Annotated in this window: 51 protein-coding genes and 2 riboswitches (2 of these 53 running past the window's edge); of the genes, 49 read left to right on the forward strand and 2 right to left on the reverse strand. The window is 31.1% G+C overall.

Annotation, left to right across the window (positions count from 1 at the left end):
• From CLLI_RS00665 to CLLI_RS00690, 6 genes are all read left to right on the forward strand, one after another.
• Positions 1 to 128 carry the end of a CPBP family intramembrane glutamic endopeptidase gene (locus CLLI_RS00665; protein ID WP_106062358.1) on the forward strand. The gene continues 868 nt to the left of window position 1, outside the view, so 128 of the gene's 996 nt are visible here — the last part of the coding sequence; its start codon lies off the left edge, out of view; it ends in the stop codon at positions 126 to 128.
• A gap of 80 nt (positions 129 to 208) precedes the next feature.
• Positions 209 to 1,213, forward strand: a complete 1,005-nt coding sequence (locus tag CLLI_RS00670) for a CPBP family intramembrane glutamic endopeptidase (RefSeq protein ID WP_106062359.1) — start codon at positions 209 to 211, stop codon at positions 1,211 to 1,213.
• A 22-nt stretch (positions 1,214 to 1,235) separates the two neighbouring features.
• Positions 1,236 to 2,039 (forward strand): TraX family protein, encoded by an 804-nt coding sequence (locus tag CLLI_RS00675; RefSeq protein ID WP_106062360.1) that lies wholly within the window; start codon positions 1,236 to 1,238, stop codon positions 2,037 to 2,039.
• A gap of 104 nt (positions 2,040 to 2,143) precedes the next feature.
• Positions 2,144 to 3,391, forward strand: coding sequence for a lanthionine synthetase C family protein (locus tag CLLI_RS00680; RefSeq protein WP_170063613.1), 1,248 nt, complete (start codon positions 2,144 to 2,146; stop codon positions 3,389 to 3,391).
• Positions 3,392 to 3,446: 55 nt separating this feature from the next.
• Positions 3,447 to 4,421, forward strand: a complete 975-nt coding sequence (locus CLLI_RS00685) for a CPBP family intramembrane glutamic endopeptidase (protein ID WP_106062362.1) — start codon at positions 3,447 to 3,449, stop codon at positions 4,419 to 4,421.
• A gap of 23 nt (positions 4,422 to 4,444) precedes the next feature.
• Complete coding sequence (locus CLLI_RS00690; RefSeq protein ID WP_170063614.1) at positions 4,445 to 6,250, forward strand: ABC transporter ATP-binding protein; 1,806 nt, start codon at positions 4,445 to 4,447, stop codon at positions 6,248 to 6,250.
• 67 nt (positions 6,251 to 6,317) lie between these two features.
• Here the strand turns inward: CLLI_RS00690 and CLLI_RS00695 are convergent, their stop codons facing one another.
• Complete coding sequence (locus tag CLLI_RS00695; protein ID WP_106062364.1) at positions 6,318 to 7,475, reverse strand: M20 family metallopeptidase; 1,158 nt, start codon at positions 7,473 to 7,475, stop codon at positions 6,318 to 6,320.
• Between the two features lie 52 nt (positions 7,476 to 7,527).
• Positions 7,528 to 8,712: a hypothetical protein gene (locus tag CLLI_RS00700; RefSeq protein ID WP_106062365.1), complete on the reverse strand. Its 1,185-nt coding sequence runs from the start codon at positions 8,710 to 8,712 to the stop codon at positions 7,528 to 7,530.
• A 536-nt stretch (positions 8,713 to 9,248) separates the two neighbouring features.
• On the opposite strand from CLLI_RS00700, the gene CLLI_RS00705 reads away from it, so the two are divergent.
• The 43 genes from CLLI_RS00705 to CLLI_RS00915 form a co-directional block, all read left to right on the forward strand.
• The gene (locus CLLI_RS00705; protein WP_106062366.1) at positions 9,249 to 9,929 is read left to right on the forward strand and encodes a response regulator transcription factor; all 681 of its coding nucleotides are present in this window, start codon (positions 9,249 to 9,251) and stop codon (positions 9,927 to 9,929) included.
• Positions 9,910 to 11,322, forward strand: coding sequence for a sensor histidine kinase (locus CLLI_RS00710; RefSeq protein ID WP_106062367.1), 1,413 nt, complete (start codon positions 9,910 to 9,912; stop codon positions 11,320 to 11,322). The genes CLLI_RS00705 and CLLI_RS00710 overlap by 20 nt, the downstream gene beginning before the upstream one ends.
• 144 nt (positions 11,323 to 11,466) lie before the next feature.
• Positions 11,467 to 11,654: riboswitch (M-box (ykoK) riboswitch) on the forward strand.
• A 194-nt stretch (positions 11,655 to 11,848) separates the two neighbouring features.
• On the forward strand, positions 11,849 to 14,407 hold the full coding sequence (gene mgtA / locus CLLI_RS00715; RefSeq protein ID WP_106062368.1) for a magnesium-translocating P-type ATPase: 2,559 nt from the start codon (positions 11,849 to 11,851) through the stop codon (positions 14,405 to 14,407).
• A gap of 70 nt (positions 14,408 to 14,477) precedes the next feature.
• Positions 14,478 to 15,005: an ECF transporter S component gene (locus CLLI_RS00720; RefSeq protein WP_106062369.1), complete on the forward strand. Its 528-nt coding sequence runs from the start codon at positions 14,478 to 14,480 to the stop codon at positions 15,003 to 15,005.
• A complete protein-coding gene (locus CLLI_RS00725; protein ID WP_106062370.1) occupies positions 14,998 to 15,570 on the forward strand; it encodes a class I SAM-dependent methyltransferase in 573 nt (190 codons plus the stop codon). Before CLLI_RS00720 ends, CLLI_RS00725 begins: the two co-directional genes overlap by 8 nt.
• 207 nt (positions 15,571 to 15,777) lie before the next feature.
• Positions 15,778 to 16,077 (forward strand): citrate lyase acyl carrier protein, encoded by a 300-nt coding sequence (citD, locus tag CLLI_RS00730; protein WP_106062371.1) that lies wholly within the window; start codon positions 15,778 to 15,780, stop codon positions 16,075 to 16,077.
• Entirely contained in the window at positions 16,074 to 16,976 is a 903-nt protein-coding gene (citE, locus tag CLLI_RS00735) for a citrate (pro-3S)-lyase subunit beta (RefSeq protein ID WP_106062372.1), read from the forward strand. The genes citD and citE overlap by 4 nt, the downstream gene beginning before the upstream one ends.
• Entirely contained in the window at positions 16,969 to 18,510 is a 1,542-nt protein-coding gene (gene citF, locus CLLI_RS00740) for a citrate lyase subunit alpha (protein WP_106062373.1), read from the forward strand. The genes citE and citF overlap by 8 nt, the downstream gene beginning before the upstream one ends.
• Positions 18,511 to 18,590: 80 nt before the next feature.
• Entirely contained in the window at positions 18,591 to 19,616 is a 1,026-nt protein-coding gene (locus CLLI_RS00745; RefSeq protein WP_106062374.1) for a Bug family tripartite tricarboxylate transporter substrate binding protein, read from the forward strand.
• A gap of 46 nt (positions 19,617 to 19,662) precedes the next feature.
• Positions 19,663 to 20,142, forward strand: coding sequence for a tripartite tricarboxylate transporter TctB family protein (locus CLLI_RS00750; protein WP_106062375.1), 480 nt, complete (start codon positions 19,663 to 19,665; stop codon positions 20,140 to 20,142).
• A 17-nt stretch (positions 20,143 to 20,159) separates the two neighbouring features.
• On the forward strand, positions 20,160 to 21,668 hold the full coding sequence (locus CLLI_RS00755; RefSeq protein WP_106062376.1) for a tripartite tricarboxylate transporter permease: 1,509 nt from the start codon (positions 20,160 to 20,162) through the stop codon (positions 21,666 to 21,668).
• Positions 21,669 to 21,820: 152 nt separating this feature from the next.
• Positions 21,821 to 22,660: a YihY/virulence factor BrkB family protein gene (locus tag CLLI_RS00760; protein ID WP_106062377.1), complete on the forward strand. Its 840-nt coding sequence runs from the start codon at positions 21,821 to 21,823 to the stop codon at positions 22,658 to 22,660.
• Positions 22,661 to 22,812: 152 nt separating this feature from the next.
• Positions 22,813 to 22,920, forward strand: a riboswitch (SAM riboswitch).
• Between the two features lie 84 nt (positions 22,921 to 23,004).
• Positions 23,005 to 24,327: a Na+/H+ antiporter NhaC family protein gene (locus tag CLLI_RS00765; RefSeq protein ID WP_106062378.1), complete on the forward strand. Its 1,323-nt coding sequence runs from the start codon at positions 23,005 to 23,007 to the stop codon at positions 24,325 to 24,327.
• A 195-nt stretch (positions 24,328 to 24,522) separates the two neighbouring features.
• Entirely contained in the window at positions 24,523 to 24,972 is a 450-nt protein-coding gene (locus tag CLLI_RS00770; RefSeq protein WP_242975483.1) for a COG2426 family protein, read from the forward strand.
• 233 nt (positions 24,973 to 25,205) lie between these two features.
• Positions 25,206 to 25,559, forward strand: coding sequence for a DUF6514 family protein (locus CLLI_RS00775; RefSeq protein ID WP_207655048.1), 354 nt, complete (start codon positions 25,206 to 25,208; stop codon positions 25,557 to 25,559).
• Positions 25,560 to 25,995: 436 nt separating this feature from the next.
• Entirely contained in the window at positions 25,996 to 26,370 is a 375-nt protein-coding gene (gene acpS / locus CLLI_RS00780) for a holo-ACP synthase (protein ID WP_106062379.1), read from the forward strand.
• Between the two features lies 1 nt (position 26,371).
• A complete protein-coding gene (locus CLLI_RS00785) occupies positions 26,372 to 27,874 on the forward strand; it encodes an NAD(P)H-hydrate dehydratase (RefSeq protein ID WP_106062380.1) in 1,503 nt (500 codons plus the stop codon).
• Positions 27,875 to 27,963: 89 nt separating this feature from the next.
• Positions 27,964 to 28,572, forward strand: a complete 609-nt coding sequence (locus CLLI_RS00790; protein ID WP_106062381.1) for a germination lipoprotein GerS-related protein — start codon at positions 27,964 to 27,966, stop codon at positions 28,570 to 28,572.
• A gap of 17 nt (positions 28,573 to 28,589) precedes the next feature.
• Complete coding sequence (gene alr / locus CLLI_RS00795) at positions 28,590 to 29,750, forward strand: alanine racemase (RefSeq protein ID WP_106062382.1); 1,161 nt, start codon at positions 28,590 to 28,592, stop codon at positions 29,748 to 29,750.
• A 118-nt stretch (positions 29,751 to 29,868) separates the two neighbouring features.
• On the forward strand, positions 29,869 to 30,189 hold the full coding sequence (locus CLLI_RS00800; protein WP_170063615.1) for a CopG family transcriptional regulator: 321 nt from the start codon (positions 29,869 to 29,871) through the stop codon (positions 30,187 to 30,189).
• On the forward strand, positions 30,149 to 30,502 hold the full coding sequence (locus tag CLLI_RS00805; protein ID WP_106062384.1) for a type II toxin-antitoxin system PemK/MazF family toxin: 354 nt from the start codon (positions 30,149 to 30,151) through the stop codon (positions 30,500 to 30,502). Before CLLI_RS00800 ends, CLLI_RS00805 begins: the two co-directional genes overlap by 41 nt.
• A 27-nt stretch (positions 30,503 to 30,529) precedes the next feature.
• A complete protein-coding gene (locus tag CLLI_RS00810) occupies positions 30,530 to 31,408 on the forward strand; it encodes a transketolase (RefSeq protein WP_278335549.1) in 879 nt (292 codons plus the stop codon).
• Positions 31,408 to 32,349 carry a transketolase family protein gene (locus tag CLLI_RS00815; RefSeq protein WP_106062386.1) on the forward strand — a complete coding sequence of 314 codons (942 nt, stop codon included), beginning with the start codon at positions 31,408 to 31,410 and terminating at the stop codon, positions 32,347 to 32,349. Before CLLI_RS00810 ends, CLLI_RS00815 begins: the two co-directional genes overlap by 1 nt.
• Before the next feature lie 84 nt (positions 32,350 to 32,433).
• A complete protein-coding gene (locus CLLI_RS14755; RefSeq protein ID WP_242975484.1) occupies positions 32,434 to 32,781 on the forward strand; it encodes a hypothetical protein in 348 nt (115 codons plus the stop codon).
• A 24-nt stretch (positions 32,782 to 32,805) separates the two neighbouring features.
• Positions 32,806 to 33,660, forward strand: coding sequence for a YitT family protein (locus CLLI_RS00825; RefSeq protein ID WP_106062387.1), 855 nt, complete (start codon positions 32,806 to 32,808; stop codon positions 33,658 to 33,660).
• 201 nt (positions 33,661 to 33,861) lie between these two features.
• Complete coding sequence (gene ftsE, locus CLLI_RS00830; RefSeq protein WP_106062388.1) at positions 33,862 to 34,548, forward strand: cell division ATP-binding protein FtsE; 687 nt, start codon at positions 33,862 to 33,864, stop codon at positions 34,546 to 34,548.
• Positions 34,538 to 35,428 (forward strand): permease-like cell division protein FtsX, encoded by an 891-nt coding sequence (gene ftsX, locus CLLI_RS00835; protein ID WP_106062389.1) that lies wholly within the window; start codon positions 34,538 to 34,540, stop codon positions 35,426 to 35,428. The genes ftsE and ftsX overlap by 11 nt, the downstream gene beginning before the upstream one ends.
• 197 nt (positions 35,429 to 35,625) lie before the next feature.
• Entirely contained in the window at positions 35,626 to 36,837 is a 1,212-nt protein-coding gene (locus tag CLLI_RS00840; protein ID WP_106062390.1) for a S41 family peptidase, read from the forward strand.
• Positions 36,838 to 36,844: 7 nt separating this feature from the next.
• Positions 36,845 to 38,140 carry a PDZ domain-containing protein gene (locus CLLI_RS00845; protein WP_106062391.1) on the forward strand — a complete coding sequence of 432 codons (1,296 nt, stop codon included), beginning with the start codon at positions 36,845 to 36,847 and terminating at the stop codon, positions 38,138 to 38,140.
• Positions 38,141 to 38,143: 3 nt separating this feature from the next.
• Positions 38,144 to 40,147 carry an excinuclease ABC subunit UvrB gene (uvrB, locus tag CLLI_RS00850; RefSeq protein ID WP_106062392.1) on the forward strand — a complete coding sequence of 668 codons (2,004 nt, stop codon included), beginning with the start codon at positions 38,144 to 38,146 and terminating at the stop codon, positions 40,145 to 40,147.
• A gap of 20 nt (positions 40,148 to 40,167) precedes the next feature.
• Complete coding sequence (uvrA, locus tag CLLI_RS00855; RefSeq protein WP_106062393.1) at positions 40,168 to 42,990, forward strand: excinuclease ABC subunit UvrA; 2,823 nt, start codon at positions 40,168 to 40,170, stop codon at positions 42,988 to 42,990.
• Between the two features lie 111 nt (positions 42,991 to 43,101).
• Positions 43,102 to 43,533 carry an FHA domain-containing protein gene (locus CLLI_RS00860; RefSeq protein WP_106062394.1) on the forward strand — a complete coding sequence of 144 codons (432 nt, stop codon included), beginning with the start codon at positions 43,102 to 43,104 and terminating at the stop codon, positions 43,531 to 43,533.
• Between the two features lie 52 nt (positions 43,534 to 43,585).
• Positions 43,586 to 44,788 (forward strand): FtsW/RodA/SpoVE family cell cycle protein, encoded by a 1,203-nt coding sequence (locus tag CLLI_RS00865; RefSeq protein ID WP_106062395.1) that lies wholly within the window; start codon positions 43,586 to 43,588, stop codon positions 44,786 to 44,788.
• Between the two features lie 2 nt (positions 44,789 to 44,790).
• Positions 44,791 to 46,218 (forward strand): peptidoglycan D,D-transpeptidase FtsI family protein, encoded by a 1,428-nt coding sequence (locus tag CLLI_RS00870; RefSeq protein WP_106062396.1) that lies wholly within the window; start codon positions 44,791 to 44,793, stop codon positions 46,216 to 46,218.
• A gap of 22 nt (positions 46,219 to 46,240) precedes the next feature.
• Positions 46,241 to 47,137, forward strand: a complete 897-nt coding sequence (locus tag CLLI_RS00875; RefSeq protein WP_106062397.1) for an HD domain-containing protein — start codon at positions 46,241 to 46,243, stop codon at positions 47,135 to 47,137.
• Between the two features lie 116 nt (positions 47,138 to 47,253).
• Positions 47,254 to 47,856 carry a metal-dependent hydrolase gene (locus CLLI_RS00880; RefSeq protein WP_106062398.1) on the forward strand — a complete coding sequence of 201 codons (603 nt, stop codon included), beginning with the start codon at positions 47,254 to 47,256 and terminating at the stop codon, positions 47,854 to 47,856.
• A gap of 32 nt (positions 47,857 to 47,888) precedes the next feature.
• On the forward strand, positions 47,889 to 49,754 hold the full coding sequence (gene uvrC / locus CLLI_RS00885; RefSeq protein ID WP_106062399.1) for an excinuclease ABC subunit UvrC: 1,866 nt from the start codon (positions 47,889 to 47,891) through the stop codon (positions 49,752 to 49,754).
• Positions 49,755 to 49,893: 139 nt separating this feature from the next.
• Positions 49,894 to 50,811, forward strand: a complete 918-nt coding sequence (gene murB / locus CLLI_RS00890) for a UDP-N-acetylmuramate dehydrogenase (protein WP_106062400.1) — start codon at positions 49,894 to 49,896, stop codon at positions 50,809 to 50,811.
• A 186-nt stretch (positions 50,812 to 50,997) separates the two neighbouring features.
• The gene (gene rapZ / locus CLLI_RS00895; protein ID WP_106062401.1) at positions 50,998 to 51,891 is read left to right on the forward strand and encodes an RNase adapter RapZ; all 894 of its coding nucleotides are present in this window, start codon (positions 50,998 to 51,000) and stop codon (positions 51,889 to 51,891) included.
• Positions 51,878 to 53,206: a uridine diphosphate-N-acetylglucosamine-binding protein YvcK gene (yvcK, locus tag CLLI_RS00900; RefSeq protein WP_106062402.1), complete on the forward strand. Its 1,329-nt coding sequence runs from the start codon at positions 51,878 to 51,880 to the stop codon at positions 53,204 to 53,206. The genes rapZ and yvcK overlap by 14 nt, the downstream gene beginning before the upstream one ends.
• A 13-nt stretch (positions 53,207 to 53,219) precedes the next feature.
• The gene (gene whiA, locus CLLI_RS00905) at positions 53,220 to 54,173 is read left to right on the forward strand and encodes a DNA-binding protein WhiA (RefSeq protein WP_106062403.1); all 954 of its coding nucleotides are present in this window, start codon (positions 53,220 to 53,222) and stop codon (positions 54,171 to 54,173) included.
• Positions 54,174 to 54,182: 9 nt separating this feature from the next.
• Positions 54,183 to 55,511 carry a DRTGG domain-containing protein gene (locus CLLI_RS00910; protein WP_106062404.1) on the forward strand — a complete coding sequence of 443 codons (1,329 nt, stop codon included), beginning with the start codon at positions 54,183 to 54,185 and terminating at the stop codon, positions 55,509 to 55,511.
• A gap of 36 nt (positions 55,512 to 55,547) precedes the next feature.
• Positions 55,548 to 57,671, forward strand: the 5' portion of a protein-coding gene (locus CLLI_RS00915; RefSeq protein ID WP_106062405.1) for a DNA polymerase III subunit alpha. 1,380 nt of this gene lie beyond the right edge of the window; only the first 2,124 of its 3,504 coding nucleotides appear in the window; the start codon lies at positions 55,548 to 55,550; its stop codon lies beyond the right edge, outside the window.

A 57,671-nucleotide genomic window follows, 5' to 3' on the forward strand; every position in this document is an offset into this window, starting at 1 on the left:
ATGTTGTTCTTAGCGAGGAATTAGTATTAGCAAATCTAATTTGTTTCTGTGTAGTCTATTTGCCTTTCCTATTTACTAAAGAATATGAGAAAGATAAAAAAGAAATAGGGCTTAAAAATGAGTTATAACATAGTTTAGAGAATATGATGCAATATTATTTTTATAATAGTAATTATAATAAGCTGCTATATTAAATAAGGGGGTCAAAATGGCCGAGTACAATTTTTCCAACAAAGAACTTTTTATATTTTTTATAGTAACTTTTGGTTTAACTATAAGTATGGGCATTGTTATGGGGTTTGCATACACTAAATACCCATTGGATTCTTTTACCTTGACGCAGATGTATTATCCATCTATAGGTGTGATGACAGCTTTATTGTTAAACAAAGAAAGACGGAAAAATCTTCCCATGAAGTTTTATGGAACTTATTTGTTTTTTACCATTACATCAATTTTAGTTCTTTTAATAGATATATTTGTATTTCATAAAAACCCAAATGCATATATGGATATGTTGTTGCTTGTAGGGAGCATTATCTTATGTCTTATATACTTTGCAGATAAAAAAGAGAAAATATATGATTTCGGATTGGGGCTTGAAAAAAATGTGAAGGCATCTATTGGTTATATTTTGTTATTTTTTGTTCTATATATGTGTGTAGATTTTTTAAGCGCACTTATCTTGGGAAACGGTAAAAAATTTATTGATGCTTTCATAAACGCAAAAAAATCCATTGTTTTGTTTTACTTTCCGGGTATGTGTATTTTATTTTTAGGAGAGGAATATGGCTGGAGGTATTTTCTCCAAACTGCTCTTCAGCAAAGACTTGGTAAACGAACTGGTGTAATACTTTTGGGAATCATATGGGGAATATGGCATTTGCCACTAAACCTGTTTTATTATAGTCCAATGACACCTTTTTATTCTATTCTAAACCAAGTGGCTGGTTGTATTGGCTATGCCATATTTTTTGGCTTTGTTTATATGAAGACGGAAAACATATGGACTGTTTCTATACTCCATTGTTTAGCCAGTGGAATTGCTCCTACTTTTAACGATGCTTTAGGGAGTAATGTTGTTCTTAGCGAGGAATTAGTATTAGCAAATCTAATTTGTTTCTGTGTAGTCTATTTGCCTTTCCTATTTACTAAAGAATATGGGAAAGATAAAAAAGAAATAGGGATTACAAATCAAGGGAAATCTATTTAGAGAAGATTATTTTAAGGGAGTGATGATAGTGAATATGTCTATAACTGAAAAAACAGAATTGTCAAGAAAAAGAGGATTATCAGGAAGTACATTAAAAATTATGGCAGTTATTTCTATGGTAATTGATCACATTGCAGCAGTATTAATTTTAATGGGTATATATTATAAATTTATACCCAATGCTGAGAATACAGCAATGTACTCTAGCCCCAATTTAAAAACTATCTATACGCTAATGAGGGCAATAGGGCGTATATCTTTCCCAATATTTTGTTTTTTGCTCGTTGAAGGATATGTTCATACAAGCAATAAAAAGAAATATGCATTGAGACTTTTTATTTTTGCATTAATTTCTGAAATACCATTTAACTTGGCTTTTGGTAACAAAATATTTATACCAGCTTCTCGATTAAATAATGTATTTTTCACATTATTTTTAGGAATATGTGTAATGTATTCAATTGAATTTATTAAGAGCAAAAAAATAAATAAAGTAGGTACTGCAATTGCTATTATAGCAACTATAGTAGTATTTGGAGTAATAGCCAAGTTTATAAAATGTGATTTTAATTATCATGGTATACTTTGCATAGCTCTTTTTTATATATTTAGAGAAAACAGAATACTACAAATATTATCAGGAATTGTTGTATTTTTATATGAGGTACCAGCAAGCTTTGGAATTGTGTATCTTTCATTGCTTCCAATTTATTTTTATAATGGCAAAAGGGGATTAAAATCAAAGTATTTTTTCTATATTTTTTATCCAGCACATTTATTAATCTTGTATTTTATAAGAGTATATTTGGCATCAATAGGTATTTAGATTTTATACTAAATATTATGGGGATGGTATATGATGATTAGAAAAGTAAAAAGCTTTATAGAGATGTCAGATAAAACTACAGATGAAGTTTATAAATTTCTAGAGTGCTTTTCAAATATGTTGAAAATCAGTATGATTCAGAGATTTTAAACCCTATTTACTACACTGATTTGCTTCTATTAGCATCTGAAGCTTATCCCCTTTTAGAGGATAAAGAGAAGTGGGCAAATGTTTCTTATGATATGTGTAAAGCTATGAAACAAAGCCTCGAAAGATATGGTATCTTAGGGGGTAAGCCTAGTATGATGGGTGGCTTAGGGTATATGTGTTTCGCCGTCAATGCGTTTAAAAAGAACACGGGGAATCTACCAAACTTTTCCCAAAGTTTAAACAAACTATTGCTAGAAAGTTCTGGGAAATACGCTAATACTTTAATTGAAAGTAAAGCAGAAACCTTTATGAGCCAGTATGATGCTATTTTGGGGCTTTCAGGAGCTTTATATTATTTATTAGATCTTAAATGGACAATAGATGAGAAAAGACATTTGGAAAGGATTGTAGATTACTTAATTGGGCTTACAAAGTATCATGAATATAAAGGACATTATATTATTAACTTTCATATAACAAGGGAAAATCAGTTTAGAGAAGATGAAAAGAAATATTTTACAGATGGAAATTTTAACTTTGGATTATCCCATGGAATGATGGGACCCCTTATTGCTATGGCTAAGGCATGGAAGAGGGGAATTAGAGTGGATGGGCTTAAAGATGCAATAGAAGAGCTATTCAATATATACGAACAATTTAAAAAATATAAAGGAGATATCCCAATTTGGCCAACACAATTGTCATTTGATGATTATATAAAAGGTGAATTTAATGAAGATACAAGACCTGTAATATCAAGCTGGTGTTATGGAAACATAAGTATAGCAAGAGGAATGCAGAAAACAGCCCAATATATGAAGTGGATTGAAAAAGAAAAAGAGTATAAAAAGGATTTAATAAATATAATAAACCAGCCCATAGAAGATTATAATCTCAATAGTCCTATATTGTGCCATGGATATGCTAGTGTATTATGTGAGAGAACATTTGCCTATAGAGAAAATAAAGATAAAGAATTTGTAGAAACCATTGAAGAGAATATAAATACAATGATAAATATGTTTAAGGAAAATAACGGATATATAGAAAAGCATAAAGAAATTCTACAAGATGAAAATAGAATTACTGAAGGATATTTTGAAGATTTATCATTTTTGCAGGGAACCAGTGGAATAATATTATCTTTATTGGGAGCTATCTTTGAAGATTTAGATTATGGAAGATTATTATTGGTGGACTAGCACAAAGATTTTGAGCAGAGCGACTGCAATTTATATTCTTACTAGGGGGTAAAAAATGACTGAATACAATTTTTCCAACAAAGAACTTTTTATATTTTTTATAGTAACTTTTGGTTTAACTATAAGTATGGGCATTGCTATGGGGTTTGCATATAATAAATATCCAGTGGATTCTTTTGCCTCGGTACAGATGTATTATCCAGCTATAGGTGTGATGACAGCTTTGTTGTTAAACAAAGAAAGACGTAAAAAGCTTCCTATGAAGTTTTATGGAACTTATTTGTTTTTTACTATTACCTCGACTTTAATTCTTTTGGTATGGATATTTGTATTTCATAAAGACCCAGGTATGTATATGGAGTTGTGGAAAATTACGGGAAGCTTTAGCATATTCCTTATTTTTGCTTTTCCAGATGAAAAAGCAAAAATGTATGATTTTGGATTAGGTTTTGGGAAAAAGGTGAAGGCGTCTATTGGCTATATTTTGTTATTTTTTGTCCTATTGATATGTGTAGATATTTTAAGTGAACTTATCTTAGTTGGCATTAAAGAAATTACCACTATTTTTCAAAACATAAAAATATTTATGAATAGTCTATTCATTTTACCTGCTTTGTTTCTAAGTCAGTTTATTTTATTTTTAGGAGAGGAATATGGTTGGAGGTATTTTCTTCAAACTGCTCTTCAGCAAAGACTTGGCAAACGAACTGGTGTAATTCTTTTGGGCATTATATGGGGCATATGGCATTTGCCACTAAACTTATTTTATTATAGTCCAACAACGTCTTTTTATTCTATTTTAAATCAAGTGATTGTCTGTATTGGCTATGCCATATTCTTTGGCTTTGTTTATATGAAGACGGAAAACATATGGACTGTTTTTATAATTCATTTTGTGAACAACTACTTTTTTCTTATTGCAAAAAATATGGGAGTTAATATTGTTCTTAACGGAAAACTAATATTAGTAAACTTAATTTGTATGTCTGTAACCTATTTGCCTTTCCTATTTACTAAGGAATATAAGTAATTATGTTTAATAAGGGAGTAATTATGAAAAAAGAAAAAATCACTACGAATATTTGGGACAACTTAATTAAAACAACAAAATATATTTGTAAAGTAAATAAGATATATATTTTTGTGACTTTAATTTCTACCATAGTAACAGGTATAATTCCCACAATTTCTTTGCTGCTAATGCAGAAGATAATTAATTTAATACAACTTGGAATGGGAAATTTGAGATTAGTGTTTATTTATATTGCTCTTTATTCAGCAGTAGGTTTGTTCCAAACCATATTTGAAGGTTTAATAGGATATTTTAATACTAAGTTTAGTTTTAAATTTAATTTAATGATTAAAGAGGAGATATTACGAAAAGCAGGAAATCTTGAATTAAAGGATTATGAAGATAGTAAAACTTACGATTTGATTAGGCGAGCACAATATGAAAGTGAAGGTAAGTTATTATCATATTTTAATATGTTTGTTACTATTGGGAGTAATTTGATTACCATGTTTTCTTATGTAATCATTTTATTTTACTTTAAAGCTTGGCTTGTTTTAGTAGTTCTAATAGTTCCAATTATTAAGTATTTTATAGTTAAAAACATAAATATAAAGCAATTTAAAATAATAAAGGCTAGGACTAATCAGGAGAGAAAGGCATGGTACTGTGACTACCTTATCAAAAATGGAGATAGTTACAAAGAATTAAAAACTTATAAATTGTTTGATTACTTTATAAATAAGTACAAGAAATATATTAAGGGTTTTAATGCACAGGATTTACAGATTGCAAAGCAATCTACATTATATCTGTCCATTATGGATATGGTTGAGCAAATTTTAAATGCACTTATGTTTGCTTATGTTGCTTATAGTGGATACATTGGTGAAATATTAATAGGAAATGTCATAACTTATACAAGGACAATTATGGATATAAAATCTTATATTCAAAAAATATTGGAGGCATTTGCAGGTATACAAAAAGAAAGTATTTTTATAGATCAGTTATATGATTTTTTAAATTTAAATAATAAAAGGGAAATAATAAATTTAAAAAAAATAGATGAAATAAGGGAAATAAGGATAGAACATCTTTATTATAAGTATAAAGAATATGGAGACTACGTATTAAAAGATATTAATTTAACCATAAAAAAGGGTGATTTTATTGCTATAATAGGCAGAAATGGAAGTGGAAAAACTACTTTAATAAAAATAATAATGGGATTCTACAACGATTATGAAGGTAATATATACATAAATGGGATTGACTTGAGAGAAATAGACAAATCTGAGTTATTAAAAAGAATAGGAACTTTATTTCAGGATTTTGCTAAGTTTGAAGCTACTTTTAGAGAAAATATAAGCTATGGGAATTTGGATATTATGGAAAACGACAATCGAATTAATGAAATTAGTAATAAATTCGATTTGAAAAGCTTGACAGCTAATGAACCTAAAAACATTGATGTTCAGTTAGGTTGTTGGTTTGATGATGGTAAACAAATATCAATCGGTCAATGGCAGAGGGTAGCTTTAGCAAGAGCATTTGCAAAAGAAGCTGATTTATATATATTAGATGAACCTAATGCAGCGTTAGATGCTATATCAGAATACAATTTGTCTAATATGTATAATGATTTATTGAAAAATAAAATGGGTATAATTGTAGCTCATAGATTCAACAATTTTATTAAGCAAGCTAATAATATAATTGTTTTGGAAAAAGGAGCTATTGTAGAAAGTGGAACCCATGAAGAACTCATTGATTTAAAAGGAATTTATAATACACTATATAATATTCAAATAGGCAATTATGAAACGGATAAAAATATATTTACTTAAAGCGGAATGTAACTTAATCAGCTACATTCCTATAATTTTACACTACTAAAGCTTCACCTTATCAAGTTTATTTGTTCAAAAAGTCTTCTGCATATTGTGCGTAAAGTGCAGAACCAATTTCTAGGGCTTCTTCGTCTACAGTATAATGAGGGTGATGCTGTGGGTAACATGCATTTTTAGATTTATTTCTTACACCAACTAAAGCTAGTACACCCGGAACTTTATTTAAGTATTCTGCAAAATCCTCTCCACCCATAATTTTTTCAATAACTATAGATTTTGCACCAATTTTTTCTAAAGATCCTTCTGCCAATTTTGAATATTGTGCATTGTTAATTACTATAGGAGTTCCGTAAGAATATTCAACCTCTGCCTCTGCTCTAAAAGTAGAAGCGGTATCTTTAGCTATTCTTTCCAACATTTCAGGAAATTTATTTCTTATATCAGCATCAAAGCATCTTGTAGTACCAGTTAAGACACCTTCACTTGCAATAACATTAAATCTTGATCCAGCGTTAAGAGAACCAACACTTACTACAGTAGGCTGCAGAGGATTTAATTCTCTGCTAACTATAGTTTGCAAATTCATAACTATTGCTGAAGAAGTTAAAACTGCATCTACACCCTGATGAGGGGCAGAGCCATGTCCACCTTTACCTTTTACTTTAATTGTAAATAAATCTGAGGATGCCATTAATGGGCCTTCTTGAACACATACCGAACCACATTCTATATCACTCCATACATGCATACCGAATATACCATCTACTCCTTCAAGGGCTCCAGCTTCTATCATCATTTTTGCGCCTTCAGCAACTTCTTCTGCTGGTTGGAATATTAATCTTACAGTACCATTAAGGGTATCCTTTATGTCATTTAAAACCATAGCAGCACCTAAAAGCATTGATATATGGCAGTCATGTCCACAGGCATGCATAAATCCATCATTTTTTGATTTAAATTCACATTCATTTAATTCAGTAACAGATAATGCATCTATATCAGCTCTTAGAGCTACAGTTTTATTAGAACTTTTGCCTTTGATTTCAGCAATAATTCCTGTGTTAGCAGCAGTTTTATATGGAATACCAAGTCTATCTAATTCATCTTTAATCATTTTACTGGTATTGTATTCATTTAAACTAGCTTCAGGATATTGATGAAATTTTCTCCTCAAATCTATAATATTTTGTGTATATTTTTTAGTCATTTCTCTTATTGTCATGTAATGCACCCCCTAAAATATTTATTAAAAAATTAAATTTAACATTTTAAAATTATAACAATTTTACAAAGAAACCGGCTATAATTACTGATGCTATTGTAACAGTTGTAAAACCAGCTACAAGCATTTTTGGAAGCATATCATCAATAACATATTCCTTTTCTTCATTTGTTTCACATACAGATTTAATTGCCTCATGGGTTAAAATATAATCTGCTGGGAATCCATATAATGCAGTAAGTGTACAAGCAAATGCCATTTGTTTTGAAAAACCTAGTGCTTTTCCAAGTATTAATGACATAATATACATGCCAATTACGCCTAAAATGATAATTCCGAATAACGGAATAGCTATCTGCTTTAACATAGCAGGTGTAGCTTGGGAAAGGTTAGCAAATATAAATGCCATAAGTACAGTCATAAGAAATCCAAAGGAATTAGCTTTATTTAATGACTTTTCTTCTAAGAACCCAATTTCACATCCAATAACACCTAAAATTAAACAAAGTACAAAGTCATTAATGTGTACAACTGGACCAATTTTAGAAGCTAGCCAACCAACAAATCCTAGTTTTAGTAAAATTACGTATGGAGTTTGGTACTCTTCAGGTAGAGGGGGAATAAGCTTTTTTCTTGGGCTAGTAAGTTCACTTGCAGTTTCAGACTTAGCTAAGTGAGCTTCCTTTCCGCCGTTTCTATATAACCCCAATAAACGTTTTGCTTCTTTTTTTAGGCAGAAAGCTGAAATTGGATATCCAACGAATCCCTGCATTACATACATACAAGTAGCAAGTACAGCAATTGAAGTTAAACCTTTATCAGTGGCAGCTTTAGACATTAATATTGATGCTACAACTCCACCAGTAAGAGGAGGAGTAGCTGCTACGACAGTCTGCCAGCCAAATAATGTTTTACCAATAGTTAATGTCATTATACATATGCCAAATATACCAGCAAGAGCTATTAAAACTGTTCTCCATTGAGATAATAACTCTTTTAAATTCATTAACGTACCCATGTGTACTAGCAATAGATACATTGCAACATTTACTATGGGAGCTGCGAATGAACCCATAGCAATAATATCCTTTGGCATAAAAGTCCAAAATCCAATTAAGAATAATACCGCAGATACAAAAACTGAAGGAACAAATGCCTTAGTTTTCATTGAAATGATTTCGCCAGATGTCAATACAATTAAGATAATAGTGAAAGCCCCAATTACACTATAATTCATAATAATATGCCCCTTTCGCTTTTAATATAATTTTTGTCAATTATATCAACCACCAGAAATTGTGTCAATACTCCCTTTTATCCATTATTTTACTGTTATTAGTGTATTTTTTATAATATTATCTAACAGTATGAAGCAACACTATTCATAATTAATGATAATTGAATTTAATATTTCTATTATAGAAATAATCTTAAAAAGGATAACCTTTACATAAAAGAATTTAAATAAAAATTATTATCTGAAAAGTTCAATTAATGAGAAAGCTACGGATTAGGGAATGTATACATTATATATGTATAAAAACTCAATATTAAAAAATATGAAGGATTTAGGCAATATGAAAGTCATATGAAGTGAAAAATTGCAAATAAAGTTATGAACAAATTGTAAACTTTTAATATTATTTAATAAATTTGATTTTTTTAGAATGAAAATAATAGGAATGAAGACAAAGATAGACATGATGATTATAATGTGAGACATAGCGAAAACAAATAAAATAGTATATAGTTTTTATTATGGGGGTGTTGACCTTGAAAAATTTCAAAATTCTTTTAGTTGAAGATGAAAAGCAAATGTCAATGTTTATTGAAATGGAACTTACACATGAAGGATATAAAGTTGATGTAGCTTATGATGGAATAGAAGCCTTGGAAAAAGCGAAAAATATGGAATATCAGTTAATACTTCTTGATATAATGATGCCAGGCTTAAATGGCATTGAAGTCTGTAGAAGAATTAGACAATTTTCTTGTGTACCTATAATAATGCTAACAGCAAAAAGTGATATACCAGACAAAGTTTTAGGACTTGATGTAGGGGCTAACGACTATTTAACTAAACCCTTTGCAATAGAGGAATTATTAGCAAGAATACGAGTATATGAGAGAGATAAAGTATTAAAAAATAATACTGATGAAATTAAAGTAAAAGATGTTGTTATGGATAATAAAACACATCAGGTTTGGAGAGCAGGTAAAGAAATTGAACTTACCAAAAAAGAATACGATCTTCTTAAAAAGCTATTAATGAATAAAAATATTGTACTTACAAGGGAGCAGTTAATTGAAGATGTATGGGGTTATGATTATGGAGGAGATACTAATGTGGTAGATGTATTTATAAGATATTTACGAAGTAAAATTGATGATGACTTTGAAGACAAGATTATAACTACCATAAGAGGTGTAGGCTATGTTATCAAAGACAATTAATCATGTTTTAAAGGTTATTAAAAGCACAAAGATTTCCATAAAGCTCACAATAGTGTATGCTTTTATGTTTTCATTAGTATTACTTTTGTCAAATGTTTCAATATTATATGGTGTAAAGTATTACTTGTATAATCAGGCAAATAAACAGATAGAAGATATACAGACTATATTATTAAATAAGATTACATCACAAAATCAGCAGTTAGAACTATCAGATAAGGAAATTTTTTTAGATGTTCCCTCTAAACAAAATGTAGCTATAAGGATAATACAGGAACATGGCAAAATAATAAATTCAACAGAAAAATTTGATTATAATATTAAAGAACCTAGCTATAATACAAAAAAGTCAGCAGATAAAGAAAAACACTTGGAAGATAAAGAAAGGCATTTAGTCTATAAAAATGTTAAATTTGAAGGTAAAAAGTATGGTACTGTATATATTCAAATAGTAAAAGATATGCACAATGAATATGAATTTATGAAGATATTATTTTGGGTTATGGCTGTAGCTGACTTTATAGGCATTATTGCCTCCATTATATTAGGATATATGGTAAGTAAGAGAATGTTAAAGCCTATTGATTATATAACTAGAACTGCTGAAAATATAAGTATCAAAAATTTAAAGGAAAGGATAGAGGTAAAAGGTTCTGATGATGAACTTAAAAGACTTGCCAGTACTTTTAATAAGATGATAGATAGACTCCAAGGAGCTTTTAATAGGCAGGCACAATTTGTATCAGATGCTTCACATGAGCTTAGAACTCCTATTGCTGTTATCCAAGGATATGCTAATCTATTGGATAGATGGGGAAAAGATGATAAAGATGCCTTGGAAAAATCAATTTATGCAATTAAATTAGAAGCCGCTAATATGGCTAATTTAATTGAAAAGCTATTGTTCCTTGCAAAAGGTGATAGTGGTACTCAGTCAATAGAAAAAAAAGAATTTTGGCTCAATGAATTAATTGATGAAGTAGTGAAAGAAAGTAGAATAATAGAACAAAATCACATAATATCTAGTAATAAAAATGATACTGTAAAGGTTTTTGCAGATTATAGGATGATAAAGCAAATGCTAAGAATATTTATTCATAACAGCATGAAGTTTACTCCCCATGGTGGAAACATAGATATAAGTTCAGAAATTCGGGATAAGGTTGTAAAAATAACTGTTAGTGATACAGGTATTGGTATACCTAAAGATGAAATCGAAAATATATTTAATAGATTCTATATGGTGGATAAATCCAGATCTAAAGAAAAAGGCGGCACAGGACTTGGACTATCTATTGCCAAATGGATTGTTGATATGCATCATGGAACTATAGATGTAGAAAGTGAAGAAGGTAATGGTACAAAGGTAACTGTTACATTAAACTTAGATTAGTTATGTTAATTTATTATAAGTTGTAACTTTTTAATAAGTCAATGGATATTATGTAGTAGGTATTAGATATAATGTAAAAAAATTATCATATTTACAACTAAAAGATTATAGTATACAATTAATAATGTAATATATTTTAAAATCAAATAATTTCGTTAGGTGAGGTTACTGCATAAGATATACGCTACTGCCCAGAAATGTCGAGAGACGCCAATGGGTCAGCAGGTATTGCCGAAATAAGGTTTTACTTAATGTAGCTGACGACATTCATGTCATATGAAAATGTCTGCTCAAAGCTTTGTAGTGCTAAAACTCAACGAGTGAAGTAATGATAGTATTTTTTTGTCGCGTATAATCCTCTTCATTCGTTGGAATGAGGAGATTTTTATTTTTATAGAAGAAAAAAGGAGGTGGTTGCCATGGAAGATGCCACAGGAGATAGTCATAAGCGGAAAAATAAAATAAAGGTTGTTATTCTTGCAGGCAACCCCTGTTTGAATAACAATGCCCAAGGGAGGTAATTGTTATGGAACTAAAAAAACTGATTAGCAATTTTGAAACTGATAACATGGAATTAATTATGAAGTCATTAAATACAAATATAAATGGATTAAATGAAGATGAAGCAGAAAAAAGATTAGATATATATGGATTAAATCAATTAGAAAGCGAAAAAAAGAAGTCAGTTTTTGCAAGAATACTAGATAATATAAAAAATCCATTGGTAATACTTTTAGCAATACTTGCATTTGTATCCTATATAACAGGAGATATTAGAGCTACTATAGTAATGTGTATAATGCTATCTTTAGGAATAGTATTAAAGTTTGTGCAAGAATTAAGGGCGGATAATTCTGCAGAACAGCTTAAAGCTATGGTAAGCACCACAGCAACTGTAATTCGCAGTGGTACACAAAAGGAAATACCATTAGAAATGTTAGTTCCAGGGGATATTATACACCTATCTTCAGGAGATATGATTCCCGCGGATGTTCAAATACTTTCCTCTAAGGATTTATTTATTAATCAATCTGCCCTTACAGGAGAATCTTTGCCAGTAGAAAAATTAGTGACAAGTAAAAAATATAAAAATCCACTAGAAAATCCAAATCTATGTTTTATGGGATCTAATGTGGAAAGTGGAACTGCTATTGCAGTAGTTTTAACTACAGGATGCAACACATATTTTGGACAACTAAGTAGTAAACTTACCGGTGAAAGAGCTATGACAAGCTTTGACAAAGGAGTTAATGAGTTTACATGGCTTATGATTAAGTTTATATTTATTTTAGCTCCGATTGTGTTTTTAATTAATGGATTTGTAAAAGGGGATTGGTGGCAGGCATTGTTTTTCGCTATAGCTATAGCCGTTGGGCTTACACCAGAAATGCTTCCAATGATTGTAACAGTTAACCTTTCTAAGGGAGCTATGTCAATGGCAAAGAAAAATGTAATTGTAAAAAAATTAAATGCAATACAAAATTTTGGAGCTATGGATGTTCTTTGTACAGATAAAACAGGGACAATTACTTGTGGAAAGGTAATATTAGAAAAACATCTTAATATATATGGTGAAGACAGTGAAAGAGTTTTAAAGTATGGATATATAAACAGCTTCTATCAAACAGGTTTAAAAAATCTTATGGATGTTGCCATACTTGAAAATAAAGATGATGGACAAGATTTTGATATAGAAAACAAATATGAAAAAATAGATGAAATTCCATTTGATTTTATAAGAAAAAGGATGTCAGTAGTAGTAAGAAATAAAAGGATGGAAGATGTTTTAATCTGCAAAGGTGCAGTAGAGGAAGTTTTAAGCTTATGCAATAAATATGAAACCAAAGAAGGAACAGAACCTTTTATAGGAAAGATGTCAAAAAAGATTGAGGGTATAGTTAATAGCCTAAATGAAGAAGGATTTAGAGTTATTGCAGTAGCTTACAAAGTGGAAAAGGATTATAAAAAGGAATATACTATATCAGATGAGAATGAACTAACTTTGTTAGGATTTATGGCTTTTTTAGATCCACCAAAGGAAAGCTCTGCTGAAGCCATTGAAAAGTTTCATAAATACAATGTAGATGTAAAAATATTAACAGGTGATAATGATATTGTAACTAAGAAAATTTGTAAAGAAATAAAGCTGCCAATAGATTCTATATTACTGGGGAATGAAATAGAGGATATGAGCGATGAAGAATTAGCTGAAGCAGCAGAGAAAACTACAGTTTTTGCAAAACTATCCCCAATGCATAAAGAAAGAATTATAAAAGCATTACAAAGTAGGAATCATGTAGTAGGTTTCATGGGAGATGGAATCAATGATGCTCCTGCACTAAAATCAGCAGATGTGGGTATTTCAGTAGATACTGCAGTGGATATTGCTAAAGAATCCTCAGATATTATTCTACTTGAGAATAGCTTATTATTATTGGAAGAAGGAGTACTAGAAGGAAGAAGAGTATTTGGCAATATAGTTAAGTATATTAAGATGACAGCTAGTTCAAACTTTGGAAATATGTTTAGTGTTATTGGGGCAAGTATTTTTGTACCATTCTTACCAATGATGCCAATACAAGTATTAACAAACAATTTATTATATGATGTTTCTCAAACAGCAATTCCAACAGATTCTGTGGACGAAGAATGGATTGCAAAACCAAGAAAATGGGAAATAAGCGATTTAAAAAGATATATTATGATTATTGGACCAATAAGTTCAATATTTGATTACACAACTTTCTTTATAATGCTGTTTGTATTTAATTGCTGGAATAATCCTGCATTATTCCAAACAGGATGGTTTTTGGAGTCATTGTTTACTCAAACCCTTATTATTCATGTAATTAGAACTAATAAGATTCCATTTATTCAGAGTACTGCAAGTAAGCCACTAACTATAACCTCATTAATTATAGCGTGCACCGGAATATTCTTAGTGAATTCTCCTCTTGCAGATTCCTTTGGATTCACAAAGTTACCAGCATTGTATTATCCATTGTTAATACTAACTTTATTATGTTATGTAATACTAACTCAAATTGTAAAGAATTGGTATGTTAGAAAATATGATGTGCAATAAATTTGATACCATGAAGGTAGAGTTATTTGCTCTACCTTTTATATTATAAAGATTTTAGGGGGAGATTTTTATGAATATCAATACAAAGGAACTTGTAAAGTCTGGTTTATTCTTGGCCTTGGGATTGATTTTACCTTATATTTTTCACTTTACAGGAATGCCAGGGGACATACTTTTGCCAATGCATATTCCAGTTTTACTCTGCGGGTTTATATTAGGAGAAAGATATGGGCTGTTAATTGGATTTATTACTCCTTTATTAAATTCAGTTATTACAGGTATGCCGCCTATATACCCAGTGGCAATTTCTATGGCTTTTGAGTTAGCAGCTTATGGATGGTTATCAGGATATTTATTTAGAAAAAAAGCATATAATTTATATCTATCTTTAATAATAGCCATGATTTTTGGCAGATTTATATCTGGATTGGCTAACTATTTATTATTAGGTTTTGCAGGAAAGACTTTTGCATTAAAATTATTTATGATTAATGCTTTTGTTAAACCAATATGGGGAATTATAATTCAAATAATAATAATACCTATTATGGTTAAATCAATAGTTAAGAATGATAAGGTGGTTAGTCTAAATGGATAATAGGGATTTTTTTAATAATTTAGCTTTTAAATGGGATGACATATGTAAGCATGATGAAAAAAAGTTAGAAGAAATATTAGCTCTATCATCAGTAAAAGAAAATTCAAATATTCTTGATGTGGGTACAGGAACCGGTGTACTAATTAAATATCTATTAAATACAAATCCTAGAAAAATTGTTGCAGTAGATATTTCAGAAAATATGATATCTGTTGCAAGAGAAAAATATAAAGATACTAGAATTAGATTTATAGTGAAAGATATAATGGAATATAATGAAGAAAAATTTGACTATGTATTTTTATACTCTGTTTATCCACACTTCAAAGACAAAGATGCTATTTTTAAACATTTGTCTGGGCTAATGAATACAGCAGGCAGAATAATAATTGCCCATTCTGAAAGTAAGGAAAAGATAAATGAAGTTCACGGCAAAAGTGAAAATGTGAAGGAAGATAAATTACCTTCGGGAGAAGTTACGGCTAATATAATGAGAAAATATTTTAAAGTGGAAAGAATAATAGATAATGAAAAAATGTACTATTTATCAGGTATAAAAATATAAAAAATGTCAGGTATTTATCCTGGCATTTTTTTATGCTCTTTATAATAACTTTTTAAATTAGAGAAATATCAAAAATAGTTGTTAAAAATATGAAATTCTATTTAATATTGGCAGGAATAAAAATACAAATGTAGAATATATAAGTTAATAAGGATTGTATACAGTATACTAAAATACTTAGTTTATATTTTTACTGGAGGTGAGGTTATGGAGATAAAAAAGGTAGGAAAGGCAGGAACTTTGGAATCCTGTGATATTGTAATAATAATTGAGCCAAATTCAAATAAAGGGATAGAAGTAAATTTAAATAGTTCTGTAGACAAACAATTTGGAAGTCAAATAAAAAAGGTTATAGAGGATACACTATTAGCATTGGCTGTTAAGGATGCCACAGTACACGCAAATGATAGGGGGGCATTGGATTTTACAATAAAAGCAAGAGTACAGGCTGCAGCTTATAGGGGAGCAGATGTAAAAGATTACTGTTGGGAGGTGATAGACAGATGAAGAAATTAAGACGAACCATGATGTATGTGCCAGGAAACAATCCAAGCATGATAAAAGATGCACATATATATGGTGCAGATTCAATAATGTTTGATTTAGAGGATTCCGTTTCGTTAAAGGAAAAGGATACAGCTCGTTTTTTAGTATATAATGCTCTTAAATCAGTTGATTATGAAGGAATAGAAAAAGTTGTAAGGGTAAATGGATTGGATACCTCCTTTGGATTAGATGACTTTAAGGCTATTGTAAGGGCAAAAGCAGATGTTATAAGGCTTCCAAAGACAGAAAAAGCAGAAGATATAGTAGAAGCAGATAAGCTTATTACTTCCATAGAAAAAGAGGTAGGAATAGAAGTGGGAACTATAAAATTAATGGCTGCCATAGAAAGTGCTATAGGCATTGTAAACGCATACAGTATAGCTAAAGCCAGCCCAAGACTAGTAGCCATAGCTATAGGTGCAGAGGATTTTGTAACAGATATGAAAACAACTCGATCACCAGAAGGAGTAGAACTTTTAACCGCTAGAAGTCAGGTATTATTAGCAGCCAGAGCTGCAGGAATATATGCATTGGATACAGTATTTTCTGATATAAATGACCAGGAAGGGTTTATAAGAGAGGTTAAGTTAATTAAACAATTGGGTTTTGATGGAAAGTCTGTAATAAATCCTAAGCAGATAGCACCAGTTCATAAAATTTATACTCCTACACAAAAGGAAATTGAAAAATCTATAAAAGTATTGGAGGCTATTAAGGAAGCTGAAGGCAGAGGAGCTGGGGTAGCTTCCTTAAATGGGAAAATGATTGATGGACCTATAGTAGAGAGGGCTAGACGGATAATTGAATTGGCTATAGCCTCAGGACTTTATAAAGGAGAGGAGGGTGAAGAAATTGGTTAAAAATGCAATAGGAAGATATATACCGGAGGAAATAGAGAACATAGGGAAATTAAATCCTTATGCAGGATCCTTTAATTGCAAACCAACGGTTACTAAAATTAGTCCTAAAGTAACCCCTGTTTTCCCAGGAGAAAATAAATTATTAAAGGATATAAAAGAGGCTATTTATAAAACTGGATTAAAGGATGGAATGACTATATCCTTTCATCATCATTTTAGAAATGGTGATTATATAGTAAACATGATATTGGAGGTTATAAGTGAGTTAGGTATAAGGGATTTAACAATAGCACCTAGTTCTTTAACAGACATCCATAGACCTATAATTCAGCACATTAAAGATGGGGTTGTTAAGAGAATAGAAACTAGTGGAGTAAGGGGAGATCTAGCTGAAGAAATATCTAAAGGTATATTAAATACTCCCATTATAATAAGATCCCATGGAGGAAGAGCTAGGGCTATAGAATCGGGAGAACTTCATATTGATGTAGCTTTTTTAGGGGTGCCTTCTTGTGATGATTATGGAAATGCTAATGGATTTTCAGGTAAAACTATATGTGGTTCATTAGGATATGCAAAGGTGGATGCTGCTTATGCAGATAAGGTTGTTCTCATAACGGATAACTTAGTAAAATACCCTAACTTGCCAGCAAGTATTCCTCAAACTCAGGTTGATTATGTGGTAGAGGTATCTTCCATTGGAGATGAAAAGGGAATAATGTCAGGAGCCACTAGATTTACAAAAAATCCAAGAGAACTTTTAATTGCAGAATATACTGCCAAAGTTATAGAAAAATCAGGGTATTTTAAGGATGGTTTTTCTATTCAAAGTGGTTCAGGGGGAGCTTCTCTTGCAGTGGCAAGATTCTTAAGGGATAAGATGATTGAAAAAAATATTAAGGCGGATTTTGCATTAGGTGGAATTACAGGACAGTTTGTAGATATGCATGAGGAAGGTCTTATAAGAAATCTTTTTGATACCCAGAGTTTTGATTTAAGGGCAGCAGAATCTATAGGAAAAAATAAAGCACATTTTGAAATAGATGCTTCCTTTTATGCTAATCCTCACAATAAAGGCTGTGCTGTAAATAAGTTAGACATAGTTATATTAAGCGCCCTTGAAATAGATACAGATTTTAACGTTAATGTAATTACAGGCTCTGATGGAATTATTAGAGGAGCATCTGGTGGTCATTGTGATACAGCAGCAGGAGCCAAGCTGGCTATTATAGTAACACCATTAATTAGAGGAAGAATACCTACTGTTGTAGATAAAGTAAATACAGTTATTACTCCGGGAGAAACAGTGGATATTTTGATTACTGATAGAGGAATAGCCATAAATCCTTTAAGAAAAGACTTAATAGAAAGATTTAAAAATGAGGATCTTCCTTTGTTTACCATAGAACAGTTAAAGGAAAAGGCTGAAAGTATTACTGGAAAACCTGATCCTATAGAATATACAGATAAAATAGTTGGTTTAGTAGAATATAGGGATGGCACAATAATAGATGTAATTAGACAAATTAAGTAGAACTCCTGTTAGAGGAGCTTCGCAAAAGGTGTTTTTAAAATCTTTTAAATAAAAAATAAATAAATAGGGGGAAAATATGTATGAAAAAAATTAAAACTATTGCAGGGGTATGTTTAACTTTGGTAATGACTTCGTCAATGATATTTTCGGGCTGCGGCTCACAAAGCGCAAATTCTGATTCTAAAGAAAAAAAGGTAGACTATCCTAAAAAGGCCATGGAATTCATAGCGCCAGCAGGAGCAGGCGGGGGATGGGATTTAACCATAAGAACTACTGCAAAAGTATTAGGAGACACAAAACTTGTATCAGTACCTATGCCGATAACAAATAAAACAGGTGGAGGGGGCGCTATAGCACTGTCATACTTACAACAGAAAAAAGGCAGTGATAGCATAGTAACCGTCTATTCACCACCATTAATACTAATAAATTTAAATGGTTCAACTGAATATGGCTATAAGAATACAACTCCAATAGCAAGATTAATAACTGATTATGGCGCTTTTGTTGTAGCTAAAGATTCTAAGTACAAAACTATTAATGATGTAATGGAATCTTTAAAAAAGGACCCCAAAAGCGTTAAAATAGGTGGAAACTCTTCAGCTGGAAGTATGGATCATATACAATTTTTACTTATGGCAAAGGCTGCAGGAGTTAAAAATATAAAGGAAATACCTTATATAAGTTTTCAAGATAACTCAGGTTCTGCTCAGGTACTAGGGGGTCACGTGGATGTATTTTCAACTGGTCTTGGAGAAGTAAGGACTTTAATAGAAAGCAGTCAATTAAGAGCCTTAGCATCTACAGCTGCTAAAAGAGTAGGAACAGGTGTAATAAAGGATGTGCCAACTTGTAAGGAAATGGGTATAGATGCTGTATTTGAAAATTGGAGAGGAATGTTTGGGGCTCCAGATATGCCTGATTACGCTTTAAAATATTGGGAAGAAACCTTTAAAAAGATGTCAGAGACAGAGGATTGGAAAAAGGTTTGTGAAACAAATGGATGGGATATGGTTTACCAAAATAGTGAGGACTTCAAAAAATTCTTGGATGGATGTAATGAACAATATAAAGAGATTTTACAGGAAATAGGGATGTTAAAATAAGGGGGATAAAATCTCCCTTTCAAATATGAGAAAAGAGGTGAAGTAAATGATTAATAATCTATCAGCTTTATCAGGAATTGTATCAATAATATTAGGTATAGTATATATTATTCAAACACTTGCACTTCCAAGAGCCAGTATTGGCAGTCCTATGTCCCCATTATATTTTCCTCTGGGATTAGGAGTTTCCATGGTAGTACTTGGTATAATACTAGTTGTACAGGAAGCATTAAAGGGTGGGCTTAATGGCAAGGCTAGACAAAAATCTGATTTTAGATTAAATTATACCGGAAAACTAATCATATTCACCTGTATTATTAGTATTATATACGCAATATTATACGAAAGAGCGGGTTTTATAATTTCTACAATATTCTTTTTAGAGGCTATACTAACAGCCATCAATGGCAAGGATCAGTGGAAGATTAATACCATTGTTGCGGTATGCTTTAGTGTAGGTATATATATTTTATTCTCAAAAATATTAGGTATCATACTACCTATAACGCCAATTATAAACATTTAAAATGGAGGTGAAAATGTATGGAAACAATATTTACTAATCTTATGCATGGTTTCACTGTGGCTATGACTCCTATGAATATATTTTGGGTTACATTTGGTGGAGTATTAGGAACTATAATAGGAATGTTACCAGGGTTAGGACCTGCTACAGGGGTGGCGGTACTGTTGCCTTTAACCTTTACCATGGGACCTACAGCAGCGTTGATAACTATGTGTGGTGTATATTATGGAGCTATGTATGGAGGCTCAAGAAGTTCTATTCTCATAAATACTCCTGGGGATGGAGCAGCCATAGCTTCTGCTTTTGATGGATATCCTATGACCTTAAATGGAAGGGCAGAGGCGGCTCTTGCTATTTCAGCTATAGCTTCTTTTATTGGAGGAACTATTTCTACTATAGCAATGACCTTTGTAGCCCAACCAGTAGCTTACTTTGCTTTAAAATTTGGCCCTGCAGAATACTTTGTATTAATGGTTTTTGCATTATCCGCTACGGCTTCTTTATCTGAAGAAAATCTAGTAAAAGGTTTTATATCAATGATATTGGGGCTAATGATATCTACAGTAGGAATAGATCCTCAATCAGGCATACAAAGATTTACCTTTGGCATATTAGAGCTTCAAGGGGGTATCGATTTTCTAGTAGTTATTATAGCAATGTATGCTTTAGGGGAAGTGTTTAAAAGTTTTGCTGCATTAAAAGAAGGAAAGAAAAAAATGCAGACAAAGTTCGGAAGAATATGGATAACAAAAGAGGATTGGAAGAGAAGTTGGAGGGCAATACTTAGAAGTACACCTTTGGGATTCTTCATAGGAGCATTACCAGGTGCTGGCGGTACCATGGCAGCATTAATGGCTTATAATAGTGAAAAGCAAATATCAAAACACTCTGATGAATTTGGAAAAGGTGCTATAGAAGGATTGGCTGCTCCAGAAGCAGCTAATAATGCGGCTTCTGTAGGAGCACTCATACCAATGATGACTTTGGGAGTCCCAGGTTCAGGAACTACAGCAGTTATGATGGGAGCTTTACTTATGCTAGGATTACAGCCAGGGCCATTACTCTTTGAACAACATCCAGACGTAGCCTGGGGGCTCATAGCAAGTATGTATATTGGCAATATAATATTAGCTATAGTAAATATACCTATGGCGGGAATATTGGTTAGATTATTAGCTATACCTCCAAAGATTTTATATCCTATAATTTTAGGCTTAGCCTTTGTAGGAACCTATGCTATAGGAAATAGTGTAGTAGATTTTTATCTATTAGTTATTTTTGGATTGATAGGATATTTTATGTGGAAGGCTGAAATACCAACATCACCATTGATTTTAGCAGTAATTGTTGGAAACAGTATGGAACAATCATTTAGACAGGCTGTAAAAATATCTGATGGAAGTTTATCTGTATTCTTTGGTTCTGCAATATGTGTGATATTAATTATATTAACAATAGTATCTATACTTTATCCTTTTATAAGAAAGGCTATGGTAAGAAGAAGAGATTTAGGTATAGCCAAGTAATTAATTTGAAGTCATAGGTAATCATAAATAATGATTTACTTATGACTTTATTATATATAAATGGATAGATTTACACTAACAATATAATATAATATAATAAAAGATAATTATTTTTAGTGGCTTATTTAGCTCTTACTAGGGAGTGAAGATTTTTGAAATGGAAGATAAATATAAAGGGTTTAATAAAAAGAATAATAGATGATGAAATATTTGCTTTGGCATCTCAATTATCCTATAGCTTGTTATTAGCTTTTTTTCCATTCCTTATATTTTTAATGACTTTAATAGGATTTAGTTCAATAAATAGTGAACTTGTATTATCAGAACTAAGTAACATATTACCTACAAGTGCTTATGAATTAGTTCGTAACACAGTAGTAGAAATATTGGAAACAAGAAATACAAATTTATTATCCTTTGGTATTATATTAACTTTGTGGACTGCATCCAGCGGATTTAGAAGTGTAATAAAGGGAATAAACAAAGCTTATGATGAGAAGGAAAAAAGATCCCTTTTTAAAGTAATAGGAATTTCTATAATTAGTACTTTAGGTCTAGGATTTTTAATAATAATAACCATACTTTTATTGGTTTTTGGACAAATAATTGGCTCTTTATTAGCTAAAAAGATGGGCTTCAGTTATTTGTTCAATATTATATGGTATTTATTAAGATATGTAATAATTATTTTTTCTATGATAACAATATTTGCTTTAATATATCATTATATTCCAAGTAGAAGATTAAAATGGAGGGAAGTGATACCAGGGGCAATATTTAGCACACTGGGTTGGATAGTTGTTTCTTTTGGATTTGCTTTTTATGTTAATAATTTTGGCGATTATTCAAAGGTATACGGAAGTATTGGTGCAGTAATAATTCTTTTAACATGGCTGTATTTAACCTCAGTAATAATTATAATTGGTGGGGAAATAAATGCATCAATAGCTATAGATAATGGTGTAAAATATAAAGATAAGAGTTACCGTTAAGCAGAGCTCTTATCTTTTAAAGTTAGTCTTTTATTCATATGGTCTATATTTATTATAGTAGTATTTAATAAAAACTCTATATTGTTTTCTTTGAAAATATTGACTTATCACAGTGTGTTATGCTAAAATGTCTTTAAAATTAAATAAGATGCTTCTTATCCAGAGAGGTGGAGGGACTGGCCCGATGAAACCCGGCAACCGGAAAGTTATATACTTTCAAGGTGCCAATTCCAGCAGGTGTAAGACCTGATAGATAAGAGGAGAAGTTGTACTTCTTGTATCTATCTACAAGGAGTTTTTTTATTTTTAAAATAAGATTATATTTTATTTAGGAGGAAATATTAATGAAAAATAATGAATTAAAAGGAAGGGCTAGTGCCTTATTGCCATTACTAGTTTTTATAGTTTTATATGTGGTAATTGCACTTATTTCAAAGGATTTCTATGCAATGCCTGTTAGTGTTCCTTTTCTTATTGCAGGAATTATTGCTTTATTAATGAATAGAAAAGAAACTATATCAAATAAGTTAGATATATTTTGTAAAGGAGCAGGGGAACCTAATATTATACTCATGTGTGTAATATTTATATTGGCAGGAGCCTTTGCTCAAGTAGCTAAGGATATGGGAGCTGTTGAATCCACAGTTAATTTAGGATTGTCAATTTTACCAAGTAATATATTAATATCTGGAGTTTTTATTATTGGATGTTTTATATCTATTTCCATTGGAACTTCCATGGGAACCATAGTAGCATTAGCTCCTATGGCTGTAGGCATTGCAGATAAAACAGGCATATCGGTGGCTTTGGTTATAGGTGCAGTAGTAGGAGGGGCTATGTTTGGAGACAACCTTTCCATGATATCTGATACTACCATCGCGGCTACTAGGACACAAGGATGCGATTTAAAAGATAAGTTTAAAACAAATTTCTTCATAGTATTACCAGCAGCAATTGCAACAGCTATCATATTTGCTATTATTACCTCGGGAAATAATACAATTTTAAGAGGTGAATATAACTATAGCTTAGTAAAAGTCCTCCCTTATGTGTCTGTACTTATAGCAGCACTTGCAGGGGTAAATGTTTTGTCAGTGTTAGTGGGGGGTACAGTGCTTTCAGGAATCATTGGAATGATTTATGGGGCTTTCGATTTTGTAGGATTTTTGCAGTCCATAGCTAAAGGAATTAATGGTATGTCTGAATTAGTTATTATATCATTAATAATTGGTGGTACCGTTGAATTAATAAAATTTAATGGAGGAATAGATTTTTTATTAAGCTTTATTACCAGCAGGGTAAAAACAAGAAGGGGAGCAGAATATGGCATAGCCTTACTAGTATCTTTAGTTGATATATGCACAGCTAATAATACCATTGCTATTGTTATGACAGGCCCATTAGCTAAGAATATATCTGAAAAATATGGTATAGAACCACAAAAATCAGCCAGCTTATTGGATACTTTTTCATGCTTCTGTCAAGGAATAATTCCCTATGGAGCACAGCTATTAGCTGCTTCTAGTTTAGCAAAGATATCTCCATTTTTAATCATGAAGTATTTATATTATCCTTATTTGATGGGAGTATGTGCCATAATTGCTATAGCTTTAGGTTTGCCTAAAATAAAAGCAGTTGGAAGAAAAGAGTTTTCAAAAGGAGCGTAATAAAAAAATTTAGCAAGGCTGAATTTTCATCACAACTATTACCTCCTAGTTCTTACCCTTTACTTATTTACAGAAAATAATTAATTTTAATCTAATTTTAATGTTTTTAATTTAATATTGAAATTAATTATAAACAACTATTATAATGTATTTAATATAAAAAACATTGCGATTTCATATCAAAGGAGAAAGATTATGAATACTTTAAAGGTTTTTGCTATGTCTGCAGTGCCACTTATTGAACAAAGAGGGGCCATACCTTTAGGAATACTGTTTTATCACATGAACCCTTCATTTGTCTTTATGGTTAGTTTTCTAGGGAGTTTATTGCCAGTTCCCTTTATATTATTGATGTTTAATTCTATCTTTAAATGGATGAAAAAATATAAATTCTTTGATCCAATTAATAATATAATTGAAAACAAGATAAGGAAAAATTCTGGGAAAATGGAGAAGTATAAAGAAATTGGGTTAATTACTTTTGTAGCTATACCACTGCCAACTACAGGACTATGGACTGGCAGTGCCATTGCAGCTTTTTTAGGGCTTGATTTTAAAAAATCTCTATTATGTACATCCATAGGAGGTATATTATCTGCATTTATAATAACCATATTGTGTGTAGTGTTTCCAGCATTATTCTAGAATGGATATAATAAAATATAGTCAAATTGGTAAGATATTCGACATGGATGAGTTACTTCTCTTCCATGTATTACCATAACCATAATATATGGTAACCGTTTAGCCATATTTAATGGAATTAATGTCATATTAGCAAGATAAGTTGTATAGATCCCTTCTCATGAAATGACAGCTTTTTTTTAAAATAGGTGATAATATAATATTAAAGTTAATTGTATGGGGGGATTGAAATTATGTTAGTTGTAGAAAACTTAGTTATGAATACTAAGGAAGGAGATAAAGAGTGTAATTATTATTATAGACTACTAAAGGATGAGGTCACCCTAAATTATGGAGGAGAATCGATAGAAGTACAAGCCTATGGCATAGAAATTGAAAGACAGGATAGAATAGACGGAAATGTAATTAATATTGAAAGGGATTATGTAAAATGCATAAGTCCTCAAAGGTATAAAGTACATAAATTACTTAAACTTTTATATAACAATACAGTATCACCTGTTCATCTAGTAGATATACTTGGAGATTATATAGATGAATATATTATAGATTTTGATAAGGAATTAATGGATATAGCAACAAATTAAAAAAGTGCAGAGCACTTTTTTTAGTTGACAGAGGACAATTGACAATTGACAATTGACAGTTAAGGAGGCTTTTTTTCTGCTGACACTACAGAAAAGCTTTAAATAATTTTTTAAATAATAAAGTATAAAAAATAGATAATAAATATGGACAATTTTTCTCCATTAACATTACGAAAGAATTTTTATTGAATAATTTCCTTAAAGAAAACTGCTGGGTATGATAAAACACTCCTTGTTGTTTTATCAAAGCCTAAGTGTTCTTTTAATGATGTTACAGGCTTTTACCCTAAAGTTTATGCAAAAAATTATCCTTAACTGTCCACTGTCAATTGTCAACTTTAAAAAATTGGTAACAATTTTTTAAAATATTAAGTTTATGCTAAAATAGAGGTAATTAACCTCTATTTTTTTACCCATGTTTTTAGGAGGAATGGTTTTGATCAAAGGAATAGGAACAGATATTATTGAAATAGAAAGAATAAATAAGGCTGTGAAAAGAAATTCAAATTTTTTAAATAAAATATTTACAGATAAAGAGCTAGAGTATTTTAAACGCAGGAATTTTAAAGGAGAGACCATAGCTGGTGGATTTGCAGGGAAAGAAGCGGTAGCAAAAGCCTTTGGAACAGGCTTTAGAAATTTTAATATAAAAGATATAGAAATACTAAGGGATGATTTTGGAAAACCTATAGTTTATATAAATGGCAAGGCCGAAGAATTGTTAAAGGCATATGGAAACTATAAAATTCATATAAGCATATCCCATAGTAAAGAAAATGCTATTGCATATGCGTTAATGGAGGTGGATTAGTATGAAAATTGGTACTGCAGACATAGCAAAAAAAATAGATAACTATTGCATTGACTCATTAAAAATACCTGGGATTGTTTTAATGGAAAATGCATGTATTAAGGTTTTAAAACATATAGATTTAAATAAGTTTAATTCTTTCGTAGTAGTTTGCGGCAAAGGGAATAATGGAGGAGATGGTTTTGCTGTTGCTAGACATCTAGTCACCTTAGGGAAAAAGGTGGAGGTATTTCTAGTGGGTACAGCGGAAGGCATGAGCAATGACTGCAGTGTAAATTATGCTATATTGAAGAACATGAATATAAAGATAAATAGCATAAACAATTTAGAAGATATAAATGAGCTAAGGGAAGCTCTGGAAAGAAATCATGCTACCATAGATGCTATGTTTGGTATAGGGCTAAAAGGAAAGGTAGAAGGTATTTATGCTTCAGTAATATCAGTTATAAATGAAAATAGCAGCCACATTTTATCAATAGATGTACCATCAGGACTAGATAGTGATAATGGCAAAATATTAGGTAATTGTATTAGAGCCAATAAAACTGTTTCCTTTACATTATACAAAAAAGGATTTTTAAATTATAGTGCAGATAAATTAATAGGGGATATAGTAATTGAGGACATTGGTATACCAGAGTTTGTTATAAGCAAATTTCACGAAAATGAATTTATTATGGATAAATATATGATTAACAAAAATATAATTCAAAGGGATAAATATTCTTATAAAGGTGATTATGGAAGGGCATTAGTTATAGCAGGTTCTAAAGGATATACGGGAGCGGCATATATAACTACGGAGGCAGCAGTTAGAAGTGGAGCTGGTCTGGTAACATTATGCACTTATGAGGATGTTTATAAGATTTTAAGCTGTAAACTTATAGAGGCCATGACTATTTCTTTTCAGGACACAGAAAAGTTTAAAGAATTATTTGCTAAAAGTAATTCTATAGCTATAGGACCAGGTTTAGGGAATAATGAAAAAACTTTTAACCTTGTTAAAGATGCAATATTAAAAGCTAACTGCCCAGTAATAATAGATGCAGATGGAATCAATGTGCTAAGTGGCAGAGTAGATCTACTTAAGGAAAAGAATAATAAAATAATATTAACTCCTCATCTAGGGGAAATGTCAAGATTAATAAATATGCCTATAGATTATATAAAGGAAAATAGAATAGAGGTTGCAAAAAATTTTGCAAAAAAATATGATGTGATTTTAATTCTAAAGGGGTATAACACCGTAATAACTGATGGAGATAAAGTCGTTATTAATCCAACAGGGAATAGTGCTATGGCTTCTGGGGGAATGGGAGATTGTTTAACAGGAATAATAACTTCTTTTATAGCCCAGGGTTATGATCCCATGGTGGCAGCCTATGTAGGAACTTTTATACATGGATACTGTGGAGAAAAGTTGTCTAATAATATGTTTTGTGTTAATGCTAGTCATGTTTTGGATAAGTTACCAATGACCATAAAAGAGATTCAAAATTTATAGATTTTATAATATATCACATCAGAATATTCAATTGAATACAGGAATAGTATTAGTAATATAAATAATTCAATTCTTATAGGAGGAATTGCATGAAAAAAAAATTATTAATATTTCCTGTTATTTTTTTTGTTTTTTCTTTAATATTATTTTCTTGTGCTTATAAAGCTGACAAGAGCAAAAAAAGTATAGAATTTGTAAAAAACCTTAAGAGCTATAGCTGCGATTGTGTTATAACCTTAGAAAACGATAGACAGATGCTGGAGTACAATTGTAAGCAATATTACCATAGGAAAATTGGAGGAAGAATAGACATAGATGAAAATAGGATTTTAATCTATAAAAGTGATAAAATATATGTAACTGACTTAAAATCAGGAATTAAATATACTTTAGATAAAGATTTTGACACTATATATAAGATTAGCATGGTAGGAGAATATGTTGGTTTGATGTATACTAATGAAGAAGTAAAAACTTCTCTTAAAAATATAGATGGTATGGAGTATACTATTATAGAATTATTAATACCAGGTATGAACAGAAATCTATACAAAGGTAAGATGTATATTAATAATAGAGATAGTCTGCCAGAAAAACTAGAAATACTTGATGCCAATAATAAAGAAAAAGTAAGGATTACTTATAAACAGTTTAATCCTAATATTGAATTAGATGATAAACTCTTTAATGTAGAATAAGAAGGGTGGAATATAATTTGTTTAGACATTTAAGACCAGTTTGGGCAGAAATAGATTTGGATAATTTAGCTCATAATATGCAAGAAATAAAAAGACTATCAAAAAGTAAGGAAATAATAGCAACAGTTAAGGCAGACGCTTATGGGCATGGAGCTTTAGATATAGCACCAACTCTATTGGCTAATGGAGCCACTAGGTTAGCAGTAGCAGTAGTAAATGAAGCTGTTGAACTTAGAAGGGGAGGAATAGACTGCCCAATTATGGTTCTAGGTTTTACCCCAGATAGTTTAATAGATAGCATTTTAAAATATGATATAGAACAAACAGTATATACCTATGATTTAGCAGAAAAAATATCTAAAATGGCCATAGAAAAAAATAAAATAGCTAAAATTCATATAGCTCTAGATACAGGTATGGGAAGAATAGGATTTACTCCAGAGGAAAAAAGCTTAAACCAGGTATATAAAATAAGTAAATTGCCAAACATAATAATCGAGGGCTTATTTTCCCATTTTTCAACTGCAGATGCATATGATAAATCCTATACCAATATGCAATTTGAAAAATTCAATTGGTTTTATGATAAACTAAAAGAAAAGGGTGTAAAAATTAATATTAGACATATTGCCAATAGTGCTGCAATTATTGATTTGCCAGAAACCCATTTAGAAGGGGTTAGGCCAGGAATTATACTTTATGGATATTATCCTTCAGAAGAAGTGTCAAAAGATAAGATAAAATTAAAACCAGTTATGACATTAAAAACAAACATTGTGCATTTAAAAGAAATGGACCAAGGGCAGTATATAAGTTATGGCAGAGCATTTCAAACTAGAAGACCAAGTATAATTGCAACTTTGCCAGTGGGCTATGCAGATGGGTATACAAGATTATTATTTAACAAGGCTAAGGTAATAATCAATGGTAGTTTTGCACCAGTTGTAGGGAGAATATGCATGGATCAATGTATGGTAGATGTGACTGATATCGGAGAAGTAAAAGTTGGAGATGAAGTCATATTAATGGGAGAATATAAGAATTTAAAAATGACTGCAGATGAAATTGCAGAATTATTAGGAACTATAAATTATGAAATAACTTGCATGATAAGTAAAAGAGTACCAAGAGTTTATATAAAAGATGGGGAAGTAATTAAAATAAGAAACTATGTATAATAATACCAAATGCGAAAATGATTAAAATACTAAAATTCCTTTGACATTGTCGTAAAAATAGGATTATAATAATTCTGTACATATCTTTTGCATAAGTTAATAGGAGGTATAAATTTCAATGTCAGGATCAAAGAGATTAGTAGTAAACCTCTCAGAGACACTCAATAATGAATTTAATAAAGCACTAAAAGAAGATTCTAAAAAAAGAAGTGAATTTATTCGTGAAGTTATAATACTATATATTGAGGAGAAAAAAAAATTAAAAGAAATGGAACAAATGAAAATGGGATATTCAGAAATGGCCAAAATTAATTTAGAGTTTGCAGAGATGGGCTTTGCAAGTGACATTAGAGATTTAAAAGAATATGAAGCGAAGCTTCCGGAGAGTGATTGGTCCGATGACAACAATAGTGAAAAGAGGAGATATATTCTATGCTGATCTAAGCCCTGTAGTTGGTTCAGAACAGGGAGGAATAAGACCTGTAATCATTATACAAAATGATATAGGCAATAAATATAGTCCCACTGTTATTGTAGCAGCGATTACTTCACAGATAAATAAAGCAAAATTGCCAACTCATGTTGAGATTTCTTCAGAGGAATATGGATTAAATAAAGATTCTGTAGTTTTGCTTGAACAGATACGAACTTTAGATAAAAGAAGACTTAAAGAAAAAATAGGACACATGACTAACAGCGATATGAAAAAAGTAGACGAAGCACTTTTAATAAGTATAGGGTTAAAACAGTAAGGGCATTATGCCCTTACTTTTATGTATATGGTAGTGGCAAATAAAATATTAGTTTCAAAAATTTTGCAGGAGGTTAGAAAAATGAAAAAAACTATAGAAGAACTTAAAAGCATAGCTAAGCAGATAAGAAAAGATATTATAACTATGCTTACAGAATCACATTCTGGGCATCCAGGTGGTTCACTATCTGCAGTTGAAATATTGGTTACTCTATATTTCTATGAAATGAATGTTAGCAAAGAAAAGTGCAAAGACTTAAATAGGGATAGATTTGTACTCTCTAAAGGGCATGCAGCACCAGCGCTATATAGTGTCCTTGCAAGAAAAGGATTTTTTAATGTAGATGAGTTGAAAAGCCTTAGAAAAATAGGATCTATATTACAGGGTCATCCTAATATGAATGAAGTACCTGGAGTAGACATGTCAACAGGTTCGTTAGGTCAAGGCATTTCTGCAGCTGTAGGCATGGCTTTAGCTGGGAAGATTGATAAAAAAGATTATAGAGTATATGCATTACTTGGAGATGGTGAATTAGAAGAAGGGCAGGTATGGGAAGCTGCAATGTCTGCTGCTCACTATGGACTAGATAATTTAACTGCTTTTGTGGATAATAATGGACTACAAATAGATGGACCAGTTAAGGAAGTAATGAATCCAGAACCAATAACTGATAAATTTAAAGCCTTTGGCTGGAATGTTTTATTCATTGATGGTCATAATTTTGAAGAAATTATAAATGCTATAGAAGAAGCTAAAAAAATTCAAGATAAACCAACAGCTATAGTTTGTAAAACGGTAAAAGGAAAAGGAGTATCCTTTATGGAAAATCAAGCCAGCTGGCATGGTACTGCCCCTAATATTGAACAATGTGAACAGGCATTAAGAGAGATAGGAGGGGAAGAATAATGTCAAATAAAATAGCTACAAGAGAAGCTTATGGTAAAGCTTTAGCAGAATTAGGAATGAATAATTCCAAAGTAGTAGTTTTAGATGCGGATTTATCCAAATCTACAAAAACTGCAGATTTTAAAAAGGTATGCCCTGAAAGATTTATAAATATGGGAATAGCAGAAGGAAACATGATGTCAGTGGCAGCAGGTATGTCCACTTGTGATAAAATACCTTTTGTTAGTACATTTGCTATATTTGCAACAGGAAGAGCTTATGAGCAAGTAAGAAATTCTATTTGCTATCCTAAATTGAATGTGAAAATATGTGCTACTCATGCAGGTATAACAGTAGGTGAAGATGGAGCTTCTCATCAATCAGTAGAGGATATATCACTAATGAGAGGTATTCCAAACATGATAGTTATATGTCCTTCAGATGCTATAGAAACAGAAAAAGCTGTAAAGGCTGTTGCTGAATATAATGGGCCTTGTTATATAAGGCTTGGAAGATCTGGTGTGCCTGTAATAAATGATTTTGCAGAATATGATTTCAAGATAGGAAAAGCTGTAAAGTATAGAGAAGGAAAAGATGCTACTATAATAGCTACAGGTATAATGGTAGATGCAGCACTTGAAGCTTATAATATACTTGCAGAAGAGGGAATAAAGGTTAGGGTATTAAATATACATACTATAAAACCTATAGATGAAGAAGCAATAGTAAAAGCCGCAAGGGAAACTGGAGTTATTATAACTGCTGAGGAACATAGCATTATAGGAGGACTTGGATCTGCTGTATGTGAGGTAACAAGTGAAAAACATCCAGTACCAGTAGTTAGAGTTGGAATAAATGATACTTTTGGCGAAAGTGGAAAACCAGAAGAATTATTAAAAGCATATGGATTAACTGCAGAAAATATTGTAAAGGCAGTAAAAAAAGGACTGGATTTAAAATAATATTAGTATATAATTGCTTTAGAAGTTATAGATAATTTCTAAAGCAATTTCTTATATTTGCAGACTATGAGAGTGAGGAATCATATGAAAGAGTATTTAAAGGATATACTATATTGTATAAAGTTTTCCATATATATATTTATAGTAACGTTTCTTATAGGGGGAGTTATTGGAATAATAGTTGGAGGATTTAATTTAATAGTTATTATGGATTGGGGAAGCAGAATTTCCCAATATGTATCCTTTTTAGGTTTATTTATATCGGCCTTATCTTTTATGAGTGAAAATTTAATGAGACCTCTAAATTACGAGGAACAATGGAAGACATATTTTTCAAAGCTTAATTTAACATTTGTTATTTTTTTTATTTCTTTATTTATTTTAATATTTTCTATATGCATTCAAGATAAAGTTTGGGTTTTAACAAAATAATTTTGTGTAGGAGCAGGGTATACTATGAAAAAATTTAGGGAATATTTTTTCATTACACTAGGAGTACTTATGGTGGCACTAGCTACAAAATTTTTATTAGCACCAAATAAAGTAGCCGCAGGTGGAGTGATAGGATTAGCAATAATAATAAATAATTTTTTCCCTTTTTTAGATATAGGACTTTTATCCTTAATAATGAATGGCTTTTTATTTATTATAGCTTTTATTTTTATAGGGAGTAAGTTTGGAGGTAAAACTATATATGCTAGTTTAAGCTTATCTGGTATTATATGGTTTTTAGATAGAACGGTAACATCAAATGTACCCATAACCAATGACCTTTTTTTAGCATCAATATTTGGTACCGTTGTATCTGGAATAGGTATGGGAATTGTATTTAATCAAAATGCATCCACTGGCGGTACGGATATAATTGCAAAGATATTGAGTAAGTTTATTAATGCACCTATAGGGAAGTCGCTTCTTGTAGTGGATTTCGTAATAACTATTTTCTCAGCCCTTTCTTTTGGAATTGAAATAGGATTGTATTCTTTATTAAGTGTACTAGTTAACGGATTTATAATAGATTTAATAATTGAAGGATTAAATGTTTGCAAACAAATTATGGTTATAAGTCCTAAGAATGATTCAATAAATAAGTTTATTATAAATGAACTAGGAAGAGGCTGTACAATATTTACAGGCATAGGCGGCTATACCGGTAATGATACATATGTACTATATACAGTTTTAAGTAGAAGAGAATTCATAAGACTAAAAGAATTTATTATAGAAGTAGACAAAAAAGCCTTTATCACTGTAGGAGATGTTCATGAGGTTTTAGGAGAGGGTTTCAAGGATATATCTGGAGAAGAATAATATTAAAACTGTCGATAATTAAAAAAGCATTCGACAGCTTTTTACTTTTATAGATTAAGTTGTATTAAAATATAACTAATAACTTAATTAGTAATAGTTTTAAGGATTTTAATTGTCAAATTAATTACTTATTATGTTATAATAACAATAGTGAATTTTTAAATAGCATTAAACGTATTAATATAAGAGGAGAGATTTTTAATGATTGAATTTAAAAATGTAAGTAAGATTTATAATCATAATATATTCGCGTTATCAAATGTAAACATAGTAATAGAAAAAGGGGAATTTGTATTCTTAGTTGGACCAAGTGGAGCTGGTAAATCAACTTTTGTAAAAGCATTATTAAAAGAGATAGATCTAACCAATGGAAGCATTATAGTAAATAACACAGATATAACCAAATTAAAAAGAAATGATATACCTTATTATAGAAGAAAAATAGGAGTAGTATTTCAGGATTTTAGACTTATACCTAATTTAAGTGTATATGAAAATGTGGCTTTTGCAATGAGAGTTATAGAGGCACCTGTAAAGGAAATAAGAAAGAGGGTTCCTATGGTACTCTCTATGGTAGGACTTTCAACAAAATACAAAGCTCTTCCTCATCAGTTATCTGGAGGAGAACAACAAAGGGTATCTTTGGCAAGAGCTATGGTTAATAACCCAGCATTGCTTATTGCGGACGAGCCTACTGGAAATCTTGATCCTGATACTGCTATGGAAATAATGGACACGCTTAATGATATAAATCATGCTGGCACAACTGTGTTGATGGCTACTCATGCTAAAGATATAGTTGACAATATGAGAAAAAGAGTTATAGCATTAGAAAAAGGTGTTGTAATAAGAGATGAAAAGAGAGGTGCATACGGATATGAAGATTAGTACTTTAAAATATTTTGCCATAGATTCTTTGAAAAGTATAAAAAGAAATAAAACTATAAGTTTTGCATCAGCTGCTACTGTTGCAGCTACTCTATTTATATTAGGAGTATTTTTACTTACAGCTTTGGATGTGCAGCAAGTAATAAAAAATGTGGAATCTAGAGTGGAAATAAAAGTATTTTTAAATAATGATATAACTATAGGTGAGGAAAAAGCATTGGAGACAAAGATAAAAGGAATGAGTGAAGTAGCTAGTGTAAAATATGAAACTAAACAGGAGGCTATGAAGAACTTTAAAGAACAGATTGGAGAAGATAATAAGGCTCTTCTTGAAGGCTTAGAAAAGGATAATCCTCTTCCAAATGCATATGTAGTGAAGGTTAAGGATCCGGAAATGGTTTCAAAGGTTGTAGATTCTGTGAAGGATATGAAAGGAATATATGAGATTCAAGCAGGAAAGGAAATAGTTGACAGAGTGGTTGCCGTGACAAAAACTATAAAATGGATAGGCATGGCATTATTTGCTATACTTATTGGTGTTTCATTATTTTTAATAGGCAATACTATTAAAATTACTTTATATTCAAGAAGAAGAGAAATAGGCATAATGAAATATATAGGAGCTACAGACTGGTTCATAAGATGGCCATTCATCATTGAAGGTATGATTATTGGTATTATCGGAGCAATTGTAGGATGCATACTGCTATACTATGGTTATAATGTAGTGTACACAAAGGTTTCTACAAATCTGTTTTTAGTCAAGCTAGTTCAACCTAAATATGTACTTACTAATATTTCTTGGCAGTTTGGCTTATTAGGAATACTAATAGGTTCAATAGGAAGTATGCTGTCCATAAGAAAATTCCTTGCAGTTTAGATAAATGATGAATAAATATTATATTTTGAACACTCTGCTTCTATAGTAGGGTGTTCAAAATATTTTTGTAAATTTATTTTTTTTAATGTTATAATTACTTATGATTTATATAAATATATATAGTGAGTTCATTATATATATTTTATGGTGAAAATATAAAACTTAAGCTAGCACTTTGCTGAAAAGGAGTGGGGTAAATGAATAAAAAGAAATGGATAGGGTGGACAATAGCAATAATACTTTTAACTAATGTTGCAACCTTTCTAGGAACTAACGCTATATCTTTAGCTATGCCAAATGGAAAAGTTATAATTAATAGAGATGATTATAATAGATTTTTAGAATTTTCTAAATTATTTGGAATAAAGGAAATAATTCAGGATAAGTATGATGGAAAAATAGACAATGCTGCCTTAGAAGAAGGAGCAATTAAAGGAATGACATCGGCTCTTAATGATCCATATACGGTTTTTATGGATAAAAAGGAATTTGAAGAATTTAATGCTCAAACAGAGGGAAATTATAGCGGTGTAGGTCTACAAGTTCAAGCTAAAGAAAATAAAATAGTTGTAGCAGATGTATTTGAAGATTCTCCAGCTAAAAAAGCTGGTGTACTGCCAAAGGACGAAATAGAAAAGGTAGATGGAAAGGCAGTCAACGGTAAAGAATTAGATAAAGCAGTAACTATGATGAAAGGACCAGAGGGCACAAATGTAACTATAACTTTTTTTAGAGAGGGAAAAGGACTTTATGACGTTACTTTAAAAAGATCTAAAATTAACTTAGTAACTGTTAAGGGAGAAATGGTATCAAATGATGTAGGTTACATACAGATTTCTATGTTTGATGAAAATACAAGTAAAAATCTAAAGAAAGAATTAGATTTGTTAAAAAGTAAAGGCATGAAGTCACTAATAATTGATTTAAGAGGTAATCCAGGCGGGTTGTTAGATGAATGTGTAGATATGGTTTCAAACTTTGTTCCTAAGGGAAAAGTTATAGTTTCTACTATAGATAAATATAAAACAGAAAAGCAATATAAGTCTAAAGGTGGGGATTATATAGGTTTACCACTAGTAGTACTAACTAATGAAGGTTCAGCAAGTGCTTCTGAAATATTTTCTGGGGCTATAAGAGACTATAATATAGGAACCTTAATTGGAGAAAAAACCTTTGGTAAAGGTGTGGTTCAGACTTTAATAGATACAGGTGATGGAACTGCCTTAAAGGTTACAATATCAAAATACTATACTCCTAATGGAGAAAATATACATGGAACCGGAATAAAGCCTAATATTGAAGTTAAGTATCCAGAAGAATTACTGAAAAAACCTTATAACAGGGCAACAGATCCCCAATTTAAAAAAGCATTAGGAGTAGCAGAGAAAAAAATAGAGGGGGGGAGATAAATTAATAATGAATATTCTACTTTATACCCTTAAGGCTGTAGCTTTTGCCTTAACAGATCCTTATTCAGTATTTTTTTTGGTGATCTTAAGTGTATTCTTATATATTCAAAATAGAAAAACTTCAGCAATGCAGAAGATGATTATTGGGGAGCAAATAAACTCCCCTTTTGAATTAACAATATCTCAATTGGTTATGGGAATTTTAGCTGGGACTTTTGGTAGTATTATTATGTCCTATTTTGGTGTAGTTTTTTATCAAAACTCAGCTATTGAAATTCTTTTTTTAATTTCCATATTTTTAATGGCTTTTAACACTAGATTTATTTGTTTCTCCTATTCTGGAGCTATTTTAGGTGGACTGAGTATTGTAAATACTATAATTGCTTCTATATATGGTACTAAAGAGATTCAGTTATTTAAATTTGATATTACATCTTTAATGACTATGATTGCTGTATTGCATTTTGTAGAAGGATTACTTGTAATAACAGATGGCAGCAGAGGAACTGTGCCAGTTTTCTCAAAAAGAGAGGATAAGATAATAGGAGGCTTTATAATGAAAAGATATTGGGCTTTACCTATTGCTTTATTTATAATCCTTAATAGCAATTATACAGTGAACATGGGAGATGTAGTCCAAATGCCTAACTGGTGGCCTATTATACATAGTACTATTCCTTCAGATATTTTTAAAAAAGCCGTAGTTATGTTGGTACCATTTTATGGAGTGCTTGGTTATAGCAGTGTTACTTTTACCAAGACAAAAAGGGCTAAAGTTAGGGAATCAGGTCTTCTTATAATTGTATACAGTATAGTTTTATTCTTCTTGGCCCAGTTATGTTATATAAATATTTATTATAAAATACTAGTAGTATTATTTGCACCCTTAGCCCATGAGGGTATTATTTATCTACAAAGATATGGTGAATTAAATAGAGAGCCACTGTATGTAAGTGAGGATGGAATGAAAGTATTAGAGGTAGCACCTGATTCACCGGCAGATCATATGGAAATAAAGAGCGGAGATTCCTTAATGGCAATAAATGATACGGAAATAGAAACAGAAGATGATATACTGGAAATGATAAGTAATACTCCAGGAGATATAATTTTAAAAATGGAAAAAACTAATGGGGTTATTAAAGAGGTTGTATATAAGGCAGCTGATAGAAAGAGCAGGCTGGGAGTTGTGTTTGTTCCAAAATTTATACCAAAGGACAAAGTAGTTGTTAAGCTTAAAGATAATACTTTTTCAGAGGTATTAAATAAGATAAAAAATAAGGATAAAGATGGTGATAAATAAATTATGGGAGAATTTAAGATACACTCTAAATTTAAGCCTACTGGTGATCAACCGCAGGCTATAGATAATTTAGTAAGGGGTATAGAAAGAGGAGAAAAATTTCAAACTCTTTTAGGAGTTACAGGATCAGGCAAAACTTTTACTATGGCAAATATAATAGAAAAGGTTCAAAGGCCAACTTTAGTATTGGCTCATAATAAAACTTTAGCAGCTCAGCTATGCTCAGAATTTAGAGAATTTTTTCCTGAAAATTGTGTGGAGTATTTTGTATCTTACTATGATTATTATCAACCAGAAGCTTATGTACCTCAAACGGACACCTATATAGAAAAGGATGCTTCAATAAATGATGAAATAGATAAACTAAGACACTCAGCTACTTCTGCATTATTTGAGAGAAGAGATGTAATTATTGTGGCTTCTGTGTCCTGCATATATGGTCTTGGTAATCCAGAGGAGTATAAAAAGCTTACTATATCCTTAAGAGAAGGTATGGAAAGAGATAGAGATGAGGTTTTGAAAAAACTTGTAGAAATACAATATGAGAGAAATGAAATTAATTTTGTAAGAGGTACTTTTAGAGTAAAAGGAGATGTTATAGACATATTTCCTGCATCTTCAACTAACAAAGGTATAAGAGTGGAGTTTTTCGGAGATGAAATAGAAAAGATAAAGGAATTTGATGTGTTAACTGGTGAAATATTGGGAACTAGAAAGCATGTATCTATTTTCCCGGCTTCCCACTTTGCTACATCTAAGGATAGATTACAAATAGCAATTAAAAAAATAGAAGAAGAGCTAGAAATAAGAGTAAGAGAACTTATAGCAGCAGATAAATTACTAGAAGCTCAAAGATTAAAACAGAGAACTAATTTTGATATAGAAATGATGAGAGAAGTAGGATATTGCAGTGGTATAGAAAATTATTCAAGAATAATGGATGGAAGACTTCCAGGTAGTCCACCTCAAACTTTGTTAGATTATTTTCCTGAAGATTTTTTGCTTTTTATAGATGAAAGCCATGTAACTTTGCCCCAAGTAAGGGGAATGTATGCAGGGGATAGATCTAGAAAAGAAACTCTAGTAAATTACGGTTTTAGGCTTCCTTCAGCCTTTGATAATAGACCCTTACGATTTGAAGAGTTTCAATCTAAATTAAATCAAGTAGTTTTTGTAAGTGCTACTCCAGGAGACTATGAACTTAGCAATTCAGGGAATATAGCGGAGCAGATTATAAGACCTACGGGACTATTGGATCCGGAAATAGTAGTGAAACCAGTAAAAGGGCAGATAGATGATCTTTACTCTCAAATTAAAAAAACTGTAGATAAGGGATTTAGAGTTTTAGTAACTACTCTTACTAAAAAGATGGCGGAAGATTTAACAGCATATTTTAAAGAAATGGACGTAAAAACTAATTATTTACATTCTGGTATAGATACCATTGAGAGAATGAAAATAATTAGAGATTTAAGAAAAGGTGAATTTGATGTTTTAGTTGGGATAAACTTGCTTAGAGAAGGATTAGATATTCCAGAAGTTGCTTTAGTTGCCATATTAGATGCAGATAAAGAAGGCTTCTTAAGATCTGACAGGTCCCTAATACAGATTATAGGAAGAGCAGCAAGGAATTCAGAAAGTAAGGTTATAATGTATGCAGATACTATTACAAAATCTATGGATAAAGCAATAAAAGAGACCAACAGAAGAAGAAGTATACAAATTAAGTATAATAAAGAGCATGGTATAGTGCCTAGGACTATTATAAAGGATATAAGAGATGTAATAGAGGCAACTAAAGTTGGAGAGGGAAAGGTTGAGTATAACAGTTTAGAAGATGCAATTAAAGCTAATAATGACAGTATAGAAGAGTTGATAAATAAATACGAAGAAGAAATGAAAAAAGCAGCTAAGGAATTACAATTTGAGAAGGCTGCAGAGCTTAGGGACAATATATTTAATTTAAAAAAGAAACTAAAAGAAAAAAACAGAAAATCTAAGAACTAAGGAGTGTAATAAATAAAACTATGATAGATAAAATAGTTATAAAAGGAGCGAAAGTCAATAATTTAAAAAATGTGAGCCTTCAAATTCCTAGAGATAAATTCATTGTATTTACCGGACTTTCAGGTTCTGGAAAGTCATCTTTAGCTTTTGACACATTATATGCAGAAGGACAAAGAAGATATGTTGAATCTCTTTCAGCTTATGCTAGACAATTTTTAGGACAAATGAATAAACCAGATGTGGAATATATTGAAGGGCTTTCCCCAGCCATTTCTATTGATCAAAAAACCACTAGCAGAAATCCTCGTTCCACAGTAGGTACTGTAACAGAAATATATGATTATCTTAGATTGTTATATTCCAAAATAGGGATACCTCACTGCCCTAAGTGTGGAAAAGAAATAAAACAACAAACAGTAGATCAAATGGTAGATAGGATTTTGGAATTTCCAGAGAGAACAAAAATCCAGGTGTTAGCACCTATAATTAGGGGAAGAAAGGGAGAACATGTTAAGGTTTTAGAAAATATTAAGAAAAATGGTTATGTAAGAGCCAGGGTAGACGGGGTTACAGTAGATTTAGAAGAGGAAGATATAAAGCTTGAAAAAAATAAGAAGCATAATATAGAAGCTGTAATTGATAGACTAATAGTGAAACCAGATATAAGACCAAGGCTTGCAGATTCTATAGAAACGGCATTAAAACTAGCAGAAGGAATAATAGTTGTAAATGTCATTGATGGTGAGGACATAGTATTTAGTGAAAACTTTGCTTGCCCAGAATGTGGAATAAGTATAGGGGAAATATCGGGAAGAATGTTCTCTTTTAACTCTCCCTATGGTAAGTGTGATTATTGCGATGGATTGGGAACACTTTTGGAAATAGATGAAGATTTAGTTATGCCTGATAAGAGCAAAAGTATATTGGAAGGCGGTATAATACCTTGGGCAAATGGAGTTTTAAAAGAAGATTCTTGGACTTATAGTATTATAACAGCACTATCAAAGAAATATAAATTTAAGCTAGATACTCCTATAGAAAAATTAGACCCAAAGGTTCTAGATATATTGCTTTATGGACTAAAGGGAGAGAAAATAAAGGTTAAATATGAAAGAGAAAATGGAGTTATGGAGTTTCAACATGCCTTTGAAGGGGTTATTAATACACTAAAAAGAAGGTATATGGAAACAAATTCAGATTATATAAAAGATGAAATAGAAGCTTATATGAGTAATAATCCATGCCCTAAATGTAATGGTGCTAGGTTAAAACCGGAGGTTTTGGCTATAACCATAGGAGGGAAAAATATATTTGAATTTTGTAAATTATCCATAAGGGAGGAACTGTCATTTTTAGATTCTCTCAAGCTTTCAGAAAAAGAAAAGATAATAAGTAATCAAATATTAAAGGAAATTAGAAGTAGATTAAACTTTTTAATAGATGTAGGGCTTGATTATTTAAATCTATCCAGAACAGCAGGAACATTATCAGGAGGAGAAGCTCAAAGAATAAGATTAGCAACCCAGATTGGATCAAGTTTAGTAGGGGTTCTATATATATTGGATGAACCTAGTATAGGTCTTCATCAAAGGGATAATGATAAACTTATAGAAACATTAAAGCATTTGAGAGATTTAGGGAATACCTTAATTGTAGTAGAACATGATGAGGATACTATAAGAGCAGCAGATTATATTGTGGATATGGGCCCTGGTGCAGGAGAACATGGAGGAGAAGTAGTTGCTGAAGGAACATTAGAAGATATATTGAATAATGAAAAATCTATAACTGCACAATATTTAAGTGGGAAAAAGAAAATTGAAGTGCCGAAAGAAAGAAGACAAAGTAACGGAAACTCAATAGTCATAAAGGGAGCCAAGGAAAATAATCTAAAAAATATTGATGTAGAATTTCCTTTGGGGGTGTTTACATGCGTTACCGGAGTATCAGGCTCAGGTAAAAGTACTTTGGTAAATGAAATACTATATAAAGGATTGAATAAAAGACTTAATAATTCTAAAGAAAATCCAGGAAGGCATAAGGATATAACGGGACTTGATAATATAGATAAAATAATAAATATAGACCAAAGCCCTATAGGCAGAACCCCTAGATCAAATCCAGCTACTTATACAGGCGTATTTGATATAATAAGGGATGTATTTTCTAATACTTCAGAATCAAAGATGAGAGGATATAAGCCTGGAAGATTTAGTTTTAACGTAAAGGGAGGAAGATGTGAAGCTTGTAAGGGAGATGGAATAATAAAGATAGAAATGCAGTTTTTATCAGATGTATATGTACCCTGTGAAGTCTGCAAAGGAAAAAGATATAATAGAGAAACTTTAGAGGTGAAATACAAAGGAAAAAATATAGATGATGTGTTGAGTATGACCGTAGAAGAAGCATTAGAGTATTTTGAAAATATTCCAAGAATAAAAAATAAGCTTCAAACATTAATGGATGTAGGATTAGGCTATGTGAGATTAGGGCAGCCTTCTACTCAATTGTCAGGAGGGGAAGCTCAAAGAATAAAACTTGCCTATGAGCTTTCTAAGAGAAGCACAGGAAGAACATTATATATTTTAGACGAACCTACCACAGGACTTCATATAGATGATGTTAATAGATTAGTACAAATACTTCAGAGGTTAGTGGAGGGCGGAAATACTGTGGTAGTAATTGAACATAATTTAGATGTTATAAAATGTGCAGATTATATTATTGATTTAGGACCTGAAGGCGGAGAAAAGGGCGGAACTATTATAGCCACAGGTACTCCCGAAGATATAAGTAAAAATAGTAAGTCCTATACAGGACATTACTTAAAAAAAATGTTATAATTTAATTTGGACTAGCATGAAAAACTTAAATGCTAGTCTTTTGACTATAAGTATGCTAAAATTATAAATCGGAATATTTTATATTTAATAAGATAAAAAGAAGGTGATTCCATGTCATTGGGGAAATTAAGCTCTATTTTTGCAATAATAATTATTGCCATAGTATATATGATAATATTTACTGCTTTAAAAATAATGAATAAAGATATTAAAGGCAGCGGAAGAAGAAGAGTTAAGAGAAATTCTGTAGGGCTTGAAATTATAAAACCTGGTAATAGCGCTAATTTAAGAAAGGGCGGGGTAATCCCTATTCAGAAAGAAATAACAATAGGAAGAAGAAGTGGAAATACATTTGTATTAGATGATCCGTATGTTTCCTCTCATCATGCTAGAATTTTTGCTAAAAATAATGAGTATATATTAGAAGATCTAGAAAGCACAAATGGTACTTTGGTAAATGAAGTGAAGATTAGCGGAAGGAAATACTTAAGGTCTGGAGATATAATAAAAATAGGAAATACTGTATTAAAGTTTATAGGGTAAAATTAGAAGTAATTATCCTTAGAAAAAGTAATTTTAGGATGGTGACTAGATTTTGAATACCAATAAAGATGAAAAGAAGCTTCTGCGATATACTTATTTATTGTGCTTAGTAGGTTTCTTTAATTTAGCTATATTAAAGAAACCTTTCGATAAAGGTGCTATGATTATGTGTTTAATTACTTGTTTACTTATAGGGTATTCTTATTTTATTATAAGAAAATTTTTCTCTGATGGTGATAAATATATATTTATTTTTTCCAGTATATTAGCATCTATTGGAATAATAGTGTTATATAGAATAGAAACAGCTGCAGCTATAAAACAAATTATTTGGTTTGCAATAGGGGTTACTATATTTATATTAATTGTAGTTTTATTACCAGATTTAAAAAGGTTCGATAAATACAAATATGTATATTTAGTTTTAACTATAATTCTTATGGCTATGGGTACACTATTTGGAAATGAGACTTTAGGTGCCAGAAACTGGGTAAGTATAGCGGGACTTTCCTTCCAGCCTTCGGAGTTTGGAAAGTTATTTTTAGTAGCATATTTGGCATCTTCTCTTAAAGATTATGAAAGCTTTAAGGATTTAATAGAGCCAGCTATTGTAGTTATGGTAGCTTTAGGTTTTATGGTATTACAGAAGGATTTAGGAAGTGCACTTATATTTTTTGGCATATCAGTAACTATGCTTTATATTGCCACATCTAAAATGAAATATGTAATAATATGTTTTGGACTTTTTGCTGTAGGAGCTTTTATAAGCTATGGGTTATTTGACCATGTAAGATTGAGATTTTTAATTTGGAAAGATCCTTGGCCTTACGCTACAAACAAGAGTTACCAAATAGTTCAATCTTTATTAGCTATTGCATCTGGTGGGCTTACAGGGTCAGGATTAGGTATGGGATATCCTAAATATGTACCTGTTTGTACTACTGACTTTATATTTTCTATCATATGTGAAGAACTTGGAATACTAATGGGATTTGCTATAATACTTTTATATTTTCTGTTATTCTATAGATGCATGAGGGCAGCTATATATGCAGAAGATAACTTTTCAAGATTAATAACTGTAGGATATAGTGCAATGATAGCTTGTCAGGTATTTGTAATAGTAGGAGGAGTAATAAATATGATCCCTCTTACAGGAATAACCCTTCCCTTGGTAAGTTATGGGGGAAGTTCTATGTTAAGTACTTTCTTTGCTCTTGGAATAATTCAAAAGATATCAGAAGAGGGTAGGTAATAATGAAAGATATATCAGATAATATAAAAAAGGTTATGATAATTTTTTTGCTTTGCTTTATAGGGCTGATTTCCTATATAACATATTTTGAGTTCATTGTAGCACCTAAAATAGTGTCGAGCCAATACAATCAAAGGCTATGGGATAAAAGGAATGAGGTACTTAGGGGAACTATTTATGATAGAAATATGAAAGCATTGGCTAAGAGCACAAGGATAGATAAGGGAAGTCAAAAAAGGCAGTATGTGGAAGGGCCTGCTTTTGCCCATGCTTTGGGATACTTAGATGTAAAATACGGCATAACTGGATTAGAGAAAAAATACGATAAAGAATTAATTTCTACTAATGTTAAAGATACATTGGCGGATTTTATAAAATCAAAAGGAAAGAATGGAGAAAAGTGTGGTAATAATTTAAAGACTACTTTAGATTACAATCTGCAGAAGAAGGCCTATGAGTTATTAGGAGATAATAGGGGGGCTGTGGTGGCATTAAATCCTAAAACCGGAGAGATATTAGCTATGGTTTCTAAACCATCTTTTGATCCAAATTACTTAAATGAAAACTGGAAGAATATAAATGAAAATAAGGAAAGACCATTGTTAAATAGAGCCACCTCAGGATTGTATCCACCAGGATCTACCTTTAAAACTATAACCGCTGTAAGTGCTCTTGAAAATGTTAGCGGTATAATGGATAAAAGAATTAATGATACTGGTGTATTGGAGTTTAATTCAAAGGAATCCTTAAAGAATTATAATGGGGAAGCTTTAGGAGACATAGGATTTGAAGAAGCTTTTATTCACTCAAGTAATGTGTATTTTGGAAATCTTGGAATAGAAATTGGGAATCCTAAATTAAAAGAAACTGCTGAAAAGTTTTATTTTAACAAAAACATACCTGCAGATGGAGTAACTATAGAAAACAGCAGATTTCCAACATTAAAGAGCTATGAAAAGGGGAATATAGCACAAAGTGCAATAGGCCAGGGTACAGTATTGACTACCCCTATGGAAATGGCATTAGTTGCTAGTACTATAGCTAATGATGGAATTATGATGAAACCTTGTTTAGTTAAGGAAGTACAATCTAGTAAGGGTGAGGTTTTGCAAACCATTAAGCCTGAGCCAATACAACAGGTTACTACAAATGGAAATGCTAAGATTATAAAAGATTTTATGAGAAAGGTTGTAGAGGAAGGCACAGGCACTGCAGCTGCAGTAGAAAATATAAATGTATGCGGGAAAACGGGAACAGCAGATCACAGTGATGAAGGAAGTGGAGCCTTGCCTCATTCTTGGTTCATAGGCTTTGCGCCTTATGAAGATCCACAAATAGCATTAGCTGTTATTATAGAAGATGGAGGACAAGGTGGAATTGCTGCAGCAAACGTAGCTTCAGGTATATTTAGAACAGCTTTAATTAAATAATGGTTAGAAAGTGGGGATTATATTGAAAATTAAAGAAATAGAAGAATTTAAAAATGGAGAAAAGGTTCAATTTAATGCATTGATAAGTGATAAGAGAACCGGATGGAAGAAGGATGGGAGTGCCTATTTATTACTTATTATGCAAGACAGTACGGGTACTATAGCTTTTCCAGTATGGGATAATTATGAAAAGTACAACTCAATACTAGAAGTTAGTTCAGTTATAAATGTTAAAGGTATAGTGAATAGATTTAATGGAAGTATGCAAATACGAAATCCAATAATAAATAATGTAGAAGGGGATATAGATTACTCTCAATATATACCGGTATACAATATACCTAATGAGTTAATAGAGTATTTTAATAAAGTAGTAGATAATTTAGAAGATAAATATAAAAAAATAGCTATAGGAGCCACAGGAGCTTTTGGATATAATGAAAGTAGATGGAAGGCATTTATAAGTTGTGTGGCTGCGGAAAAGTTTCATGGAAATAAAAGAGGAGGATTATTTCTCCATACTATAGGGGTTATGAAAACCACGGAAGGCATAATAAATAATTATATTACTAATCCTTTCTATATGAGTGCAAAGGAAGTTATAAATAAGGATAGATTGATATTAAAGGCTATTGTTCATGATATAATGAAAATAAAGGAATATGACTATGATGGAATAATAAGAAGAAAAGATATCAAGCTGGATCATTTAGTGCTAGGAGCAGCTTATATTAGGGAAATAAATGTGGAAATGGGAAATCCTTTATCAGAAGAAGAATTGGATGATATATGCTATTCCATACTATCTCATCATGGAGAGTTTGGAAACTTCCAGCCAAAGGGCATTGAGGATATACTTTTAAATGTAGCTGATATTGTAGACAGTCAAATTGTAAATGCTATTGAAAATAAAATATAAAGAAATTAAAATGGAGAAATTATGATATAATTCTCCATTTTTTTTTATTATAATGTATAATATATTAAATAGTGGACATTTTAGAATACATTTATAGTTTTAGTTAAGGAGAGAATATGAAAGGGAAAACTCATGCAGGAATAGGAATACTTGCATTTATTACAATTTATAATAAGTTACCCATTAAAATGGAACTGTCAGGTTTAGCAGTAGTTACATTAGCTTCATTACTGCCAGATATAGATCATCCCAAAAGTATAATAAATAAATATATATTACCTTTTAAAAATAAAATGACAAAGGTGACGCTTTATGCTTGCATAGGCATAATTATACTTTGGTATAGTTTCCTATATAATGGAGAAGATTATTTAAAGGCTATAGGTATACTATTTATACTGATATCAATTTCATCACATAGAAAAGGGTTAACACATAGCTTAACAGGATTAATAATATTTTCTTTTCTTGCTGGTTATATAGGTAATATATATAATGTAGATAATATAATATATTATTTTATGCTAGGCTATGGATTACATTTGATATGTGATATGGTAACAGACAGAGGAATCCCTTTATTCTATCCATTTAAAGAAAAGAATATAAAATTTCCCCTTACTTTTAAAACTAACTCCAAAATAGGAAATACTGTGGAGGATATTATTGCCATAGTAGGACTAATCTATGTAGTTTATAGATTACCAAGTATATTTTAAATAAGACAAAGTTATTTGAGTGGAGGAATTTGATGTTTGATTTAGAATATCAATTAAAAATACTTCCAGATAAGCCAGGGGTTTATCTTATGAAAAATTCCCTTGGAGAAATAATATATGTGGGAAAAGCTAAAATTTTGAAAAATAGAGTTAGACAGTACTTCCAAAATTCTAAAAATCATTCTGAAAAAGTAAAGGCTATGGTAAAGAACATTGAGGAATTTGAATACATTGTTACAGATTCAGAGATGGAGGCCTTAATATTAGAATGTAACCTTATTAAGAAGTATAGACCCAGATATAATATTTTATTAAAAGATGATAAAGGTTATCCTTTTATAAAGATAACTGTAAATGAAGATTTTCCAAGGGTGTTTGTAACAAGGACTGTGGCTAAAGATGGAGCTAAATATTTTGGCCCATATACTGATGCTGGGGCTGTATATGAAACATTGGAATTGATAAAAAAGATATTTCCTATAAGAAACTGCAAAAAATTAATTAAAGAGTCCGGCGAAAAAGTAAGACCTTGCTTAAATTATCATATTGGATTATGTAAGGCTCCCTGTGGAGGATATATATCCAAGGATGAATATAAAGATATTGTACAAGATGTAATAGACTTATTATCGGGTAAAGATAAAAATATTGTAGGCAATTTGAAAGAAGAAATGGAAAAAGCCGCAGAAAGCTTGGAATTTGAAAAAGCAGCGGCTCTAAGGGATAGAATAATCTCTGTAGAAAAAATAACAGAAAAGCAGAAAATTATTACTGGTAACTTTGAAAATGAAGATTTTATAGAAATATATGCTGATGAGAAAGACAGCTGTGTCCAAATATTCTTTCTAAGGGAAGGAAAGATTGTAGGAAGAGAACATTTTATAATTGAAAATACAGCAGATATGAAAAAAAAGCATATAATATCTGACTTTATAAAAAGCTTTTATGGTGGAACTGCTTTTATACCTAAGAGTTTATATGTACCGGAAATAGAAGATGGAGAATTGATAGAACAATGGCTTACCATAAAGAGAGGCTCTAAGGTGTGGATTAAGGTGCCTAAAAAGGGAGAAAAGAAAGATACACTGGATATGGTTCAAAAAAATGCTAAGGTTACATTGGAACAATTTAAACTGAAAATTTTACAGGATAAAGAAATACATGAGACTGCATTAAAAGAATTAGCTAATATATTAGATTTAGAAGAAATACCTAAAAGAATTGAGGCTTATGATATTTCTAATATACAAGGTGTTGACTCTGTAGGAAGCATGGTGGTATTTGAAGATGGAAAGAGCAAGAATAGTGATTATAGAAGATTTAAAATAAATTCTGTAAAGGGTGCAAATGATTATGAGAGTATGAGAGAAATATTAACTAGAAGATTTCAGCATGGCTTAGATGAGATTAGAAGCATACAGGAAAAAAGTTTAACAATAAGCTCAGGAAAGTTTTGCATATTCCCTGACCTAATATTAATGGACGGTGGCAAAGGACAAGTTAACATAGCTTTACAAGTTTTAAAGAATTTTAATATAGATATACCTGTATGCGGCATGGTTAAGGATAATAATCACAATACTAGAGGCCTTATATATAATAATGATGAATTGAATATACAATGCGATTCAAATGTTATGAGGTTAATAACAAGAATTCAAGATGAAGTTCATAGATTTGCTATAAGTTACCATAGAAGTTTGAGAGATAAGCGAGTGTTACATTCCATATTGGATGATATACCTAATATTGGTGAAAAGAGAAGAAAGGAGTTACTAAAAAGGTTTGAAAGCATAGATAATATAAAGAAGGCTGGCTATGAAGAACTTATAGATACTCCTTCTATAGATAGGAAAGCAGCTTTAAGCATATTAGATTTTTTTAATAAAAATAAGTAATATGGAATATACAAACAAGAATGTGTAAAGAATAATAGTATGGAAATAAGTAGTAAAGGCTATATAAATATTGATTAAGAAAGAAATTTACATTATACTGATTATGTGATACATAATTTTAGTTCAAGGAGATAACGATATGAGTCAATATAAAGATTTTGCTATGGAATTAATCAAATGGCTAGGCGAAGAAAATGTAAAAATAGATGAACCAATGAAAAAACACACATCATTTAAAGTAGGAGGACCAGTAGATATTTTAGTTATCCCTGAAACCTATGAGCAAATAAGAGATACAATAGCTTTAACTAAACAAAATAATATACCTTGTCTTGTTATAGGCAATGGTTCTAATTTATTAGTTAGAGATGGTGGTGTACGTGGCGTTATTATAAAATTAAGTAAGTTAAATAAGGTCACAGTAGAAGGAGAAAGTATCATAGCACAGGGAGGAGTATTGCTTTCCAAGGTGTCTGCCATAGCTGCAAAAAATAGTTTGACAGGTTTTGAATTTGCCAGCGGAATACCAGGTAGTGTAGGGGGAGCTCTTACCATGAATGCAGGGGCATATAATGGTGAAATATCACAGGTAGTAGAAAATGCCACGGTTTTAGATAAACAAGGTAACATTGTAAGGCTATCCAAAGAGGATTTAGAACTTGGATATAGGATGAGTGCTATAATAAAATATGGATATACGGTTTTAGAAGCTGTATTCAAACTACAAAAAGGCGATAGTGAGAAGATAATTAGCAGAATACAGGATCTTGGAAGAAGAAGAAGAGAAAAGCAGCCCCTGGAATACCCTTCAGCAGGCAGTACTTTCAAAAGACCAGAAGGTTATTTTGCTGCTAAACTTATAGAAGATAGTGGATTAAAGGGAGTACATGTAGGCGATGCAGAAGTATCTAAGAAGCATTCAGGTTTTATTATAAACAAGGGTAATGCTACAGCAAATGATATATTAAATTTAATAGAAATTGTGCAGAATACTGTTAAAGAAAAGTTTAATCTTGATCTTCACACAGAGGTAATGATAATAGGGGAAGATAAGTAGACTGACAAAATAAGTTAAGGATAAAAAAAGAAATATTTTTTCCTTAACTTTTACTTTTATTAAGGATAGGTCTATTGAAACATAAGGCATTATAACCCTTTTACTATTAATAAAGAGTGTGTTATGCTATAATAAAAAAGTTAAATATTTAGGATTATTTTGCAGTTTTTATAAGGAGGAACAACTATGAGATTCGTAATTGTTACTGGATTATCGGGTGCAGGGAAAACTCAAGCTATTAGAAGTTTCGAGGATTTAGGATATTTTTGTGTAGATAATTTACCTCCTACATTAATGCCTAAATTTGCGGAAGCCTGTTATAAAACTGATGGCAGAATAGACAAAATAGCATTGGTAATAGATATAAGAGGTGGAGAATTCTTTGATGATTTATTTGAAAGTTTAAAATATATTAAACTTGAAGGATATAAATATGAAATATTATTTCTAGATGCTTCAGATGAGGTATTGGTAAAGAGATTTAAAGAATCTAGACGAAAACATCCTTTAGCCCCTGATGGAAGAATTTTGAATGGTATATTATTAGAGAGAAGCAGATTAAGAGAGGTTAAAGATAGATCCGATAATATAATAGACACATCTAAGTTTTCAACTATGAAATTAAGGGAAGAAATTACTAGGATATATGGAGAAGCAGGACAAATTGAAAATGAACTTATCATAACAGTAGTATCTTTCGGATTCAAATATGGTATTCCTTTAGATTCAGATTTGGTATTTGACGTAAGATTTTTGCCTAATCCATATTATATATCAGAATTAAAGAACCACTCAGGCAATGATAAAGATGTAATAGATTATGTTATGGGTTATGATGTAACCAATAATTTTATAGATAAATTAGAGGATATGTTAGAATTTTTAATACCAAATTATTTGCAGGAGGGTAAGAGGCAGCTTATTGTATCAATAGGTTGTACAGGAGGAAGACATAGATCAGTTGCAATAGCTAATGCCATTTATAATAGGTTAAAAAATAAGGGACATAAGGTAAACATTGACCATAGGGATATAGAAGAAGATGTTAATAAGGGTGGTAAAAAATATGAAAATAATTGATTGGCTAAGACCGGGTATAAAAGTAAAGAGATGGATTTTACTTGCTGCCATGGGTATACTTTTTATTGCCTTCGCTCTAATCGAATTTGTGAGACATAGATTATATAGTGTTTATTATATTTCTTTTTATATATTTTTGATTATTACAGGAGTATTTATTATATATATATCAGTAACTCAGAGCATGAAATCAATTATAGCCCTTATAAATAAAGGATATTTAAATGTATCTTTAGATTCTAAAAAATTAGAGACTTTAATTTATGAAAAGAGGCTATTGGTTAAAGGACCTAAAATTGTAGCCATAGGTGGTGGAACGGGTTTGTCTACCATGTTAAGGGGATTAAAATACTATACTTCTAACATTACAGCCATAGTTACCGTAGCAGATGATGGAGGCGGTTCTGGAGATTTAAGAGAAGATTTAGGTATATTGCCTCCAGGGGATATTAGAAACTGCATATTGGCTTTATCTGATACAGAACCTTTAATGGAGGAATTGTTACAGTATAGATTTAAGGATGGCAGACTAAAGAATCAAAATTTTGGTAATTTGTTTTTAGCAGCTATGAATGGTATTTCAGGTAATTTTGAAGAAGCTGTTCAGAAGATGAGTTCAGTTTTAGCCGTAACTGGTAAAGTAGTACCTGTGACTTTAGACAATTTAACTTTAACTGCTAGACTTAAAAATGGATCTATTGTAAAAGGTGAATCAAATATTCCCAAAGAAACTATTAATCAAAATAGCCCTATTGAAAGAGTTTTTATTGAGCCTATGGATGCAAAAGCATTATCGGAGGCCGTAAATGCTATAAGAGAGGCAGACGCTATTATATTAGGGCCCGGTAGTTTATATACCAGTGTTATACCTAATCTATTAGTAAAAGACATAAGTTCAGCAATACAAAAAACCGATGCTGTTAAAATATATGTATCAAATATAATGACACAGCCTGGTGAGACTGACGGTTATACTGTTTCTGACCATATAAAGTCCATATTTAAGCATGGAGGTAACGGTATAGTTGATTACGTTATAGTAAATGTAGGAAAAGTGGAAAAGGAAATGGAAGGAAGATATAAAGAAGAGGCATCTCACTTAGTTCAAATAGATGAGGAAGAGATAAAAAATTTAAATGTGAAGATAATTGGTGGAGACTTCGTGAGTGTTAAAAATGGATTGATTAGGCATAACTCTGAAAAGCTAGCATCTATTTTAATCGAAACCATAATGGACAAAAAGCTATTATATGATAGGAAAAAGATAATAGAATATTTCTACTTATCAGAAAGACTAAAAGAAAAAAATAAATAGGGAGTAGGAAATTATGTCATTTTCAGCTAAGGTAAAAAATGAGGTTTGTAGATACACACAATTGAGTAAAGAAGAGGCTTTGGCAGAATTATCTGCAATAATGAGAGTAAGTGGTACTTTAACTTTTGCAGGGAATAGACATATCAGCTTTAAGATTACTACAGAGAATCCTGCTATAGCAAGACTTGTATTTAAGCTTTTAAAAGAACATTTTAGTATTCATACTAAAATAATGGTTAAAAAAGGCAATACATTTAAGAAAAATAATGTTTATATGATTATTATAACAGAAGATATGAATGTTAAGGAATTGTTAAAAGAGGTAGAGGTATTAAAGGGTGAAGATGGGATACTAGTTTTAAACTACGATATATCTCAGAACATAGTATATGATGATAAGACAAGAAGAGCTTATATTAGAGGCGCCTTTCTTGGAGGAGGAAGTATAAGTAATCCAGAAAAAACTTATCATCTAGAGTTTGTAACACACAATGATAACTATGCGGAAAACATGTGTAAAGTTATAAATAGTTATGGATTAGCTTCTAAAGTAATTCAGAGAAAGAATAGTTATATTGTGTATATAAAAGAAGGAGAACAAATAATTGATCTATTAAATATAATAGGTGCACACTCATCTCTTTTGGAATTAGAAAATATTAGAATAATGAAAGAAATGAGAAATAATGTTAATAGATTAGTAAATTGTGAAACAGCAAATTTGAGTAAAACTGTAAATGCAGCAGTTAGACAAGTAGAGAGCATTAAACTTATACAAAATGAGATAGGGCTTCAGCGTCTTCCCAAGAATCTAAGGGATGTGGCAGAATTAAGGCTGAAATCTCCCGATGAATCTTTAAAGGAATTAGGGGAAATGTTAAATCCACCAGTGGGTAAATCTGGTGTAAATCACAGGTTAAGAAGAATTGAAAAAATAGCAGATGAACTTAGAAGAGAAGGAAGGTAAAGCTTACACATGTCAAAGCATGAAGAAGTTATCAAATATATTACAAATTTATCAGTAGGAACTAAGATTTCTGTTAGAACTATGGCAAGTCTATTGGGCATAAGTGAAGGCACAGCCTATAGAGCTATAAAAGATTGTGATGACATGGGGATTGTAACCACTATACCGAGAGTTGGAACTGTAAGAATAGAGAAGGTAGAGAAAAAGAAAAAAGAGGTATTAACCTTTGGAGAAATTGTTGGCATAGTAGATGGTAGTATAGCTGCGGGCAAATCTGGAATCCATAAAACCTTGGATAAGTTTAAAATCGGGGCTATGACTCCAGAAGCTATTAAAGAATATATAACACCTGGCTGCTTACTAATAGTAGGAAACAGAGAAGAAGTACAAAAATTAGCTTTATTAAATGAATGTGGAATAATAATAACTGGTGGCTTTAAATGCAGTGATAATATTAAAAAATTAGCAGATGAAATGGAAATGCCAGTAATTTGTTCTTTGTATGATACTTTTACTGTAGCTAGCATGATTAATAAGGCCATTTCAGAAACTATAGTAAAAAAGGACATAGTTCTTGTAGAGGATATAATGGATTACAATTATCCTTATTTATATAATACGGACACAGTAAAAAAGTGGAGGATGTTAATAGATAGAACCTCAGAAGTTATGTTACCAGTAGTAAACAGAGAAATGAAGTTGGTTGGATTATTAACAATAAATGATTTATCTTCTGAATTAAATGATATTGATTTAATTGAAAAGGTAATGAGAAAAAATACAATAACATTGGAAACTAAAACCACTGTAGCTTATGCTAGTCATGTAATGGATAGAGAAGGAATTCAGTTTTGCCCTGTAGTTGACAATAAAAAACTGGTGGGGGCAGTAAGAAGAAAGGACATAATGACAGCGCTGCGATATGTGGCAAAACAGCCTAAGACAGAAGAAAATTTAGAGAGCATAGTACTAAAAAAGTTTAAATTTCAATGGGAAGGTGAACAAATGCATTTTCAGGGAAGGATAACCCCAGAAATGCTTGATCCAGTAGGCATTGCTTCCTGGAGTTCTTTAAATATGCTTCTTTCTTCAATGGCTGTATTGTGTTTAAAGGAAAAGAATAATATAAATTTATTTATGGACAGCATATCAACGTATTTTATGAAACCAGTTCAAATGGATATGGATATTCATGCTTATGTAAATATTCTTGACAAGGGAAAGACATTATTTAAGGTTATGGATAGAAGTCCATGTAAAGTAGAAATCAATATGTATGATGATAAAAAGGATTTGATTGCTAAAGCCTGTTTATCTGCTAATGTTATTAGAAAATAATAAGAAGAAGCTGCAATAAAAGAAAGGAGTGACCCTATGGGGGAAAATGAAAACTCTAAGCATAAATGGGTTAGCTTACATCAGCATACGGAATACTCGCTTTTAGATTCTTCTGCAAAAATTCCGGAACTAATACAAAGGGCTAAAGAATTGGGTATGGAAAGTATAGCTATAACAGACCATGGTGTTATGTATGGGTGTGTAGAATTTTATAAGGAAGCGGTAGCCGCAGGAATTAAACCTATTATAGGATGTGAAATCTATGTAGCTCCAAAATCTATGTATATAAAGTGTAATGATAAAGATAATGAAAATCAACACTTGGTATTGCTAGTTAAAAATGAAGTAGGATATAGAAATCTAATGAAGATTGTAAGTAAGGCATCTATAGAAGGATTTTATTATAAACCAAGAGTAGACCATGATTTTTTAAAAGAACATAGTGAAGGCCTAATTGCTTTAAGCGCTTGCCTTGCTGGAGAAGTTCAATCTCAAATATTAAATGGTAATATAAAAAAGGCTGAAGAAACAGCTTTATTTTATAAAAATATATTCAAAGATGGTTTTTATTTGGAATTGCAATACCATGGAATGAAGGAACAATTAAAGGTTAATAATGAACTTATAGATATGTCGAGAAGGCTGGATATACCATTGGTAGCTACTAATGATGTACATTATATAAGAAAAGAAGATTATAAACCTCATGATATACTTCTATGTATTCAAACCGGGAAAACTGTAGATGATGAAGAAAGAATGAGATATCCCTCAGATGAGTTTTATTTAAAATCTCCTGATGAAATGTACCAAATTTTTAGTCATGTTCCAGAAGCCTTGGAAAATACGGTTAATATAGCAGAGCAATGTAACTTTGACTATGAATTTCATAAGTCTAAGTTACCAAATTTCCCTCTTCCAAAGGAAGTTGACCACTATGAATATCTTAAGGATATATGTTATAAGGGATTAAAGGAAAGATATAGCCAGGTAACAAAGGATTTAGAGGACAGACTACTGTATGAGTTAAAGGTAATTAAAGACATGGGATATGTGGATTACTTCCTTATAGTTTGGGATTTTATTAGGTTTGCAAGAGAAAATGGAATAATGACTGGTCCAGGCAGAGGTAGTGGAGCAGGTTCTATAGTTGCATATACTTTGGGTATCACAAAAATAGATCCAATTAAATATGGGCTTATTTTTGAAAGATTTTTGAATCCAGAAAGAGTTTCAATGCCAGATATAGATAGTGATTTTTGTTATGAAAGAAGACAAGAAGTTATTGATTATGTTGTTAATAAATATGGAGTAGATAATGTATCACAGATTATAACCTTTGGTACCATGGCAGCAAGAGCTTGCATAAGAGATGTAGGAAGAGCTATGAATTATTCATACGCTGAAGTAGATAGAATAGCTAAGATGATTCCTACTATGCTTAATATAACAATTGATAAAGCCCTGGAATTAAATCCGGAACTAAAGAAAGCTTATGAAGAAGAAGATAGAGTAAGGGAATTAATACAGGTAGCTAAAAAACTAGAAGGGCTGCCAAGGCATACATCAACTCATGCTGCGGGAGTAGTAATAGCATCTGAGCCTTTAGTAAACTATGTACCCCTTCAAAAAAATGAGGGTAACATAGTAACGCAATTTACCATGGGAACATTAGAAGAATTAGGCTTATTGAAGATGGACTTTTTAGGCTTAAGAACATTAACTGTAATAAGGGATGCCATAACTATGATAAGACAAAATAAAGGTGTTTTCATAGATTTAGATAAATTAGGCTTTGAAGATGAGGAAGTTTACAAAATGATTAGTGAAGGTAAAACTGTAGGTGTATTTCAACTTGAGTCCCCTGGAATGACCAGTTTTATGAAAGAACTAAAACCGGATTCCTTGGAAGACATAATAGCTGGAATAAGTCTTTATAGACCAGGACCTATGGCGGAAATACCTAAATATATTTCAAACAAAAAGAACCCTGATAAAATAGAATATTTAACCCCGGAATTGGAGGGTATTCTTTCAGTTACCTATGGTTGCATGGTTTACCAAGAACAGGTAATGGAGATTGTTAGAAAATTGGCTGGGTATTCTATGGGAAGAAGTGACCTTGTAAGACGTGCCATGTCTAAAAAGAAACACAAGGTT

The organism is Clostridium liquoris (assembly GCF_002995785.1).
Classification (GTDB): Bacteria; Bacillota; Clostridia; order Clostridiales; family Clostridiaceae; genus Clostridium_AO; species Clostridium_AO liquoris.

What these genes read in the sequence shown, in the direction of transcription:
- CLLI_RS00670 (WP_106062359.1), top strand. Translation starts at nt 209, where the DNA reads ATGGCCGAGTACAATTTTTCCAACAAAGAACTTTTTATATTTTTTATA.
- CLLI_RS00675 (WP_106062360.1), top strand. Translation starts at nt 1,236, where the DNA reads ATGATAGTGAATATGTCTATAACTGAAAAAACAGAATTGTCAAGAAAA.
- CLLI_RS00685 (WP_106062362.1), top strand. Translation starts at nt 3,447, where the DNA reads ATGACTGAATACAATTTTTCCAACAAAGAACTTTTTATATTTTTTATA.
- CLLI_RS00690 (WP_170063614.1), top strand. Translation starts at nt 4,445, where the DNA reads ATGAAAAAAGAAAAAATCACTACGAATATTTGGGACAACTTAATTAAA.
- CLLI_RS00695 (WP_106062364.1), bottom strand. Translation starts at nt 7,475, where the DNA reads ATGACAATAAGAGAAATGACTAAAAAATATACACAAAATATTATAGAT.
- CLLI_RS00700 (WP_106062365.1), bottom strand. Translation starts at nt 8,712, where the DNA reads ATGAATTATAGTGTAATTGGGGCTTTCACTATTATCTTAATTGTATTG.
- CLLI_RS00710 (WP_106062367.1), top strand. Translation starts at nt 9,910, where the DNA reads ATGTTATCAAAGACAATTAATCATGTTTTAAAGGTTATTAAAAGCACA.
- mgtA (WP_106062368.1), top strand. Translation starts at nt 11,849, where the DNA reads ATGGAACTAAAAAAACTGATTAGCAATTTTGAAACTGATAACATGGAA.
- CLLI_RS00720 (WP_106062369.1), top strand. Translation starts at nt 14,478, where the DNA reads ATGAATATCAATACAAAGGAACTTGTAAAGTCTGGTTTATTCTTGGCC.
- CLLI_RS00725 (WP_106062370.1), top strand. Translation starts at nt 14,998, where the DNA reads ATGGATAATAGGGATTTTTTTAATAATTTAGCTTTTAAATGGGATGAC.
- citD (WP_106062371.1), top strand. Translation starts at nt 15,778, where the DNA reads ATGGAGATAAAAAAGGTAGGAAAGGCAGGAACTTTGGAATCCTGTGAT.
- citE (WP_106062372.1), top strand. Translation starts at nt 16,074, where the DNA reads ATGAAGAAATTAAGACGAACCATGATGTATGTGCCAGGAAACAATCCA.
- CLLI_RS00745 (WP_106062374.1), top strand. Translation starts at nt 18,591, where the DNA reads ATGAAAAAAATTAAAACTATTGCAGGGGTATGTTTAACTTTGGTAATG.
- CLLI_RS00750 (WP_106062375.1), top strand. Translation starts at nt 19,663, where the DNA reads ATGATTAATAATCTATCAGCTTTATCAGGAATTGTATCAATAATATTA.
- CLLI_RS00755 (WP_106062376.1), top strand. Translation starts at nt 20,160, where the DNA reads ATGGAAACAATATTTACTAATCTTATGCATGGTTTCACTGTGGCTATG.
- CLLI_RS00765 (WP_106062378.1), top strand. Translation starts at nt 23,005, where the DNA reads ATGAAAAATAATGAATTAAAAGGAAGGGCTAGTGCCTTATTGCCATTA.
- CLLI_RS00770 (WP_242975483.1), top strand. Translation starts at nt 24,523, where the DNA reads ATGAATACTTTAAAGGTTTTTGCTATGTCTGCAGTGCCACTTATTGAA.
- CLLI_RS00775 (WP_207655048.1), top strand. Translation starts at nt 25,206, where the DNA reads ATGTTAGTTGTAGAAAACTTAGTTATGAATACTAAGGAAGGAGATAAA.
- CLLI_RS00785 (WP_106062380.1), top strand. Translation starts at nt 26,372, where the DNA reads ATGAAAATTGGTACTGCAGACATAGCAAAAAAAATAGATAACTATTGC.
- CLLI_RS00790 (WP_106062381.1), top strand. Translation starts at nt 27,964, where the DNA reads ATGAAAAAAAAATTATTAATATTTCCTGTTATTTTTTTTGTTTTTTCT.
- CLLI_RS00800 (WP_170063615.1), top strand. Translation starts at nt 29,869, where the DNA reads ATGTCAGGATCAAAGAGATTAGTAGTAAACCTCTCAGAGACACTCAAT.
- CLLI_RS00805 (WP_106062384.1), top strand. Translation starts at nt 30,149, where the DNA reads ATGACAACAATAGTGAAAAGAGGAGATATATTCTATGCTGATCTAAGC.
- CLLI_RS00810 (WP_278335549.1), top strand. Translation starts at nt 30,530, where the DNA reads ATGGTAGTGGCAAATAAAATATTAGTTTCAAAAATTTTGCAGGAGGTT.
- CLLI_RS00815 (WP_106062386.1), top strand. Translation starts at nt 31,408, where the DNA reads ATGTCAAATAAAATAGCTACAAGAGAAGCTTATGGTAAAGCTTTAGCA.
- CLLI_RS14755 (WP_242975484.1), top strand. Translation starts at nt 32,434, where the DNA reads ATGAAAGAGTATTTAAAGGATATACTATATTGTATAAAGTTTTCCATA.
- CLLI_RS00825 (WP_106062387.1), top strand. Translation starts at nt 32,806, where the DNA reads ATGAAAAAATTTAGGGAATATTTTTTCATTACACTAGGAGTACTTATG.
- ftsE (WP_106062388.1), top strand. Translation starts at nt 33,862, where the DNA reads ATGATTGAATTTAAAAATGTAAGTAAGATTTATAATCATAATATATTC.
- ftsX (WP_106062389.1), top strand. Translation starts at nt 34,538, where the DNA reads ATGAAGATTAGTACTTTAAAATATTTTGCCATAGATTCTTTGAAAAGT.
- CLLI_RS00840 (WP_106062390.1), top strand. Translation starts at nt 35,626, where the DNA reads ATGAATAAAAAGAAATGGATAGGGTGGACAATAGCAATAATACTTTTA.
- CLLI_RS00845 (WP_106062391.1), top strand. Translation starts at nt 36,845, where the DNA reads ATGAATATTCTACTTTATACCCTTAAGGCTGTAGCTTTTGCCTTAACA.
- uvrB (WP_106062392.1), top strand. Translation starts at nt 38,144, where the DNA reads ATGGGAGAATTTAAGATACACTCTAAATTTAAGCCTACTGGTGATCAA.
- uvrA (WP_106062393.1), top strand. Translation starts at nt 40,168, where the DNA reads ATGATAGATAAAATAGTTATAAAAGGAGCGAAAGTCAATAATTTAAAA.
- CLLI_RS00860 (WP_106062394.1), top strand. Translation starts at nt 43,102, where the DNA reads ATGTCATTGGGGAAATTAAGCTCTATTTTTGCAATAATAATTATTGCC.
- CLLI_RS00870 (WP_106062396.1), top strand. Translation starts at nt 44,791, where the DNA reads ATGAAAGATATATCAGATAATATAAAAAAGGTTATGATAATTTTTTTG.
- CLLI_RS00880 (WP_106062398.1), top strand. Translation starts at nt 47,254, where the DNA reads ATGAAAGGGAAAACTCATGCAGGAATAGGAATACTTGCATTTATTACA.
- uvrC (WP_106062399.1), top strand. Translation starts at nt 47,889, where the DNA reads ATGTTTGATTTAGAATATCAATTAAAAATACTTCCAGATAAGCCAGGG.
- murB (WP_106062400.1), top strand. Translation starts at nt 49,894, where the DNA reads ATGAGTCAATATAAAGATTTTGCTATGGAATTAATCAAATGGCTAGGC.
- rapZ (WP_106062401.1), top strand. Translation starts at nt 50,998, where the DNA reads ATGAGATTCGTAATTGTTACTGGATTATCGGGTGCAGGGAAAACTCAA.
- yvcK (WP_106062402.1), top strand. Translation starts at nt 51,878, where the DNA reads ATGAAAATAATTGATTGGCTAAGACCGGGTATAAAAGTAAAGAGATGG.
- whiA (WP_106062403.1), top strand. Translation starts at nt 53,220, where the DNA reads ATGTCATTTTCAGCTAAGGTAAAAAATGAGGTTTGTAGATACACACAA.
- CLLI_RS00910 (WP_106062404.1), top strand. Translation starts at nt 54,183, where the DNA reads ATGTCAAAGCATGAAGAAGTTATCAAATATATTACAAATTTATCAGTA.